The 56,270-nt window shown below is 71.3% G+C and carries 52 protein-coding genes; 25 read left to right on the plus strand and 27 right to left on the minus strand.

Translation table 11 applies throughout. From position 1 onward, the window contains the following. Positions 1-602: 602 nt before the first annotated feature. The gene (locus ACIBZJ_RS30355; RefSeq protein ID WP_395935608.1) at positions 603-1,433 is read right to left on the minus strand and encodes a lysostaphin resistance A-like protein; all 831 of its coding nucleotides are present in this window, start codon (positions 1,431-1,433) and stop codon (positions 603-605) included. 189 nt (positions 1,434-1,622) lie between these two features. Between ACIBZJ_RS30355 and ACIBZJ_RS30360 the strand changes: the two genes are divergently transcribed. Further along, complete coding sequence (locus ACIBZJ_RS30360) at positions 1,623-3,128, plus strand: alpha/beta hydrolase (protein WP_395935610.1); 1,506 nt, start codon at positions 1,623-1,625, stop codon at positions 3,126-3,128. A 107-nt stretch (positions 3,129-3,235) separates the two neighbouring features. Further along, positions 3,236-4,582 (plus strand): mycothione reductase, encoded by a 1,347-nt coding sequence (locus ACIBZJ_RS30365; protein WP_395935612.1) that lies wholly within the window; start codon positions 3,236-3,238, stop codon positions 4,580-4,582. Here ACIBZJ_RS30365 and ACIBZJ_RS30370 read toward each other — a convergent pair. After that, positions 4,528-4,836: an aminotransferase class I/II-fold pyridoxal phosphate-dependent enzyme gene (locus ACIBZJ_RS30370; RefSeq protein WP_395935614.1), complete on the minus strand. Its 309-nt coding sequence runs from the start codon at positions 4,834-4,836 to the stop codon at positions 4,528-4,530. The two genes, ACIBZJ_RS30365 and ACIBZJ_RS30370, sit on opposite strands and share 55 nt — an antisense overlap. A gap of 120 nt (positions 4,837-4,956) precedes the next feature. Between ACIBZJ_RS30370 and ACIBZJ_RS30375 the strand changes: the two genes are divergently transcribed. Next, positions 4,957-6,195, plus strand: a complete 1,239-nt coding sequence (locus tag ACIBZJ_RS30375) for an alpha-hydroxy acid oxidase (protein ID WP_395935616.1) — start codon at positions 4,957-4,959, stop codon at positions 6,193-6,195. A 58-nt stretch (positions 6,196-6,253) separates the two neighbouring features. Here the strand turns inward: ACIBZJ_RS30375 and ACIBZJ_RS30380 are convergent, their stop codons facing one another. From ACIBZJ_RS30380 to ACIBZJ_RS30400, 5 genes are all read right to left on the minus strand, one after another. Next, positions 6,254-6,940 carry an acyltransferase gene (locus ACIBZJ_RS30380; protein WP_395935618.1) on the minus strand — a complete coding sequence of 229 codons (687 nt, stop codon included), beginning with the start codon at positions 6,938-6,940 and terminating at the stop codon, positions 6,254-6,256. 96 nt (positions 6,941-7,036) lie between these two features. Next, on the minus strand, positions 7,037-7,984 hold the full coding sequence (locus ACIBZJ_RS30385) for an RNA polymerase subunit sigma-70 (RefSeq protein WP_395935620.1): 948 nt from the start codon (positions 7,982-7,984) through the stop codon (positions 7,037-7,039). Then, complete coding sequence (locus tag ACIBZJ_RS30390; RefSeq protein ID WP_395935622.1) at positions 7,981-8,148, minus strand: zinc-binding dehydrogenase; 168 nt, start codon at positions 8,146-8,148, stop codon at positions 7,981-7,983. The genes ACIBZJ_RS30385 and ACIBZJ_RS30390 overlap by 4 nt, the downstream gene beginning before the upstream one ends. A gap of 18 nt (positions 8,149-8,166) precedes the next feature. Further along, entirely contained in the window at positions 8,167-8,397 is a 231-nt protein-coding gene (locus tag ACIBZJ_RS30395; protein WP_395935624.1) for a hypothetical protein, read from the minus strand. A 120-nt stretch (positions 8,398-8,517) separates the two neighbouring features. Further along, a complete protein-coding gene (locus ACIBZJ_RS30400) occupies positions 8,518-9,060 on the minus strand; it encodes a TetR/AcrR family transcriptional regulator (protein WP_395935626.1) in 543 nt (180 codons plus the stop codon). A 53-nt stretch (positions 9,061-9,113) separates the two neighbouring features. Here ACIBZJ_RS30400 and ACIBZJ_RS30405 point away from each other — a divergent pair, with 53 nt between their 5' ends. Then, positions 9,114-9,476 (plus strand): DUF4267 domain-containing protein, encoded by a 363-nt coding sequence (locus ACIBZJ_RS30405; RefSeq protein WP_395935628.1) that lies wholly within the window; start codon positions 9,114-9,116, stop codon positions 9,474-9,476. Between the two features lie 30 nt (positions 9,477-9,506). On the opposite strand, the gene ACIBZJ_RS30410 is transcribed toward ACIBZJ_RS30405, so the two are convergent. Beyond that, positions 9,507-10,961, minus strand: a complete 1,455-nt coding sequence (locus tag ACIBZJ_RS30410; RefSeq protein WP_395935630.1) for an FAD-dependent monooxygenase — start codon at positions 10,959-10,961, stop codon at positions 9,507-9,509. 280 nt (positions 10,962-11,241) lie between these two features. Here ACIBZJ_RS30410 and ACIBZJ_RS30415 point away from each other — a divergent pair, with 280 nt between their 5' ends. Then, positions 11,242-11,502 (plus strand): hypothetical protein, encoded by a 261-nt coding sequence (locus tag ACIBZJ_RS30415; RefSeq protein ID WP_395935632.1) that lies wholly within the window; start codon positions 11,242-11,244, stop codon positions 11,500-11,502. 76 nt (positions 11,503-11,578) lie between these two features. On the opposite strand, the gene ACIBZJ_RS30420 is transcribed toward ACIBZJ_RS30415, so the two are convergent. After that, positions 11,579-12,040: a VOC family protein gene (locus ACIBZJ_RS30420; RefSeq protein WP_395935634.1), complete on the minus strand. Its 462-nt coding sequence runs from the start codon at positions 12,038-12,040 to the stop codon at positions 11,579-11,581. Continuing rightward, a complete protein-coding gene (locus ACIBZJ_RS30425; protein ID WP_395935636.1) occupies positions 12,037-12,597 on the minus strand; it encodes a DinB family protein in 561 nt (186 codons plus the stop codon). The genes ACIBZJ_RS30420 and ACIBZJ_RS30425 overlap by 4 nt, the downstream gene beginning before the upstream one ends. A gap of 62 nt (positions 12,598-12,659) precedes the next feature. On the opposite strand from ACIBZJ_RS30425, the gene ACIBZJ_RS30430 reads away from it, so the two are divergent. After that, positions 12,660-13,631, plus strand: a complete 972-nt coding sequence (locus tag ACIBZJ_RS30430; RefSeq protein ID WP_395935638.1) for a helix-turn-helix transcriptional regulator — start codon at positions 12,660-12,662, stop codon at positions 13,629-13,631. 8 nt (positions 13,632-13,639) lie between these two features. Here the strand turns inward: ACIBZJ_RS30430 and ACIBZJ_RS30435 are convergent, their stop codons facing one another. Next, positions 13,640-14,347: a response regulator transcription factor gene (locus ACIBZJ_RS30435; protein ID WP_395935640.1), complete on the minus strand. Its 708-nt coding sequence runs from the start codon at positions 14,345-14,347 to the stop codon at positions 13,640-13,642. 270 nt (positions 14,348-14,617) lie between these two features. Beyond that, entirely contained in the window at positions 14,618-14,971 is a 354-nt protein-coding gene (locus ACIBZJ_RS30440) for a nuclear transport factor 2 family protein (protein WP_395935642.1), read from the minus strand. A 115-nt stretch (positions 14,972-15,086) separates the two neighbouring features. Here ACIBZJ_RS30440 and ACIBZJ_RS30445 point away from each other — a divergent pair, with 115 nt between their 5' ends. Then, a complete protein-coding gene (locus ACIBZJ_RS30445) occupies positions 15,087-15,878 on the plus strand; it encodes a helix-turn-helix domain-containing protein (RefSeq protein ID WP_395936264.1) in 792 nt (263 codons plus the stop codon). Between the two features lie 28 nt (positions 15,879-15,906). Here the strand turns inward: ACIBZJ_RS30445 and ACIBZJ_RS30450 are convergent, their stop codons facing one another. After that, complete coding sequence (locus tag ACIBZJ_RS30450) at positions 15,907-16,509, minus strand: TetR family transcriptional regulator (protein ID WP_395935644.1); 603 nt, start codon at positions 16,507-16,509, stop codon at positions 15,907-15,909. Further along, positions 16,493-17,962, minus strand: a complete 1,470-nt coding sequence (locus ACIBZJ_RS30455) for an MFS transporter (protein ID WP_395935646.1) — start codon at positions 17,960-17,962, stop codon at positions 16,493-16,495. The genes ACIBZJ_RS30450 and ACIBZJ_RS30455 overlap by 17 nt, the downstream gene beginning before the upstream one ends. 215 nt (positions 17,963-18,177) lie before the next feature. Between ACIBZJ_RS30455 and ACIBZJ_RS30460 the strand changes: the two genes are divergently transcribed. From ACIBZJ_RS30460 to ACIBZJ_RS30470, 3 genes are all read left to right on the plus strand, one after another. Next, positions 18,178-18,483, plus strand: a complete 306-nt coding sequence (locus ACIBZJ_RS30460; RefSeq protein WP_395935648.1) for a hypothetical protein — start codon at positions 18,178-18,180, stop codon at positions 18,481-18,483. A 1,101-nt stretch (positions 18,484-19,584) separates the two neighbouring features. Next, positions 19,585-21,825 (plus strand): hypothetical protein, encoded by a 2,241-nt coding sequence (locus tag ACIBZJ_RS30465; RefSeq protein WP_395935650.1) that lies wholly within the window; start codon positions 19,585-19,587, stop codon positions 21,823-21,825. A 98-nt stretch (positions 21,826-21,923) separates the two neighbouring features. Continuing rightward, positions 21,924-23,312, plus strand: a complete 1,389-nt coding sequence (locus ACIBZJ_RS30470; protein ID WP_395935652.1) for an alkaline phosphatase PhoX — start codon at positions 21,924-21,926, stop codon at positions 23,310-23,312. 61 nt (positions 23,313-23,373) lie between these two features. Here ACIBZJ_RS30470 and ACIBZJ_RS30475 read toward each other — a convergent pair whose 3' ends face one another. The 4 genes from ACIBZJ_RS30475 to ACIBZJ_RS30490 all read right to left on the minus strand — a co-directional run bounded on the left by ACIBZJ_RS30475 (position 23,374) and on the right by ACIBZJ_RS30490 (position 25,440). Beyond that, positions 23,374-23,778 (minus strand): hypothetical protein, encoded by a 405-nt coding sequence (locus ACIBZJ_RS30475; RefSeq protein ID WP_395935654.1) that lies wholly within the window; start codon positions 23,776-23,778, stop codon positions 23,374-23,376. Continuing rightward, positions 23,775-24,206: a hypothetical protein gene (locus ACIBZJ_RS30480; protein ID WP_395935656.1), complete on the minus strand. Its 432-nt coding sequence runs from the start codon at positions 24,204-24,206 to the stop codon at positions 23,775-23,777. The genes ACIBZJ_RS30475 and ACIBZJ_RS30480 overlap by 4 nt, the downstream gene beginning before the upstream one ends. Further along, positions 24,203-24,580 (minus strand): hypothetical protein, encoded by a 378-nt coding sequence (locus ACIBZJ_RS30485; protein ID WP_395935658.1) that lies wholly within the window; start codon positions 24,578-24,580, stop codon positions 24,203-24,205. Before ACIBZJ_RS30485 ends, ACIBZJ_RS30480 begins: the two co-directional genes overlap by 4 nt. A 104-nt stretch (positions 24,581-24,684) precedes the next feature. Beyond that, positions 24,685-25,440, minus strand: a complete 756-nt coding sequence (locus tag ACIBZJ_RS30490) for an SDR family NAD(P)-dependent oxidoreductase (RefSeq protein WP_395935660.1) — start codon at positions 25,438-25,440, stop codon at positions 24,685-24,687. A gap of 87 nt (positions 25,441-25,527) precedes the next feature. Here ACIBZJ_RS30490 and ACIBZJ_RS30495 point away from each other — a divergent pair, with 87 nt between their 5' ends. The 6 genes from ACIBZJ_RS30495 (at position 25,528) to ACIBZJ_RS30520 (ending at position 35,437) form a co-directional block, all read left to right on the plus strand. After that, positions 25,528-26,361, plus strand: coding sequence for a helix-turn-helix transcriptional regulator (locus tag ACIBZJ_RS30495; RefSeq protein WP_395935662.1), 834 nt, complete (start codon positions 25,528-25,530; stop codon positions 26,359-26,361). 130 nt (positions 26,362-26,491) lie between these two features. Beyond that, on the plus strand, positions 26,492-31,972 hold the full coding sequence (locus ACIBZJ_RS30500; RefSeq protein WP_395935664.1) for a carboxyl transferase domain-containing protein: 5,481 nt from the start codon (positions 26,492-26,494) through the stop codon (positions 31,970-31,972). After that, the gene (locus tag ACIBZJ_RS30505; protein WP_395935666.1) at positions 31,963-32,865 is read left to right on the plus strand and encodes an alpha/beta fold hydrolase; all 903 of its coding nucleotides are present in this window, start codon (positions 31,963-31,965) and stop codon (positions 32,863-32,865) included. The genes ACIBZJ_RS30500 and ACIBZJ_RS30505 overlap by 10 nt, the downstream gene beginning before the upstream one ends. Positions 32,866-32,877: 12 nt before the next feature. Next, on the plus strand, positions 32,878-33,672 hold the full coding sequence (locus ACIBZJ_RS30510; protein ID WP_395935668.1) for an MBL fold metallo-hydrolase: 795 nt from the start codon (positions 32,878-32,880) through the stop codon (positions 33,670-33,672). Continuing rightward, complete coding sequence (locus ACIBZJ_RS30515) at positions 33,669-34,106, plus strand: nitroreductase family deazaflavin-dependent oxidoreductase (RefSeq protein WP_395935670.1); 438 nt, start codon at positions 33,669-33,671, stop codon at positions 34,104-34,106. Before ACIBZJ_RS30510 ends, ACIBZJ_RS30515 begins: the two co-directional genes overlap by 4 nt. Positions 34,107-34,234: 128 nt before the next feature. Continuing rightward, positions 34,235-35,437, plus strand: coding sequence for an ABC transporter substrate-binding protein (locus tag ACIBZJ_RS30520; protein ID WP_395935672.1), 1,203 nt, complete (start codon positions 34,235-34,237; stop codon positions 35,435-35,437). Between the two features lie 58 nt (positions 35,438-35,495). Here the strand turns inward: ACIBZJ_RS30520 and ACIBZJ_RS30525 are convergent, their stop codons facing one another. Together ACIBZJ_RS30525 and ACIBZJ_RS30530 are read right to left on the minus strand one after the other, a co-directional pair. After that, the gene (locus ACIBZJ_RS30525) at positions 35,496-36,098 is read right to left on the minus strand and encodes a hypothetical protein (RefSeq protein WP_395935674.1); all 603 of its coding nucleotides are present in this window, start codon (positions 36,096-36,098) and stop codon (positions 35,496-35,498) included. A gap of 80 nt (positions 36,099-36,178) precedes the next feature. After that, on the minus strand, positions 36,179-36,865 hold the full coding sequence (locus ACIBZJ_RS30530) for a response regulator transcription factor (RefSeq protein ID WP_395935676.1): 687 nt from the start codon (positions 36,863-36,865) through the stop codon (positions 36,179-36,181). 306 nt (positions 36,866-37,171) lie between these two features. Here ACIBZJ_RS30530 and ACIBZJ_RS30535 point away from each other — a divergent pair, with 306 nt between their 5' ends. Genes ACIBZJ_RS30535 through ACIBZJ_RS30550 form a run of 4 tightly spaced genes read left to right on the plus strand, consistent with a single transcriptional unit; the run spans position 37,172 to position 42,407 of the window. Next, the gene (locus ACIBZJ_RS30535) at positions 37,172-40,144 is read left to right on the plus strand and encodes a nitrate- and nitrite sensing domain-containing protein (RefSeq protein ID WP_395935678.1); all 2,973 of its coding nucleotides are present in this window, start codon (positions 37,172-37,174) and stop codon (positions 40,142-40,144) included. Continuing rightward, positions 40,141-40,572, plus strand: a complete 432-nt coding sequence (locus ACIBZJ_RS30540; RefSeq protein ID WP_395935680.1) for a roadblock/LC7 domain-containing protein — start codon at positions 40,141-40,143, stop codon at positions 40,570-40,572. The genes ACIBZJ_RS30535 and ACIBZJ_RS30540 overlap by 4 nt, the downstream gene beginning before the upstream one ends. Positions 40,573-40,584: 12 nt before the next feature. Next, positions 40,585-41,217 carry a GTP-binding protein gene (locus ACIBZJ_RS30545; protein ID WP_395935682.1) on the plus strand — a complete coding sequence of 211 codons (633 nt, stop codon included), beginning with the start codon at positions 40,585-40,587 and terminating at the stop codon, positions 41,215-41,217. Next, positions 41,214-42,407: an ABC transporter substrate-binding protein gene (locus ACIBZJ_RS30550; RefSeq protein WP_395935684.1), complete on the plus strand. Its 1,194-nt coding sequence runs from the start codon at positions 41,214-41,216 to the stop codon at positions 42,405-42,407. The genes ACIBZJ_RS30545 and ACIBZJ_RS30550 overlap by 4 nt, the downstream gene beginning before the upstream one ends. Positions 42,408-42,420: 13 nt before the next feature. Here the strand turns inward: ACIBZJ_RS30550 and ACIBZJ_RS30555 are convergent, their stop codons facing one another. Genes ACIBZJ_RS30555 through ACIBZJ_RS30565 form a run of 3 tightly spaced genes read right to left on the minus strand, consistent with a single transcriptional unit; the run spans position 42,421 to position 44,393 of the window. Continuing rightward, on the minus strand, positions 42,421-42,906 hold the full coding sequence (locus ACIBZJ_RS30555; RefSeq protein WP_395935686.1) for a hypothetical protein: 486 nt from the start codon (positions 42,904-42,906) through the stop codon (positions 42,421-42,423). 40 nt (positions 42,907-42,946) lie between these two features. After that, positions 42,947-43,711 (minus strand): ABC transporter permease, encoded by a 765-nt coding sequence (locus tag ACIBZJ_RS30560; RefSeq protein WP_395935688.1) that lies wholly within the window; start codon positions 43,709-43,711, stop codon positions 42,947-42,949. After that, positions 43,704-44,393 (minus strand): ABC transporter ATP-binding protein, encoded by a 690-nt coding sequence (locus ACIBZJ_RS30565; protein WP_395935690.1) that lies wholly within the window; start codon positions 44,391-44,393, stop codon positions 43,704-43,706. Before ACIBZJ_RS30565 ends, ACIBZJ_RS30560 begins: the two co-directional genes overlap by 8 nt. A gap of 132 nt (positions 44,394-44,525) precedes the next feature. On the opposite strand from ACIBZJ_RS30565, the gene ACIBZJ_RS30570 reads away from it, so the two are divergent. Genes ACIBZJ_RS30570 through ACIBZJ_RS30580 form a run of 3 tightly spaced genes read left to right on the plus strand, consistent with a single transcriptional unit; the run spans position 44,526 to position 47,009 of the window. After that, complete coding sequence (locus ACIBZJ_RS30570; protein ID WP_395935692.1) at positions 44,526-45,734, plus strand: sensor histidine kinase; 1,209 nt, start codon at positions 44,526-44,528, stop codon at positions 45,732-45,734. After that, positions 45,731-46,384: a response regulator gene (locus ACIBZJ_RS30575; protein ID WP_395935694.1), complete on the plus strand. Its 654-nt coding sequence runs from the start codon at positions 45,731-45,733 to the stop codon at positions 46,382-46,384. Before ACIBZJ_RS30570 ends, ACIBZJ_RS30575 begins: the two co-directional genes overlap by 4 nt. 1 nt (position 46,385) lies before the next feature. After that, the gene (locus ACIBZJ_RS30580; protein WP_395936266.1) at positions 46,386-47,009 is read left to right on the plus strand and encodes a transporter; all 624 of its coding nucleotides are present in this window, start codon (positions 46,386-46,388) and stop codon (positions 47,007-47,009) included. Here the strand turns inward: ACIBZJ_RS30580 and ACIBZJ_RS30585 are convergent. Continuing rightward, complete coding sequence (locus tag ACIBZJ_RS30585) at positions 46,978-48,504, minus strand: FAD-binding oxidoreductase (protein ID WP_395935696.1); 1,527 nt, start codon at positions 48,502-48,504, stop codon at positions 46,978-46,980. The genes ACIBZJ_RS30580 and ACIBZJ_RS30585 overlap by 32 nt on opposite strands. A 1,978-nt stretch (positions 48,505-50,482) precedes the next feature. On the opposite strand from ACIBZJ_RS30585, the gene ACIBZJ_RS30590 reads away from it, so the two are divergent. Then, positions 50,483-52,132, plus strand: coding sequence for a protein kinase (locus tag ACIBZJ_RS30590; protein WP_395935698.1), 1,650 nt, complete (start codon positions 50,483-50,485; stop codon positions 52,130-52,132). Here the strand turns inward: ACIBZJ_RS30590 and ACIBZJ_RS30595 are convergent, their stop codons facing one another. The 3 genes from ACIBZJ_RS30595 to ACIBZJ_RS30605 are packed head-to-tail and all read right to left on the minus strand — an operon-like array spanning position 52,133 to position 53,766. Further along, positions 52,133-53,095 (minus strand): NAD(P)-dependent alcohol dehydrogenase, encoded by a 963-nt coding sequence (locus ACIBZJ_RS30595; protein WP_395935700.1) that lies wholly within the window; start codon positions 53,093-53,095, stop codon positions 52,133-52,135. A 13-nt stretch (positions 53,096-53,108) separates the two neighbouring features. Then, on the minus strand, positions 53,109-53,327 hold the full coding sequence (locus ACIBZJ_RS30600; RefSeq protein WP_395935702.1) for a helix-turn-helix transcriptional regulator: 219 nt from the start codon (positions 53,325-53,327) through the stop codon (positions 53,109-53,111). 13 nt (positions 53,328-53,340) lie between these two features. After that, the gene (locus ACIBZJ_RS30605; protein WP_395935704.1) at positions 53,341-53,766 is read right to left on the minus strand and encodes a hypothetical protein; all 426 of its coding nucleotides are present in this window, start codon (positions 53,764-53,766) and stop codon (positions 53,341-53,343) included. A 185-nt stretch (positions 53,767-53,951) separates the two neighbouring features. On the opposite strand from ACIBZJ_RS30605, the gene ACIBZJ_RS30610 reads away from it, so the two are divergent. Continuing rightward, positions 53,952-56,228 (plus strand): ArnT family glycosyltransferase, encoded by a 2,277-nt coding sequence (locus ACIBZJ_RS30610; RefSeq protein WP_395935706.1) that lies wholly within the window; start codon positions 53,952-53,954, stop codon positions 56,226-56,228. Positions 56,229-56,270: the final 42 nt, after the last annotated feature.

Below are 56,270 nucleotides of genomic sequence, written 5' to 3' on the forward strand. Positions count from 1 at the left end.
GACGGCGGTGTCGGGGGGACGGCGGTGTCGGGGGGACGGCGGTGTCGGGGGGACGGCGGTGTCGGGGGGACGGCGGTGTCGGGGGGACGGCGGTGTCGGGGGGACGGCGGTGCCGGGGGGAACGGCGGCGTCGGGAGGGCTGCGGTGCCGGAGGACGGGCGGTCCCGGAAAGAGCGGCGGTTGCGGTAGGGCTGCGGCCTCGGACGAGCTGCGGCCTCGGACGAGCTGTGGTCCCGGAAGGCGGCCGTCGCGGGAGGGGCTGCGGTCCGGGAGGAGCTGCGTTCCGGGAGGAGCTGCGTTCGGGAGGAGCTGCGTTCCGGGAGGAGCTGCGTTCCGGGAGGGCGACGGTCACGGGTGAGGGTGGCGGTTCGGGAGGAGCCGCGGTCTCGGTGGGCGGCGGTCGCGGCCGGGGGGTCGCGGCAGGGGTTGCGGCTCCGGAGGAGCTGCGGCCAAGGAATCGCGGCCGGGGCTGCGGTCGCGGGAAGAGGGCTTCGGCCCAGGCCGAGTCGCGGTGCCGGCCGGGTTGCGGTCGCGGAGACACGGGGCCGCGGGGACGCGGGAGGGCCGCGGTCCCGGGGGACCGCGGCCTCGGGCGGAGAGGCTCAGGCGGCCAGCGCGCGGTTCCGGGTACGGGCCGCGCGGAGGAAGAGCACCGCCGGGATGCCGCAGGCGGCGATCGCGATCACGCTGGCCTCCGGGCCGAACCCGCCGCCGGTCAGCGCCGCGGACCCGTCCAGAACCGTGTGGAGCAGGCCGCCGTGGTTCGTCGAACCCGAGACCGTCGTGCCGAACAAGCCACCCTCGGCCAGGTTCCACCCGAAGTGCAGTCCGATCGGGAACCACAGGCTGCGGGTCAGGGCGTACGCGGCGCCGAGCATCAGACCGGCCTCGATGGCGATGGCGATCGCGCCCCAGAGGGTCGCACCGTCGTTGACCAGGTGCAGCAGCCCGAAGAGCAGCGCCGAGACGGTCAGCGCGACCGGCGTACCCCACCGCTCCTGGACGATCCGGAAGAGCACCGCGCGGAACACGATCTCCTCGGTCACCGCGGCACCGGCGTTGATGCCGACCGCGGCCAGGAACGCGACCGCGGATCCCCACCCCAGGCTTTCGACCCCGCCGAACATCGCGATCAGGGCGAAGGTGGCGGTGAAGAGCCCGAGGCCCAGCAGCGCGCCCCGGCCCAGGCCCCGCCGGGCCGTGGCCCGGTCGACCTCGGTCACCGGACGCTGCTCGATCCGGCCGATCACCTTCCGGTAGAGCCACAGCGCACCGATCGCGCCGCCGATCCCGACCACCAGCGAACCCACCCCGGTGCCGGCCAGCGCGCTGGTGAGGGTCCCGACGACCGCCATCACCGCGCCGAACCCGACGAGCAGGACGGTCAGCCGCGCCCACATCGGCCGCAGCCACCCGGGGGTCGAGTTCTCCATCTGAAATCACTCCCTGATCCGTCGCGACCGGTGCCGCGTTCCTGAGGAAGACAGTAGAAATTCCGGCCGGGTCGGCGAGTCACCCTGAGGAGGACGAATTCCGGGTAGCTCGCACGGGGGACACGGCCCCGGAATTCGTCCGGCTGAGGGTGACTCGCGATCGGCGCGACCCTCGCTAATTTCCTCGCCATGACCACACGACGACTCGCCGCCATGCTCGCCGCGACGGCACTGATCAGCGTTTTCGCGCCGCAGGCAGCGACCGCCAAAAGTGCTCTCGACTGGCACGACTGCCCGGCGCAAGCACCTGACGAACAACCGCGGAACCCCGGCCAGAAATGCGCGGAAATAAAGGTGCCGCTGGATTACCGGAATCCCGGGGGCGAACAGATCACGGTCACGATCTCCCGGCTTTCGACCGCGAAGCCGCAGAAGCGCCGCGGGGTGCTGTTACTCAATCCCGGCGGCCCCGCGCTCGAGGGCCTCGACGTGCCCAGCCAGTTCGCGTCGACGCTCCCCGCGTCCGTCCGCGACGCCTACGACCTGGTCGGCTTCGACCCGCGCGGGGTCGGGCACAGCACCCCGCAGAGCTGCGGCCTGCCCGACCCCAACCCGCTCGGGCTTTTCCCGTACCCGGCCGCGGACGGCTCGACCGCGGGCAACGTCGAATTCGCCCGCACGGTGGCCGAAACGTGCGGCTCGGCGGCGTCCGCCAAGAATTTGAAGTTCTACACGACGGCCAACACGGCCCGGGACCTGGACGGGATCCGGCGGGCGCTCGGAGAGCGCAAGATCTCGTACTGGGGCCAGTCGTACGGGACCTACCTCGGAACCGTCTACGCGTCGCTGTTCACGCGGAACACCGACCGGGTGGTGCTGGAAGGGAACGTCGATCCGACCAAGGGCTGGTCCGGGCAGATCGCGCTCTGGGGCCAGGGAATGAACGATCGGTTCGCGGACGCGGCGAAGGTCGCGATCACGCGGAAGGCCGGATTCGGATCTACGGTTCCGGAGGTCACGAAGTCGTATCTCGCGCTCGTCGACCGGCTCGACCGCGAGCCCGCGCCGGTCCCGGGCACCAAGGCCTCGGTGAACGGCCTGATCGTCCGCCACTTGACCTACGGCCTGCTGATGCGCAACGAGAACCTGCCGGTGCTGGTCGGCCTGTGGCGGGCCGCCGCGGACCTGGCCGACGGCCGGCTGACCGACGCCGACGCCGCCGTCCTGAAGCAGGCGTTCGCCGCCCACCCGGGCACCCCCGGCGTGCCGGTCGACAACCAGTCGACGATGTTCGCGGCGCTGACCTGCGGTGACGGGCCCTGGTCGAAGGACCTGGACGAGTACGCGGCCAAGACCGCCGCCGATCGTGCGGCCTACCCGCTGACCGGCGGAATGCCGGCGAACGTCTGGCCGTGCGCGTTCTGGGAGGACGAGCCGATCGAGGCGCCGGTGACCGTCACCGATCACGGCCCGCGCAACATCCTGATCCTGCAGAACCGGCGCGACAACGCGACCCCGTGGGAGGGCGCGCTCGGGCTGAAGGACGCCCTCGGCCACCGCGCCGGGTTCGTCGGCGTCGACAACGGCGGCCACTACGTCTACGACGTCGGCTCGAAGTGCGCCGACCGGGCCACGGTCACGTTCCTCACCACCGGCCGCCTCCCGGCCGGAGACCTGAACTGCAGCGACGTCTGACCCGAGAGCCCGGAACGCGAGCCGTGCCGATCCGGCATGGCTCACGTCGTGAGCGGCACCGGCCCGGCACTATCGAGCGGGTATCAACCTCACGAAAGCGAGCCAACGTGCGGCAGTACGACATCGTGGTGGTCGGCGCCGGTAGCGGCAACATGCTGCTCAACGAGGAGACGGCCCATCTGCGCGCCGCCGTCGTCGAGTCCGACCGGTTCGGCGGTACGTGCCTCAACCGGGGCTGCATCCCGACGAAGATGTTCGTCGTGGCGGCGGACGCAGCAGTCGGCGTGCGGGAGGCCGGTCGGCTGGGCGTCCACGCGAGCGTCGACCGGATCGATTGGAAGGCCATCCGTGATCGCGTCTTCGGCCGGATCGACCCGCTGCACGAGAGCGCGCTGGAGTACCGGCGCGCGAACGGCGTCGACGTCTACACCGACGCCGGCCGGTTCGTCGGGCCGAAGACGCTCCAGGTCGGCGACGAGCGGATCACCGGCGAGACGATCGTCCTGGCCGCCGGTTCCCGCCCGGTGGTGCCGGACATCCCGGGCCTGGACGACGTGCCCTACTACACCTCCGACACGATCATGCGGATCGACGAGATCCCCGAATCGCTGGTCATCATCGGCGGGGGCTTCATCGCGGCCGAGTTCGGCCACGTGTTCTCCGCGTTCGGCTCCCGGGTCACGGTCGTGCAGCGCGGTCCCCGGCTGCTGATGGCCGAGGACGAGGACGTCTCGGCCCGCTTCACCGAACTGGCCCGGCGTCGGCAGAACGTGCTGGTGGACGCCCAGGTCGCCGCGGTCGGACGCAGTGGCCGAGGCGTCGCGGTCACGGTGAGCGGTGGCGGTACGGTCGAAGCGTCCGCCCTGCTGGTATGCGTCGGACGACGGCCGAACACCGACCTGCTCGACGTCGCCGCCGGTGGCCTCGACGTCGACGAGCACGGCCACGTGGCCGCCGACGAGACGTACCGCACGTCCGTACCCGGGGTCTGGGCGCTCGGCGACATCGCCAACCACTTCCAGCTCAAACACATGGCCAACGCCGAGGTGCGTACGGTCCGGCACAACCTGCTCCATCCGGACGATCTCCGCCCGCTGCCGTTCCGGCTCGCGCCGCACGCGGTGTTCACCGATCCGCAGGTCGCCAGCATCGGCCTGACCGAGCAGGCGGCCAGGGACGCCGGTATCCCGTACCGGACCGGGGTCCGGAACTACTCCGACACCGCCTTCGGGTGGGCGCTGGAAGACACCACGAGTTTCGTGAAGGTGCTGGTCGATCCCGAGCGGCGGACGCTGCTCGGAGCCCACCTCATCGGTCCGTCAGCGGCGCTGCTCATCCAGCCGCTGATCCAGGCGATGACGCTCGGCCAGACCGTCGACCAGATCGGCCGGGACGTCCTCTACATCCATCCGGCGTTGACCGAAGTCGTCGAGAACGCCCTGCTGGACGTCTGATCTAGCCGTTCAGCGCGTCGGCCACCCACGTCCGTCGAGAGGAACTTCGCCTCCCGCAGCCGCGTGTACAGGTCGGCGTCGGTCGTGGTCAGCCAGCCCACCCGCAGGCCGGGTGCGCCGTGCGCCTTCGAGAGCGACGACACGGTGACGACGCGCGGCGACCAACCGGCCACCGAACGCGGCACCGGGGCCCGGTCGCCGGGGCCGAGCAGCACGTGGGCGATCGGCGACAGCGCTGTCGAGCATGGGTTCATCGTCGGGGATCACCCGGCGCCGGTCTCGACCGGGAGGCGCACCCCCGGCCGGTGGACCGCCCGACCTGGCGGTCCGAGTCCGGGAATATCCTGACCAGGCCGCCTTCTCGAGGAGACACGATGGTCGAGCGTCAGTTCCCCCGGCCCGCCGAGCTACGCGAGCTGATGCAATTCAAGAAGCCGCAGTTCAACGGGCGCAAGCGCCGGCTCGACGCGGCGCTGACGATCGAAGACCTGCGCCGGATCGCGCGGCGCCGCACCCCGCGGGCCGCGTTCGACTACACCGACGGCGCCGCCGAGTCGGAGCTCTCGCTCCGCCGTGCCCGTCAGGCGTTCGCCGACGTCGAGTTCCACCCGTCGATCCTGTCCGACGTCGCGAACGTCGACACGTCGACGACGGTCTTCGGCGCCCGGTCGGCGCTGCCGTTCGGCATCGCGCCCACCGGTTTCACCCGGCTGATGCAGACCGAGGGCGAGACCGCCGGTGCCGGCGCGGCCGGAGCGGCCGGCATTCCGTTCTGCCTGTCGACGCTCGGCACGACGTCGATCGAGGACGTCAAAGCGGCGAACCCGAACGGCCGCAACTGGTTCCAGCTCTACGTGATGCGCCAGCGCGAGATCTCGTACGGGCTGGTCGAGCGGGCCGCGAAGGCCGGGTTCGACACGCTGTTCTTCACGGTCGACACTCCGGTCGCCGGTGCGCGGCTGCGCGACAAGCGCAACGGGTTCTCGATCCCGCCGCAGCTGTCGATCCGGACGATCGCCAACGCGGTGCCGCGGCCGTGGTGGTGGTACGACTTCCTGACGACGCCGAAGCTGGAGTTCGCGTCGCTGTCGTCGACCGGCGGCACCGTGGGTGAGCTGCTCGACGCGGCGATGGACCCGACGATCAGCTTCGAGGACCTGCGGATCATCCGGGAGATGTGGCCGGGCAAGCTCGCGGTGAAGGGCGTGCAGACGCTCGAAGACGCGAAGAAGCTCACCGATTTCGGGGTGGACGGCATCCTGCTGTCGAACCACGGCGGCCGCCAGCTCGACCGGGCGCCGATCCCGTTCCACCTGCTGCCCGACGTCGTCCGCGAGGTCGGCAAGGACGTCGAGGTGAGCGTCGACACCGGGATTCTGAACGGGGCCGACATCGTGGCCAGCATCGCGCTCGGTGCGAAGTTCACGCTGGTCGGGCGGGCCTACCTGTACGGGTTGATGGCGGGCGGGAGGGAGGGTGTGGACCGGATGATCCAGATCCTGTCCGACCAGGTGGTCCGCACCATGAAGCTGCTGGGCGCGCACACGCTCGAGGAGCTGACGCCGGAGCACGTCACGCAACTCGTGCGCCTGGCGCCGATGCCACGGGGCTGAGCGGTCCGGGAGAGGTCGGGCCCGCGGGGGTCAGGCGGAGACGTCGAGGCCGTGGGACTCAGGCGGAGACGTCGAAGCCGCCGCCGAAGTGGCCGCGGCGGACCGGGCGCACGTCGCCGCCGCGGCCGACCCAGCCGACGCCGGGCTCGAGCCACCGGAGCAATTTCGCGGGTGCGCCGCCGACCACCGAGTGGTCGGCGACCTCGCCGCGGACCACGGACCCGGCCGCCACGACCGCATTCCGCCCGATCGTGGTGCCGGGCAGAATGATCGCGCCGTGGCCCACCCACGAGCCGGAACCGATCCGCACCGGGTGGTGCCCGCCGAACTGGTTCCCGATCGGCAGGTCCGGGTCCAGGTAGCCGTGGCTGGCGTCGCACACGAACACGTCCTGACCGAACCAGACGTCGTCCTCGAGCTCGATCGACTCGTGGGCGACCAGACCGGAACGGTCACCGATCACGCACCGGTCACCGATCACCAGGCCGCGCTCGGGAAGCTCGGGGTAGTCGGGCCCGTAGCCGACCGAGAGCGTCACCTGACGCCCGACGATCACTCCCGACCCGACGTGGATCGACCGCGTGTTCATCAGGGTCGCCGACGGGAAACCGATGCTGGAGTGCGCACCGAAGCTGCCGAACTTCGACGCCGCCCGGGTGCCCGGCGTGATCTTGCCGATCTGGTCGAGCCACCGCCAACCGGCCAGCACGCCCCGGTTCAGCAACGTCGTGATGCCGATGTCCACCTACCGGAGGGTAAGCGGTCGGCGCCCGGCGCGGAGCCGATCAGCGAGGACCGGATCGGTCCTCTGAGGAGTCCGGCAGCGCGGGAGAGCGTCGTCTCAGCCGGAGGTTTCCGGGAATCCGAATGCCGCGACCAGCGCCGGGTCGTGGAACTTGACGACGCTGGAGACGCCGGCGGCGGTGGCGGCCAGTACCACCACGCCGTCGGCACGGCCCCGGTGGTAGACGACCGCGGCGGACTGGCCGTTGGCCGTGGTGGCGATCAGCCGCCAGTCGCCCGGCGCGCCCATGACCTGCGTCTCGAGCAGGGCGATGCAGTCCGCCCGGCCGGCCTGCCATTCGCGGAACGGTGTGGCCTCCAGCGTGGCGTCGGTGCGCAGCACGTGTTCGAGCAGGTTCGCGTCGGAGCGCTCGAACGCCGCGAGGTAGCCGTCGAGCAGCGCGCGAGCCCGGGGGTCGGTCGGCTCGAGCAGGTCTTCCGGCCGCGGGTCCACCTCGCTCAGCCGGGCGCGGGCGCGCTGCAGTCCGCTCTTGACCGCCGCGGTCGTGGTGCCGAGGATTTCCGCGGTCTCGGCCGCGGAGAACGCCAGCACCTCGCGCAGGAGCAGGATCGCGCGCTGGCGGGCGGGCAGGTGTTGCAGACCGGCGATCAGCGCCAGCCGCAGCGATTCGCGTCCGATCACGACGGCGGCCGGGTCGTCGTCGCAGATCCAGGCGTCCGGCAGCGGTTCCAGCCAGCGGACGTCGCCGTCCGCGGCCTGGCTCTCGGCGACCCGGCCGGGGCCGGCGAGGCCCGAGGGCAGGACCCGCATCGGGCGCGGCCGGACGGCGGTCAGGCAGACGTTTGTCGCGATCCGGTAGAGCCAGGACCGCACCGAGGACCGCCCCTCGAACCCGGCGTAGGCGCGCCAGGCCCGCAGATACGTCTCCTGCACCAGGTCTTCGGCGTCGTGGGCCGAGCCGACCATGCGGTAGCAGTGCGCCAGCAGCTCCCGGCGGAACCGCCCGGTCTCGGCGGCGAACTGGTCGGGGCCGGGAAGCGTCAAGGCACCAGGGCCAGTTTGCCGACGGTCGTCCGGGCTTCCAGTTCCGCCAGCGCTTTCGGGCCGTCGGCCAGGTCGTGGACCGTCGGCCGGCCGGGCGTCACCACGCCGGCGGCGACGAGCGCGGACAGCTCGGCGAAGATCTGCGGCTCGGCCCGGATCAGCACCCCGAGGTTGCGGGCCGGTCACCGCTTCGCCCATCGCGACGACCTCACCGGCTGCTTCGAAACCGGCGATGAACGGAGGACGGGGTCGCTGCCCGAGGTGCCTCGGGCCTGCATCACGTCGCGGTAGTTGACGCCGGCCGCGGTGACCCGGACGAGGACCTCACCGCGGCCGGGACGAGGCACCGGTGCGTCGGTGATCAGCCGGAGGGCCCGCGGGCCGTCCAGTGAGGTCTGCTGCAGCGCGGGCATGGTCGCGGGAATGCTCGTCGGCCCTCTTCCGTGTCGGTACCTCTCGTGGGGTAGACCCCGGCGGCCGGCGAAAGGAATCGATCGCAGAGGGCAGGAGGCGGCCGGATCGGGCCGGGTGAGTCAGTCGGGACCGGGCCGGGTGAGCACGTGGTGGGCCAGAGCGAACCGGGCCTGGGCCTGGCCGTCGTCCAGGCGTCCGGCGGCCTCGAGGGTGGCCAGGCCGTGCAGGGTCGACCAGACGACCTCGGCCCGGACGCCGAGGTCGTCCGGGAACGCGTCCCGCATGCCGGAGAACGCACGCCGGAGCGGTTCGGGGGTGTCGTCGGCGGCGAAGGGCAGACCCGTCGGCATCGAGAACATCGCCTCGTAGACCCGGGGGTGCGCGGTCGCGAAGTCGAGGTAGGCCCGCATCCGTGCGCTCGGCGTGGCCTCGACCGCCTCGAGCGCGGCGGCGAGGTCGCCGAAGCCGGCCAGCGCCACCGCGTCCACGAGCGCCTGGCGCCCGGCGAAGGCCGAGTAGACCACCGGCTGGGTGACGCCGAGCTCGGCGGCGAGGCGGCGCATCGTGACGGCGGACCAGCCCTCGGACTCGGCCACGCGTCGGGTCGTGCGGAGGACCTGCTCGCGTCGGAGGTCGAGATCTGGGGCTGGACGAGGCGACATGGTTGTAGTCTAGCATCGTTATCTAACGTCGCTACTCGAAAGGACCCTCTCTCATGCACCTCGCCGCGTTACTGGTCGCGATCCTCGGTTGTGTCGCCATCGTCGTCCTCGGCACCCGCTTCCTCCTGTCCCCTCGGCGCGCGACGCTCGACTTCGGCGTCGCCGCCGACAACGTCCGAGCGCTGACCGCGATCAAGGGCGTCCGCGACATCACCTCCGGTGTCGTACCGCTCGTGGTCTGGGCGGCGGCGGGCCCGGCGGCTCTCGGCTGGGCTCTGGTCGCGGCGGCGATCACCCCGATCGCGGACGCCGTCATCGTGCGCACCAACGGCGGGAAGCTCGCCACGGCGCTGGGTGTCCACGGCGTGACCGCCGCAGTGCTGATAGCAGCCGGTCTGGTTCTGGCCCTGGGGTGAGTGTCGGCGGCTGCTCGGTCCGGCCGGCGATCAGTCGGCGGGTGGGCCGAACCAGCGGAACAGGTGGGCGTTCAGCCCCGGTTGGTCGTCGCCGATCCAGGCGACGTGGCCGTCGGGGCGTAGCAGGACGCACGGGGCATCCAGTGCGGCGGTCGGATCCGCGAGGTGGTCGACCCGGTCCGACCAGCCGCCGGCGGCCAGGCGTTCGGTGCGGTCCAGCACCAGGCCCCGGCCACGCGCCAGCAGCCCGTAGAGGTGGCCCTGCTTCACGCCGATGTCGCGGAGGCGGCGTCCGACCAGGTCGGAGCCGTCGCGGACCGCGGGGCGTCCGCCGGGGCCGGGGCTCTCGCGGAAGTCGTAGCGCACGTCGATCGCGGTGATCTTCTCGATCAGGTAGCGGTTCACCTCGTTGAAGTCCATCAGCCGGGTGAGCAGCCTCCGCACGGCCTGCGGTCCCGGCTCGGCGGACGACAGCTCGAGCTGCGCGCGAGTGTTGTCGAGCACCTCCGCGGCGACCGGGTGACGCTCGGCCTGGTAGGTGTCGAGCAGTGTCTGCGGCGCCCAGCCCCGGACCTGCGCCGCCAGCTTCCAGCCGAGATTGAACGCGTCCTGGAGACCCAGGTTGAGCCCCTGTCCACCGGCCGGCGGATGGATGTGCGCCGCGTCGCCGGCCAGCAGCACCCGCCCGATCCGGTACCGTTCGGCCAGCCTGGTGGCGTCCCCGAATCGCGACATCCACCGCGCGCCCCGCACGCCGAGGTCGGTTCCCGCGATCGCGAGCAACGCGATCCGGAAATCCTCGACGGTCGGCGGCTCGGAGCGCATTCCCACGGCCGGAACCACGACGCGGTAGACCCCGTCGCCGGAGGGCCCGAACTGCAACCGCTCGTCGTTCTCGCGGACGGCGGCCACGTGGGCCGCGATCTGGTCCGGCGGCAGGTCCGTTTCCAGCTCGCCCATCAGCGTCTCGCTCCGCGAGGCTTCACCCGGAAAGCCGACGCCGAGCAGCGTGCGCACGGTGCTGCGCGCCCCGTCGCAGCCGACGAGGTAGCGCGAACGCACCTGCTCCCCGTCGGTGAGCTCGACCGTCACACCGTCGTCGTCCTGCGTGAACCCGGCCACCGCGCAGCCGCGCCGGACCTCCGCGCCCAGCGCGATCGCGTGTTCTCCGAGCAGACGCTCGACGACCGGCTGCGGGATCCCCAGCAGGTAGGCGTACTCGGAATCCAGGCCTTCCGGCACCGGTTTGGGGATCGCGGCGAAGAAACCGGCCGCCGGACGCTTCCTCGCGTGTTCGGACACACGCTCCAGGAGTCCGCGCATGGCCAGCAGCTCGATACTGCGAATGTGCAGGCCGACGATACGGACGAACGAAGTGGGCTCGGTTTCCTTCTCCAGGACGAGGACCCGCACGTCGTGCAGCCGAAGTTCGGCGGCCAGCATCGCGCCGGTCGGCCCGCACCCGGCAATAACCACGTCGAACATGAGGTGTTGCCTTTCGAGAGTGCCTTGGTGGAGGCACTCCCGGCGACACCTGCGTCAGTCGCCCGCCCGTGACGGGTCGGGGAGCACCCACATCGCTACAGCGTTCATGGGTCTCACCTCCCCGGGCGGTGTCACGGTCACCGGCAAGCTACCGGCCCGCGAGTCGTCCCGTCCAACCCTTTGCGGGACGTTCGCGGCGCCGTCCCGCCGATCGAAAGGGTCCGCGAAATCCTCTCCCGAGGTCTCGACTTTATCGAACGCATGTACGTATCCTGCGTCCATGCGTTCTGGATTGCGCGCCCCGGTCGAATACGGCTTCGGTCTCACGATCGACGAGGCGACCTACCGTATCCGGATGTTCGGCCGCAGTGAGGACGAGCTCCGGGTCAAGCTCGAGGCCGACTTCGGGCGCCAGGCGCCGCGGTATCACCGGTGCCAGGACGAGGAGCGGCCCGCGGTGCGGATCGAGTGGGGCCAGGTCAAGGAGTGGTCGATCTCGACGCCGGAGCTGCTGCGGAACCGGGTGCGAGCCGACGACTGAGAGCTGCGCGCCGGGAACCGACGCCCGGGGTGCGGCCGGTCCTGGCCCCGACGCGAGGTGTGCCGGGGCCCGGCCGTCAGTCGAGGCAGAACTCGTTGCCTTCGGGATCGGCCATCACGATGTGCCCGGAGTCCATCGGCGGCGCGGGCTCGTACCGGGCCAGGCGCTTCGCGCCGAGAGCCACCAACCGGTCGCACTCGGCCTCCAGCGCGGCCATCCGCTCGTCCCCCTGCAGTCCCGGAGCCGCCCGCACGTCCAGGTGCACCCGGTTCTTCGCGACCTTGTCTTCCGGCACCTGCTGGAAGAACACCCGCGGACGGTTGCCGTCCGGGTCCTCGATCGCCGACCGGCTGTTCCACTGCGCCTCCGGCACGCCGATCCGGGCCAGGAACTCGTCCCACGCGGCCAGTGGGTCGGCACCCTCCGGCACCGTCACCCCCGGCGGGCCGGGGACCACGTAACCGAGCACGTCGGCCCAGAACACCGATAGTGCGCGCGGGTCGTGGGCGTCGAACGTGACCTGGAATTCGCGGCTCATCGGGCGGCTCCGTTCAGATGCAGGTACAGGTCGCGCAGCAGGCAGACCTCGGCCAGGTGGTGGATCAGCTCGCGGTGGATGTGCAGGACGAGGTCGGCCATCGGCGCGTCCGGAAACGGCTCCTTCGGGCCCACCGGCACCTCGAGCGCGGCGCCGCGCACCCCGGCCAGCCAGACGTCGAGCTGCTCGTCGAGCTGGTCCAAAGCGGTGGACGCGCGGCCGGTGTAGTCCCAGTTGTCGTAGTCCGCGGCCGGGGCACCGAAGTGCGACGCGTTGCGCATCGCGAGCACGCCGACGATGACGTGATTCAGCCGCCAGGCGATCGTCGTGAACGGCGCCGGGTCGGGCGGCGGGTACGCGAAGTCGACCGTGAAGTCCCCGGTGCCACCCTGGATCGGCGCTTTCGACGTCCCGCGCGGCCGGACGCTCCACGCGTCCGGGACCGGCGACCAGAAGTACTCGTCGTCGGTCAGGCCCTGCAGCCGGGGGCGGACCTGGTGCTTCCATTGGAATTCCCACTGCTCGCGCAGCGCTCGGTTCCACTCGGGTTCGTCCATGTGGGCACTCTGGCACCCCGAGCGGACAGGATCTGTCCGCAAGGTCTGCGAGCCTGGACGTCATGGACACCACCGAGCGCGTGCTGGCGCTGCTCGGCCTGTTGCAGCAGCGCCAGGTCTGGACCGGTCCCGAGCTCGCCGGGCGCCTCGGGGTGACGGCCCGGACGGTCCGCCGGGACGTCGAACGGCTTCGGACGCTCGGCTATCCGGTGCACGCGAGCCAGGGCACCGGCGGCGGCTACCAACTCGGCCCCGGACAGGACCTGCCGCCGCTGCTTCTCGACGACGCCGAGGCGATCGCGACCGCGGTCTCGCTGCTCGCCGGTGCGGGCGGCGGCGTCGCCAGCGCCGGTGACGCCGCGCTGCGGGCGCTGACCAAACTCGACCGGGTGCTGCCGGCCCGGCTGCGGCACGAGGTGCGTGCGCTGGCGGAGTCCGTGGAGTCGTTCGGCGGCGGCCGCACGCCGATCGATCCCGACGTGCTGATGACGCTGGCCCGTGCCTGCCGGGACGAGGTCGAAGCCGGCTTCGGTTACCCGTCCGGAGGCGAGGTCCGGCGGCGCCGGGTGGAGCCGTACCGGCTCGTCGCTTCCGACCGGCGGTGGTACCTGCTCGCCTACGACGTCGATCGGGACGACTGGCGCAGCTTCCGCGTCGACCGGATGACCGACGTCGCGGCCCGGACCTGGCACTACCGGCCCCGGACGGACGCGCCCGACGCGGCCACGTTCGTCCAGGAAGGGGTGGCCAGCCGGGTCTATCCGCGGCAGGCGCGGTTCCTCGTGCACGCGCCGGTCGAGACCGTCCGGGCGCAGGTGCCGGCGTCCGCGGCGCTCGTCCGCCCACACGCGAGCGGAGCCTGCGAGCTGATCAGCGGCGGCGCGAACCTCGACGCGGTGCTCGCCCACGTGCTGCTGCTCGGCCACGACTTCGAGATCCTCGAGCCGCCGGACCTGCGGGATCGGGCCGGGGAGCTGGCAGCGAAACTGGCCGCGGCGGCTGCTGGTGCGCCTCGACGCTCGGCGGCGGGCTGAGGGGTGGTTCACATCGCCCGGGGCGCTCGTATCAAGTAGCCGAGGCCTCGGACCGTGTGGATGAGTCGAGGTTCGGTCGTGTCGACCTTCTTCCGGAGATAGGAGACGTACGACTCGACGAGGTTGGAATCGTGCCCGAAGTCGTAGGCCCAGACCTGCTCGAGAATTGTGGACTTGGCGACCGGCTTCCCGGCATTGTCGAGAAAATAGACCAGCAGCCGGAATTCGGTCGGCGACAGCGCCACCGGTTTTCCGGCCTTCCAGACCTCGTGCGTCTCCCGGTCGATTTCGAGGTCGCCGCAAGCCTCCCGGGCGGACGCCTGCCCGGGCGCCATCGCGTCCGGCCCGGCGGCCCGGCGCAGCAGCGCCCGGATCCGGGCCAGCACTTCGCCGAGGCTGAACGGCTTCGTGACGTAGTCGTCGGCGCCGAGGGTCAGCGCGGCGATCTTGTCGTCGGTGCCGTCGCGTGCGGTGAGCAGCAACACCGGGACCCGGCTGCCGGTCGTGCGGAGGAGCCGCAACACCTCGAGCCCCTCGATGTCGGGCAGCATGACGTCGAGCAGGACCAGGTCGGGGCTGCGCTCGCTGATCGCCGCGACCGCTTCCCGCCCGGTCGACGCGGTCTGCACCTCGAAACCGGCGTAGCAGAGGCTGGTCTCGAGCAATTCGACGATGTTCGGCTCGTCGTCGACGACCAGTAAACGGGCCTCGGCCATCGGAGTCCTCTCGACGAATCGCGGTGACGGAGAATGGGCGATCGCGGGCCTGATCGTGAGAATGTCTTCTGTCGCCGAGAGGCTGCTACGAGAAGACTGCCACGACATTCGCCTCGCTGACCGAACCCGATCGATCTCCCACCCTCTTCCCAGATTTCCCCAATTCTTTTCAGCGAGCGCGAACCCGAGCGGCCCGGGCCCTCGCGAGGGCCCGGGCCGCTGCCTCGGTCCTGGCCCCGGGCCGCCCTGGGCCGCCCCGGACCCCCTGGCTCAGACGGGGAGCTTGTCGAAGAAGCCGACCACGGACGCGATGCGGCCCTCGGCGTCGAGCGTGACGACGTCGAAGCCGATCGCGAGCGGCTCGGCGTCGGCCGGACCGAGGCCCCAGCGGAACCGGGCCACGTCGTGGTGGGCGTCCACGGTGCCGACCGGGGTGAACACCAGACCGGGGAACTGCTCGCGGACCCCGGCGATCGTCGCCTCGATGGCGTCGCGGCCCTTCACCTGCACGAGCGGGTCGACGAGCGTGACGTCCTCGGCCCAGTGCTCGGCCAGTTTCGTCCGGCGGGCCGCCGGGTCGTCTTCGTTCCAGACGGACAGGTAACGCTCGATCAGGTCGGACATGGCGGTGATCCTTTCCGCGGACCTACTGGGAACGTCGCCGATGTTCGCCGGGCCGACCGCCGCGGGTCGATTCCCTCCGAGGTAATCGCGCGGGTGACGTCGGCTGGCTACCGTCCTGAACGTGACCAGCGCACAGATGGACCGGCCGGTCGGCCAGTTGCTCCGCGAATGGCGTGAGCGGCGGCGTCTGAGCCAGCTGGAGCTCTCGTCCCAGGCGGAGATCTCGACCCGGCACCTGAGCTTCGTCGAGACCGGCCGCTCGCGCCCCACTCCGGAGATGCTCATGAAGATCACCGAGCATCTGGACGTGCCGCTGCGCGAGCGCAACCAGATCCTGCTGGCCGGCGGTTACGCGCCGCGCTACCCCCAGCACCGGCTCGACGCACCCGAGCTGGCCAGCGTCCAGGCCGCGCTGCGCGCGGTGCTCAAGGGCCACGAACCGCACCCTGCCGTGCTGATCAACCGCTGGTGGGAGATGTTGGAGGCGAACGACGCGATCATGATCTTCCTAGCCGACGTCGAACCGGAGCTGCTGGAGCCGCCGGTGAACATCCTGCGGCTGTCGCTGCACCCGGGCGGCCTGGCGTCGCGGATCGCGAACCTCGGCCAGTGGCGTTCCCACCTGCTCGGACAGGTCCGACGGCGCGCCGAGCTGACCGGCGACGCCAAACTGGCCGCGCTCCACACCGAGTTGTCGGGCTACCCGGGCGGGACCGCGCCGGGGATGGCGCCCACCGACGTCGTGCTGCCGCTCCGGCTGCGGCACGAGGACGGTGAGCTGTCGTTCTTCGCTATCGCCGCGACCGTCGAGACCGCCGCCGACGTGACGGTGGACGAGCTCGTGATCGAGTCGTTTTTCCCCGCCGACGCTCAGACCGCGGAGCGGCTCCGAGCGCTGGTGGGTTAGAGCTCTGGCAGGTCAGAGCGCTGGTGGGTCAGAGTTGCAGCCCGCGTTCGAGGTGATCGAGGGCTTCGTCGACGACGGCGGCCAGGTCGGCGGACTGGTCGTCGGCCCAGGCTTCGAGCGACGCCATCAGCGTGCCGACGACCGCGCCGGCGACCGTCCGCACCGCGAGGTCGGTGCCGGGCCGGCCCGCGCGGTCGGCCAGCACGCCGGCGATCAGCCGCAGCGCCTGCGTGTACTGGTCGAGCATCGCGGCCCGCAGCGCGGGTTCGGCGACCACCAGCGTCAGGCGCTGGCGCATATCGTCCACCTCGGCGGGTGAGCGGCGGTCGAAGTGGGCCTGCAGGGCCCGGCGGACCGCGGCCACCGGAGACAGGTCGGCCGGTTGCCGGAGCAGCGAGTCGGCGATCCCGGGGTCGAAGTCGTCGTGCAGGACGACGTCCTCCTTGGTGGGGAAGTATCGGAAGAACGTCGTCTCCGACACCTCGGCCGCGGTGATGATCTGTTCGACGGTCGTGGCCTGGTAGCCCTGATCGCGGAACAACCGCAGGGCGTGGGCCTGGATCGTGGCGCGGGTACGCGCCTTCTTGCGCTCACGGAGGCCCAGCGTCGGGCGCTCAGCGGTGGACGGCATCCGGTTGTTCCCTCCGCGACGGTGGATCCTGGGTCGCGTGCCTGCTCGGCAGCAGCGCCATCGCAGCGACCGCACCCACCACGGCTACCGCCGCGGAGACCAGCAGGGACACCCGAAATCCTGCCACGAAGGCCAGAATCGCCGCCTCCCGGAGCGTCGGAGGCACGCTTTCGGACAACCCGCGGACGGCCCCCGCCGGCGCTCGGTGCTGGTAGACGGCGACGAGGACGCTGCCGAAGATCGCGGTCCCGAACGGTCCGGCGGTCTTCTGGAACGCCTGGACGACGGCCGAGCCGACGCCGCTGCGTTCGGCGTCGAGCCCGGACAACGCGGCGGACGTCGCCGTGGCCAGCGTCGTGCCGGTACCGGCGCCGACGAGGGCGATCCAGGTGCTGGTGGCGAGCAGGCCGGAACCGGCGTCACCGGCGGCGCCGAGGAGGAGACCGGCGGCGAGGATCCCGAAACCGATCGCGGTCGCGGCCCTCGTGCCGGCCGCGCGGCCGAGCGGGGCGGCCAGCGCGGCACCGAGCACCATGCCGGCGATCAGCGGGAGCAGCCGGAGTCCGGACGAGAACGTGTCGGCTCCCTGGACGTCCTGGAAGAACTGGGGGAGCACGAACAGCACGCCGATCATCGCCACCCCCGCGACGGCGGCGAGCGCGGAACCCCACAGGAACGACCGCGACCGGAACAACGCCGGGTCGACCAGCGGACGACTGGCGCCGAAACGCTCCCAGACGGCGAAGCCGGCAATAGCGGCGGTGCCGGTGAGGAGGAGCGTCAGCGCCCCGGGGTCGGTCCAGGACTTCTCGCCGGCCCGGATGAGGCCGCCGATCGTCAGGACCAGGCCGAGCGTGGAAGCCGCGGTGCCGACCGGGTCGAGCCCGGGTCGCTCGGCGGCCCGGGACTCGGGGACGAGCGCGACGGTGGCACCCAGCGCGAGGAGCACGACCGGAACGTTGATCAGGAATACCCAGCCCCACCAGACGTGCGTGAGCATCCACCCGCCGAGCAGCGGGCCGAGCGGCAGCGCGAGGAAGTTCGCGGCCTGGTAGACGCCCACCGCCTTCGGTCGCTGTTCGTCCGGGAACAGGACGACGAGGGCGGAGAGCGCCATCACCGTGACACCGGCGCCCGCGACGCCTTGGAGTGCGCGCCCGGCGAGGAAGACCGCGGGGGTTCCGGCGCAGGCGCAGACGACCGAGCCGGCGCCGAACGCGACCAGCGACGCCAGCAGCACCTTCTTGCGGCCGAAGCGGTCTCCGAGCACGCCGGCCGGGAGGGTGGCGGCTGCCAGCACCAGCAGGTAGCCGGAGGAGAACCAGGTCAGGTCGGACTGGGACGCGTCGAGTCCGCTCGCCAGCGTCGGGAGTGCGACCGACAGCACCGTGCCGTCGAGCCCCACCGCCAGCACGCCGAGGCCTACGGCGGCTAGCGTCCACCAGTTTTTCATAGCGGCGTCCTCTTTTCGGGGGTTGCTTTTAAAAAGAGGTAACCTCCACTTTAGGGGTGGGGTCAAGGGGATGTCCGCGGTGCGGGCGCGACGGTCGGCGGCGCGGATCTTCTCGACAGTTCGACGACGGTGGCCGAGCCCGACGCCCGACGCCGGCCGGGCCCAGGCCGCGAGCGCGGTCGTCCTCGTCGCCGATGTCGGCGGGGGCGGCGGCGATGGCGGCTGCCGTGGTGGCGGGCGACGGGGCGACGGTGGCGGCGCTGGCGAGGACAGCGGTGGTGGCGGTGACGGTGACGACGACGGCGACGACAGCGGTGGTGGCGACGACGGTGACGGCGACGGCGCTGGCGACGACAGCGGTGGCGGTGGTGGCGATGGCGGCAGTGGCGGTGGCGGTGGTGACGGTGGAGGTGGCGATGGCGGCGGGGGCGATGGCGGCGATGGCGGCGGCACGGGCCGGCGCCGCGGCCGAGGGGGCGCAGGAGGTCGGCCCGGGTGGCCGGCAGGTAGAAGCGGTTTAGGTCGTCGGAGCCGATCGACCAGCGGGAGCGCCGCGGCCGGGCCGTCGGTCATCGCGGCCGCCCCGGCGTGGTTCAGCGCGACGACCGGTGAGGGCACCAGCGCCGCGGTCGGGCCATCGTGGACGGTGCGACGAGCAGCCGGGTCGACGATCTGGCGGGTCGGCGTGATCCGGCACGACGGCGGGATTCGACACCTGAGGGGGAGGAAACATCCGCCGTTCGTCCGGGGCTACCGGTAACGGATGTATTGATCTGGGTACTCCCGGGGGCCAGGCGCCGGAGAGTTCGGTACCTTGCCTCGAGGTGCGCGCGCGGTAGGAGGGGACCCGCGCCGGTGCGTGATCCGACGCGAGAGGTATTCATGAACGCAGCACTACCGGTCAGGAGCTTACGGGCGGCCGGAAGTCCAGCGCTCGGGACGGACCAGCACCGGTGAATTATCGACTGCGTGAGGAGCCGGGCGAGGGTTCGGTTCGGTCCGAGGACCCGGGTCAGCCGGAGTTCGTTCCGCCGGAGCTGCCGGACGCCGAGACGCCGGTGAACTGGTGGGGAGGCGCCGACGGCGGTCCGCCGTCGGAGCGCCGCCCGAGCGTCGACTCCTATCGGACCCCGGCCCCGCGCCGGGACGTTTCCCGCCCGCCTGCCCCCCGCCGCGAGGCGAACGCGTACCGGTCCCCAGACCCGCGCCTTGACGCGCGGCGTGAGGCCGAGCCGCGCCCTGATGCGTACCGGTCGCCCGACCTGCGTCCTGACGCGCGCCGAGAGGCAGAGCCGCGTTCTGACGCGTACCGGTCACGCGACCCGCGTTCTGACGCGCGGCGGGAGCTGGAGGCGCGCTCTGACGGGCGCCGTGAGGTGGATGCGCGTTCTGACGCGTACCGGTCACCCGACCCGCTGTCTGACGCGCGCCGTGAGGCGGATGCGCGTTCTGACGGGTACCGGCCGCTGGAGCCGCAGTCTGACGTGGGTCGTGAGGTGGAGCCGCGTTCCGACGCGTATCGGTCGCCCGACCCGCGTTCTGAGGGGTACCGGTCGCCGGAGCCGCGTGCTGACGCGCGCCGTGAGGTAGAGCCGCGTTCTGACGCGCGCCGGGAGACGCGGGTGGACGTCCACCGGGCGGCGGAGTCGCGTCGCGAGGACCAGGCCTACGTGGACTCGGGCCACGAGGCGGCTTCATACCGTGCGCCGGAGCCGCGCATCGACGCCTATGCGAGCCGAGATGCTTCGGAGTACCGTGCGCCGGAGTCGCGCTGGGAGGGTGAGGGCCGGCCGGGGCGCGACACCTGGGACGCGGGTACTGAAGGGCGCGGGAGCGGCGAGCCGGGACGGTCCATTGAGGCCTATCGGGCGCCGGCGCCTCGCCGTGAGGCCGACCCGTATGCGGTGCAGGAGCCGCGCACGAGTACCGAGTCTTACCGCGCTCCCGGGGGTGGCGCGGAGATCGAGCCGTACCGCCCGCCGGCGCCGGACCGTGGAGGGTGGGCACCCGGCGGCAGCCGAGAGGCCGAGGCCGACCACTGGTCGGCGGCGGCCCGCGAGGCCGAGACGTACCGCGCTGACGAGTTCCACCCTGACGGACCGGGCCGGGCGGCTGCGGAGTATCGCGGCGCGGATAGCTACCGCGGCGCAGGTCGTGACGCGGATGGCGCTCGCGCGCGGGATGCGTACGGCGCGCGGGACTCTGCTGCCCCGCACTCTGGTGCCCCGCACTCTGCTGCGCCGGGTGGCTACGGCGACCGCGATTCGGTCCGTGCGCCGGACGGCGCCCGCGGACTCGATGCCTACGGTGCGTCAGGTCCGTCTGCGGCCCAGGGCTACGGCGAGCGCGACAGCTACGGCGAGCGCGACGGCCAGGGCGACGACGGCTACGGATACCGGGCGGCGGGTTCGCTGCGGGAGCATGACTCCTTACGGACGACGGACGATCGCCGTGACGGCGGGTACCGCGGTGAGCAGTCCTCCTCGGCGCTCGAGGCGGCTCGGGAGTGGGACCGGCAGGCGGCCGGCGAGCGGTCCGGGGTCGGTGCGGCCCACCCCGACGCTCCGGCTGACGGCGCCGAGGGCGACTGGGCCTCGCCGGGCGCCCGGGATCCGTACCGGAACTGGGACGCCTACCGGGCCAGTGAGCCGGCCCGGCGCCCCAACCCGGACCCGGATCTGGCGTCCTATCCGGAGCTTCCCGCTAGTGGGTTACGGCGTGGGCGGCACTCGAGGGACGTCGCGGTCGACGAGACCGAGCAGCTCCGGCCGGTCGGCGCGACCGACGACCCCACCGCCCAGCTGACCTCACTCCGCCAGCCACCCCACCAGCCGCAGCGCCCGGCGGAGATCGACACGGCGCCGACCGTCGACACCGCCTCCGTCGGATGGTCCGCCTCCCGCGGACAGAATTCCACGCCGACCGAGGCGCTCCCGGCCGCGTCCGGCGCCAACGCCCCGCACGCCCCCAACGCCCCGCACGCCCCCAACGCCCCGCACGGCCCCGGTCCCGGCCCCAGCGCCGGCCCCGGCGCCGGCCCCGCCCAGACCGCGTCGCTCGGATGGTCCGCTGACGCTCCCGGCGCCCCGCCCCGGCGGGGCGGCCCTTCGGGGGCCGACGCCGAGGTTCCGACCGAGCCGCCGGCTCCCCAGGGCCCGTTCTGGCAGCGGAAGCACGTCCTCGTCCGGCTGTCGGCCGTCGTCGCGCTCGTGTTGTGCGCGGCGATCGGCGTCGCGGTCACCGTCCTGCGCGACGGCGACCCCGATCGCGTCCAAGTAGAAGACGACCTGCAGGCGGACGCTCCCGGGGACCAGCGGACGCCGGACGGGAACACCGGCACCCAGTCGGAGGGCCCGACCGCAGCGGAGCAGCTCGCGGAACAGAAGCAGAAGCTCGACACCGCGCAGTCGCGCGCGGCCGACAAGGCCTCGGCCGCCCAGAAGAGCGCGGTGGAGACCGCGGAGCGCGCGGAGAAGGCGCGCGGCAAGCGCGCCGAGGAGGCCGAAGAGAACGGGACCAGCGGTGCGCCGGTCCCGAGCGCTCCGGTCGACTGCAACACGTACTCCGGCGCCAAGAACACCGGATGCGCGCTGCTGTCGGAGTTCGGCTTCGAGACCACGCAGATGACCTGCCTGGAACAGCTCTGGACGAAGGAGAGCGGCTGGCGGGTCGACGCCGAGAACCCGGGCTCCGGGGCGTACGGCATTCCGCAGTCGCTGCCCGGCAACAAGATGGCCTCGGTCGCCGACGACTGGAGGACGAACCCCGCGACCCAGATCCGGTGGGGCCTCGGGTACATCAAGAACAAATACGGCACCCCTTGCGATGCCTGGGCCAACTTCCAGAACAACGGCAACTACTAGACAGTTTTCCTCCTGTTCACTGAGGACTACGAGCTCCGTTCCGGCCCGTGCCGAAAGGTTTGCGTCGATCCAGACGCAGTCGCGAAGGAGCTCCCCTCATGACCGACGCACTCTCCCGACGTAACGCTCTCCGCCTCGGTACCGCCGGTGCCCTCGGCATCACGTTCGCCGGCAGTTTCGAGGCGATCGCGGGCACCGGTGCCACCGCCGCCCCGGTGGCGAAGAGCACCGGCTACGGCGCCCTGGTCAAGGACCCGAAAGGCCTGCTGGCACTGCCCAAGGGCTTCACGTACTCGATCGTCGCCGAGGCGGGCAAGACCACGCTCGAGTCCGGCCAGCCGACGCCGAGCGACGCCGACGGCACGGCCGGTTACCCGAGCCACCGCGGCCTCACGCTGGTGAACAACCACGAGATCGACGGCACCGAGCCGTATCCGGTCCCGGCGATCGAGGGCCTGGTCTACGACCCGGGAGCCGGCGGCGGCACGACGAACATCGACGTCGACCGCCACGGCAAGCGGATCCGCGAGTACGTCAGCCTGGCCGGTACGCACAACAACTGCGCCGGCGGCAAGACGCCCTGGGGCACATGGCTGACCTGCGAGGAGACCGAGCAGAAGGCGGTCGCCCCGTTCACGAAGGACCACGGCTTCGTCTTCGAGGTCGACCCGTTCGACCGGAACGCGAACACGAACCCGGTCGCGTTGAAGTTCCTCGGCCGCTACGCGCACGAGGCGGTCGCGGTCGACCCGAACACCCACGTGATCTACCTGACCGAGGACGCCAACACGCCGCACGGCCTGTTCTACCGGTGGACCCCGCCGCACGGCTTCCACGGCGGCAAGGGCGCGCTCAAGCGGCTCGCGGCGAAGAGCGACACGGCCGGCACGCTCCAGGCGCTGAGCGCCTTCGACGGCAAGACCCACATCACCGACCTCTCGCAGGCGACCAAGCCCGGCACCCGCTACCGGGTCAAGTGGGTCGACGTGCCCGACCGGCTGGCCTCGGAGACCTCGGTGCGCAAGCAGTTCACCGCCGACCAGGTGACGAACAGCCGCAAGCTCGAAGGGGCCTGGTGGGGGCACCACGGCGCGTACTTCGTCGCCAGCTACGCGCGGAAGACCGACGGCAGCGTCGCCGAGCACGACGGCCAGGTCTGGTTCTACGACCCGCGGTCGAGCACGATCACGCTCGAGACGATCTTCGGCGTCAACCCGACCCCGGACGTCGACGGCCCGTTCGACGGGCCCGACAACATCACGGTCTCGCCCTACGGCGGCGTGATCGTGGCCGAGGACGGCGAAGGCGTGCAGCACCTGGTCGGCGTCACGGACCGGGGCGCGTCGTACCCGCTGGCCCGCAACGACTTCAACGGCAGCGAGTTCACCGGCCCGAACTTCAGCGCCGACGGCTCGATCCTGTTCGCGAACATCCAGACGCCCGGTTACGTCCTGGCGATCACCGGCCCGTGGCATCGCGTCCGCTAATGCGGCTCCGCTGAGCGCGAAGGGGCGGGCCGCACAGCGGCCCGCCCCTGGGTTCCCCGGCTCACCGGCGCGCGTAGAACGCGCGGCTCCGCGAGCCCAGCAACAACACCAGCACGAGGACGCCGAGCCCGAGCTGGGTCAGCGACAGCACCCCGTGCTCCAGCCGATCGCTGGTCACCGCGAAATCGACACCGGGCACGACGACGCCGACCCCGGCGACGAACGCCGCCAGTATCTGCAGCGCCGCGACGACGATGGCGATCGTGTACGCGCGGTGGCCGCCCTGCCAGAGTCCCCTCAGGACCAGCACCCACAGCACGACGAAGACCAGGGGAGCGATCCCCCACAGGTCCCCGTGCACCAGGTCCGACACACCGGAGTAGACGAGGTTCAGTGGCACCAGCGCGAGCAGCACGATCGCTCCCAGTGCGGCGGCCGGCGGCCGCGTCGGCGTCGTGACGTTCACTTGTGCCTCCCAGCACCGGCGGCGAAGAACAGACGGCTTTGGCGGGATCCCACCAGGAGCGCCAGCACCGCGAGGGCGAGCGCGAGCCCGGTGATCGACGGGACGGTGTCCACGAACCCGTGGATCTCGCCGGTGTCGTCGAGCTCGGGCACCAACGGGGCCAGCGCGGTGGTGAGCGCGGACATGATGGTGAACGCCGTGGCGACGACCGCGAACGCATAGGCGATCCGCCCGCCCCGCCAGAGCCGGACGATCAGCAGCGTCCACAGCCCCAGGAAGACGATCGGCACCGCGACCCAGGGGTCGAGGCCGACGACCTCCCCGACGGTGACGAACGCCAGCCGGACCGGCAGGATCGCCAGCAGCACGATCGCGACGATGGTCGGCGCCGGCGGCCGTACGGACGCGTCGGAGATCATCGTGCTCATCGGCGTCGGGCGTAGTAGGCGCGGACGCTCCGGGGGTACAGCAGCGCGACGAGCACCGCCAGACCGAACACCGTGCGCGCCACCGGCCAGACGGCGTCGTGCCAGTCGTCCAGGTCCGACAGCGCCGGGAACGCGCCGGCGACGGTGAGCGTGGCGGCGACCGTGACCAGGACGTATGCGAGGTTGTTGCCGTTCCAGAGCCCGGTCAGCAGCAGGCCCCACACGCCGAGCTCGAGGACCGGGCCGATCACCAGCAGGTCGTGGTGGAGAAATCCGGCCGTGACGAGGTATCCGAAATACCCCGCGTAGACGCCGGCCAGAAGCGTGACGAGAACGGCTGCCGGTGGCCGCACCGGTACCGGTAAGGCGTGCACAGGGACCCCCTTGGAGAGTGACGTGTCAACGTCCACAAGGGTCCGATCTCCGGGCTGAGCAGTTGGTTCGCGGCCCGACGCCGAGACTGTGCGGGTGACGACAGTCAGGCGCCGGCGCCCCCGTCGACCCGAAGGACGGTCCCGGTGACGAACGACGCCCGGTCGCTCAGCAGCCAGGCGACGGCCTCGGCGATCTCCGACGGCTGGGCACCGCGCCGCAGCGGGGTGGCCGCCACGAGCCGGTCCTGCAGGCCGGGCTCGTCGGCCTCCCAGGCCCGGATCATCTCGGTCAGCGTGTTGCCCGGCGCGACGCCGTTGACCCGGATGCCCTCCGGACCCCAGTTCACCGCAGCCGACTCGGTCAGGCTGTTCAGCGCCCGTTTCATCGCCCCGTACGCCGGGAGCACCGGGTTCGCCCGCCAGCTGCCGACACTCGAGTTGTTGACGATCGCCCCGGTGCCCGCCGTCGAGCGGATCGCGGCGACCTCGGCGACCATCGCCAGCCACTGCCCGCGCAGGTTCACCTGGTACAGCCGATCGAAGTCCTCCACTCCCACGGCGTCCACGGGGGCGGGCCCGGCGTTCACCGCCCCGTTGTTGAAGGCCACGTCCAGCCGCCCGTACAGCGACACCGCGCGGGCGACCGCGGAACGCACGCTCGCCTCGTCGGCGAGATCGCACACCACGTACTCGGCCACGCCTCCGGACGCCCGCACCTCGGCGGTGACGGCCTCCAGTTCGGCGGACGTCCGCGCGGCGAGCAGCACCCGCGCACCCTCGCGGGCGAACAAGCGGGCCGCCGCCGCTCCGATACCGCGCCCGGCACCGGTGATGAATGCAACTTTGTTCTCCAGCAACATGCCCACCACGGTCGTCCGGGCCGGTGCCGTCAGCCAGGCACCGCCGGTACCTGGCTGCGGGCCGGGACGGGGCGCACACTCGTCACCGTGGACCGGAACGAACTCGCCGACTTCCTGCGCACCCGGCGCGAGCGGATCACCCCCGCCGACGTCGGCCTGCCCGCCGGGCGGCGGCGCCGGACGCCGGGCCTGCGCCGCGAAGAGGTCGCCCACCTCGCGTTCATTTCGACCGAGTACTACACCCGCCTGGAACAGGCCCGCGGCCCTCATCCGTCCCGCGAAGTGCTGGCCGGGCTGGCCCGCGCGCTGCGCCTCAGCGACGCCGAGCGGGACCACCTCCACGAACTCGCGGGCGCGCCGCCCGCGCTGCCGCCCGGCCCACCCCGAGACGTCCGCCGGAGCATCTACGACCTGATCGAGCGGTTGCCGCTGTCGGCGGCGTTCGTCACGAGCGCGACGCTCGACGTGCTGGCCTGGAACGATCTCGCGGCCGCGCTGATGGAGGATTTCTCGGCCGTACCTCCGCGGGAACGAAACCTCATGCGCCGGGCCTTCTTCGGTACGCTCTACGGAGTCTCGGACACCGAGGCGTTCGCCCGCTCGTCCACTCAGCGACTCCGCCGCGCCGCCGGTCGCTACCCGGCCGATCCGGACGTGAAAGCCCTGGTGGAGGACCTGCTTGCCGGAAGCGCGACGTTCGCCGAGCTGTGGGCCTCCCACGACGTCGACCGCGAGCCGACGCTGCGCAAGACGTTCAACCACCCGCTCGTCGGCCCGATCACTGTCAATTGCGACGCACTGGACATCGCGGACTCCGATCAGCAGCTCGTCATCTACACCGCCGAACCGGGATCACCCTCCGAAGAAGCGCTCCGGCTCCTGTCGGTGATCGGAACCCAGCGCATGGACGTGACGCACTGAGCGCGCCGTTCGCGTTTTTTGGAGGTTTCCTACAACACCAGCGCTCCACCGTGCGCGATGCGATCCATTGGAGGGTTCCCCGGAATCGAGCAAGGTAGAGGCCGAGGCTATTCAAAGGAGGCTCGGTCGGGTGTTCAGTCGTGTCGCCATCGTCAACCGCGGAGAGGCCGCCATGCGGCTCATCCACGCCGTCCGGGATCTCTCGGCGGAGACCGGCGCAAAGATCGAGACCGTCGCCCTCTACACCGATGCCGACCGGTCCGCCACGTTCGTCCGCGAAGCCGACGTGACGTATTCGCTGGGCCCGGCGTCCAAGCGCCCCTACCTCGACCACGCGGTGCTCGAGCGGGCGCTGGTCGAGACGAAGGCCGACGCGGCCTGGGTCGGCTGGGGCTTCGTCGCAGAAGACCCCGCGTTCGCCGAGCTCTGCGAGCGGATCGGCGTCACGTTCATCGGGCCGAGCGCCGAGGCGATGCGCCGGCTCGGCGACAAGATCGGCGCGAAGCTGATCGCCGAGGAGGTCGGTGTTCCGGTCGCCCCGTGGAGCCGGGGCGAGGTCGCCACCCTCGACGAGGCACTGCGTGCCGGCGCGGCGATCGGCTACCCGTTGATGCTCAAGGCCACCGCCGGTGGTGGCGGTCGCGGCATCCGTCGCGTCGACGACGCCGACGATCTGGCCGACGCCTACGAGCGCACCAGCCAGGAAGCGCTCCGGGCGTTCGGCTCCGGCGTCGTCTTCCTGGAGCGCCTGGTCACCGGCGCCCGCCACGTCGAAGTGCAGGTCATCGCCGACGGCCAGGGCACCGCGTGGGCGCTCGGCGTCCGCGACTGCTCGGTGCAACGGCGGAACCAGAAGATCATCGAGGAGTCGGCCTCCGCGGTCCTCGACGAAAGTCAGGTCAAGGAGCTCAAATCATCCGCCGAGCGGCTGGCGATCCAGGTCGGCTACCGGGGCGCCTGCACGGTCGAGTTCCTGTACCACCCGGGTGAGAAGCTGTTCGCGTTCCTCGAGGTCAACACCCGCCTCCAGGTAGAGCACCCGATCACCGAGATCACCACCGGGACGGACCTCGTCCAGCTGCAGCTGCACGTGGCCGGCGGGGGCCGGCTGGAAGGCCCGCAGCCGGCCGAACTCGGCCACGCGGTCGAGGCCCGGCTGAACGCCGAAGACCCCGACCGCGATTTCGCACCGTCACCCGGCCGCATCGCGCGTCTCGCCCTGCCCGCCGGCCCGGGCATCCGGGTCGACACCGGGGTCAGCGAGGGCGACACGATCCCGGCCGACTTCGACTCGATGATCGCGAAGATCATCGCTTACGGCCGCGACCGCGAGCAGGCGCTCGGCCGGCTGCGGCGGGCGATGGCCGAGACGATCGTCCTCATCGAGGGCGGTGCCACCAACAAGAGCTTCGTCCTCGATCTGCTCGACCAGCCCGAGGTCGTCGACGCCAGCGCCGACACCGGCTGGATCGACCGGGTCCGGGCCGAGGGCCGCCTGGTCAACCACCGGCACTCGGCGGTGGCGCTGGCCGCCGCCGCGATCGAGGCCTATCAGGACGAGGAACTGGTCAGCCGCGGCCGGCTGCTCGCGACCGCGCACGGTGGGCGTCCGCAGGTGCAGCACGAGCCCGGGCGTCCGCTCGACCTGAAGCTCCGCGGCGTCGGCTACCGGGTCGCGGTCACCCGCACCGGCCCGCACCGCTTCCGCGTCGCGTTCCCCGGCATCGGTGCGGCCACGGCCGACGTCGAGGTCGACCGGTTCGACGAGCACACCGGCCAGATCGTCGTCAACGGGCACCGGTTCCGGCTGGTGTCGGCGACGCACGGCCCGATCCACCTGGTCGAGGTCGACGGCGTCGCGCACCGGATCAGCCGGGACGAGGGCGGCGTCGTCCGTTCGCCGGCGCCCGCGCTGGTGGTGGCTACCCCGCTCGGCGTCGGTGACGAGGTCGAATCCGGTGCGCCGATTCTCGTCCTCGAGAGCATGAAGATGGAGACCGTGCTGCGCGCGCCGTTCCGCGCCCGGGTCCGCGAGTGCGCGGTGTCGGTCGGCAGCCAGGTCGAGACCGGAGCACCGCTGCTGCGCCTGGAGCCGTTGCCGGAGGAAGGCGCGGCGGAAGAGGCGGCGGCCGAGGCCGCGGTCGAGATCGAGCTTCCCAACGGCCACGGCGAGCCCACCGCGGCCGAGCGCCTGACCCGCGGCCTGCAAGACCTGCAGAGCCTCCTGCTCGGTTTCGACGCTGACCCGGACGACTCCAAGCGCGTGCTGGCCGACTACCTGGCGGCACGCGCCGAGCTGGGCGAGCGCCCGGTCCAGGGCGAGCTCGACCTGCTCACGGTCTTCGCCGACCTCTCCGAGCTGAGCCGCAATCAGCCGAGCGGCGAGCTGGACGTCGAGCCGGGAAGCCCCGTGCACAGCCCCCGCGAATATCTGCACAGCTACCTGCAGAGCCTCGACGTCGAGCGGGCCGGTCTGCCCGAGCGGTTCCAGGCCAAGCTCACCACGCTGCTCGCTCACTACGGCGTCACCGACCTCGACCGGACGCCGGAACTGGAGGCCGCGGTCTTCCGGATCACGCTGGCCCAGCAGCGGATGAGCGCGGACGTCGCGGTGGTGTCCGAGCTGCTGCGGCAGTGGCTGGCCGGTCCGCCGCCGGTGGGTGCGATGCGTGAGCCGGCCGGGCTCGTCCTCGAGCACCTCGTCCAGGCCACCCAGGTCCGTTTCCCCACCGTCTCCGACCTGGCCCGCGGTGTCGTCTTCCGCTGGTTCGCGCAACCGCTGCTGCGCCGCAACCGGGCCCAGGTCTATGCGGCCGTCCGCGAGGATCTCCGCTATCTCGACCACCATCCGGACGCCCCGGACCGCGCGGATCGCATCCAGGCGCTGGTGGCCAGCGCCGAACCGCTCGTCCGGCTGATCGGGCAGCGGATCGGTCGTCCGGGACGGGACCCGGTGCCGCTGCTCGAGGTGTTCTGCCGCCGCTACTACGGCAACCGGGCGCTGTCCGGGATCACCGTGCTGGAGGTCGGCGGCTGCCGGTTCGTCACCGCGCAGCACACCGCGCCGGACCGGGTGACCCGCCTGGTGAGCACCGCGGTCGACTTCGAGGCGCTGCCGAGCGCGGTCGGCGCCGTGCACGCGCTCGCCGCCGACGTCCCGGCGCGGGGCCTCGTCGCCGACCTCTACGTCACCTGGGACGACCAGCCGGACGCCGACGCGATGGCGGTGCGGCTGGGCGAGTTGCTGTGCGGCGACCCGCAGTCGGCCGGCGTCCGGCGGATCACGATCACGGTGGCCGGCGCGCCCGGCGCGGTGATGCACCACCACTTCACGTTCCGGCCGTCCGAGGACGGATTCGAGGAGGACCGGCTGATCCGCGGGCTGCACCCGCAGATCGCCCGGCGTCTGCAATTGCAGCGCTGGCGCGCGTTCGACCTCACCCGGCTGCCCTCGTCGGACGAAGAGATCTACCTGTTCAAGGCGGTCGCGCGCAGCAACCCGTCGGACGAGCGGCTGATCGCGTTCGGCCAGGTCCGCGACCTGACTCCGCTGCGCGAGACGGACGGGCGCCTGGTCGCGCTGCCCGCACTGGAAGACGCGATCACCACCGGTCTGGACGCGATCCGCGGCATCCAGGCCCAGCGTCCGCAGAACCGGCGGTTCGATACGAACCGGATCATGATGTACGTCTGGCCGCCGACCGAGCTGACCAACGACGAGATCGAAGCGCTCGTCCAGCGCGTGCTGCCGGCCACGGCCGGTGCCGGCCTGGAAGAGGTCCAGTTCATCGGCCGCGCGCCCACGCCCACCGGCGACCTGGCCGAGGTGTCGGTGCGGATCGGCTTCGACCCGGGGCGGGGCGTGCGCCTGGACGTCGGCGAGACGTCCGACGAGCCGTTCCAGCCGCTGGACGACTACCGCCAGAAGGTGCTGCGGGCCGCCCGGCGCGGAACCGTCTACCCGTACGAGCTGATCGGGCTGATCGCCGGGGCCGAGGGCACGTTCGTCGAGCACGACCTGGACGAGACCGGGAACCTGGTACCGGTCGACCGGCCCAAGGGCGAGAACAAGGCCGCGATCGTGGCCGGGGTCGTGACGACGCCGAGCCGGCGGCACCCCGAGGGCGTCACCCGGGTCCTCCTGCTCGGTGACCCGACCAAGGCCCTCGGTGCGCTCTCGGAGCCGGAGTGCACGCGGGTGATCGCCGCACTCGACCTGGCCGAGCGGTTGCGCGTTCCGCTGGAGTGGTTCTCGCTGTCGGCGGGCGCACGGATCTCGATGTCGTCCGGTACCGAGAACATGGACTGGATCGCGGCGGCGCTCAAGCGGATCGTGACGTTCACCCAGGACGGCGGCGAGATCAACATCGTCGTCGCGGGCATCAATGTCGGCGCCCAGCCGTACTGGAACGCCGAAGCGACGATGCTCATGCACACCAAGGGCATCCTGGTGATGACGCCGGACTCCGCGATGGTGCTCACCGGCAAGCAGTCGCTCGACTTCTCCGGCGGGGTCTCGGCCGAAGACAACTACGGCATCGGCGGCTACGACCGGGTGATGGGCCCGAACGGCCAGGCGCAGTACTGGGCCCCGAATCTGCCCGCGGCGCGGGACGTCCTCATGAAGCACTACGACCACACCTACGTGGCGCCGGGTGAGACCTCGCCCCGGCGGGCCCCGACCGTCGATCCGGCCGACCGGGACGTGTCCGACTTCCCGCACGCGATCGTCGAAAGCGACTTCCGGACGGTCGGGGAGATCTTCTCGGCCGAGCACAACCCGGACCGGAAGAAGCCGTTCGACATCCGCACCGTCATGCGCGCGCTGTCCGACCAGGACCATCCGGTGCTGGAGCGGTGGGCAGGCATGGCCGACGCCGAGACCTCGGCGGTGCAGGACGTGCACATCGGCGGTCGGCCGGTCTGCCTGATCGGGATCGAGTCGCGGTCGGTGCCGCGACGCGGCTTCCCGCCCACCGACGGGCCCGACACCTACACGGCCGGGACGCTGTTCCCGCGGTCGTCGAAGAAGACCGCGCGGGCGATCAACTCGGCCTCGGGGAACCGGCCGCTGGTCGTGCTCGCGAACCTGTCCGGGTTCGACGGGTCGCCGGAGTCGATGCGCAAGCTCCAGCTGGAGTACGGCGCCGAGATCGGCCGGGCGATCGTGAACTTCCGCGGCCCGATCGTGTTCTGCGTGATCTCCCGCTACCACGGCGGAGCGTTCGTGGTGTTCTCGAAGGCGCTCAACCCGAACATGACCGTGCTCGCGCTGGAAGGTTCGTTCGCGTCCGTCCTCGGCGGTGCTCCGGCCGCGGCCGTCGTGTTCTCCAGCGAGGTGAACAACCGCACCGCGACCGACCCGCGGGTGACCGAGCTGCAGGCGCAGCTCCCGACCGTGAGCGGCGCGGAGCGGGCGGCGCTGACCGCGCGCCTGGCCGACGTGCGGACCGCGGTGCGGGCCGAGCGGCTCGGCGAGGTCGCGGCGGAGTTCGACCGGGTGCACAGCATCCAGCGCGCGGTGGACGTCGGGTCGGTGGACGAGATCATCAGCGCGTCCGAGCTCCGGCCGAAGATCATCGAGGCGATCGAGCGGGGCCTATGCCTTTGACGAACGATCCGCCCGGGATCCACGACGTCCCCGACGAGTTCACCACCGCGCGTGTCGACGTCGGGGACGTCGAGATCTTCGTCCGGTACGGCGGCTCCGGCCGGCCGCTGGTGCTGCTGCACGGCTATCCCGAGTCGCACCACCTCTGGGCCCCGATCGCCGAGGCGCTCGCCTCCGAGTTCACGGTCGTGCTGCCCGACCTGCGGGGCTACGGCGAGAGTGGCAAGCCGCCCTCGGCCGACGACCACTCCACGTACTCGAAACGCGCGATGGCGGGAGACGTGCGGAACCTGATGCACCACCTCGGGTTCGACGTCTTCGACGTCGCCGGTCACGATCGGGGTGGACGGGTGGGCTACCGGCTCGCCCTCGATCATCCGGACGCCGTCCGGCGTCTGTCCGTGCTCGACATCGTGCCGACCGGCGAGGTCTGGGCCCGGGCCGACGACCGGTTCGCGCTCGGGTACTGGCACTGGCCGTTCCTCGCGCAGCCGTCGCCGGTGCCCGAGACCCTGATCGGCCGTGACCCCGATTGGTTCTTCTTCGACGCCCAGTTCGGCGGCATCATGCGATCGTTCCCGGCGCTGGCCGAGTACTCGCGGTACGTCAACGATCCCGAGGTCGTGCGCGCGATCTGCGAGGACTACCGGGCCGGCGCGACCTACGACCGCGCGCTCGACGCCGCCGACCGCGCGGCCGGGCGGCGGATCGGCTGCCCCGTCCAGGTGCTCTGGGGCGCGAAGGGCGTGATCGGCAAGTGGTACGACCCGCTCGCGGTCTGGCGGGACTGGGCATCCGATCTGACCGGCGAACCCCTCAACAGCGGCCACTTCCTCCCGGAGGAGAACCCGGCCGCGACCACGTCGGCACTCCGGCGTTTCCACGGCGACTGAAAGGCCCGGCGGATGGGGATCACCCACATCGGCGGCCCGACCGTTCTCTTCGAGACCGCGGGCCGCCGGATCCTGACCGACCCGACGTTCGATCCTCCCGGCCGCCGGTACAGCTTCGGTTTCGGGACGGCGTCCCGGAAGGTCACCGGCCCGGCCGTTCCGGCCTCCGGCGTGGGACCGATCGACGTGGTGCTGCTCAGCCACGACCACCACGCCGACAATTTGGACGACGCCGGTCGCGCGCTTCTGCCGTCGGCCGGCACCGTGATCACGACGACGAGCGGCGCCAGGCGATTGGGCGGCGCGGGGCAGTCGGGCGGCGCGGGGCGGTCAGGGCCCGCGGACGTCCGCGGGCTGGCGCCGTGGGAGTCGACCGTGCTGTCGTCGCCGGGAAAACCCGACCTCACGATCACCGCGACGCCGTGCCGCCACGGCCCGCTGTTGTCGCACCCGATCGTCGGGGACGTGGTGGGGTTCGTGCTCTCCTGGGAAGGCGGACCCGGCCCACTCTGGATGACCGGCGACACCGTGCTGTACGACGCCGTGCGCCAGGTCCCGGATCGGATCGACGTCGACACGATGCTGTTGCACCTGGGCAGTGTGCAGTTCGGGCTGACCGGCCCGGTGCGCTACACGATGAACGCCCGGGAGGGCCTGGAGCTGATCGGACTCGCGAAACCGAGGTTGGTGGTGCCGGTGCACTACGAGGGTTGGAGTCACTTCCACCAGCCCGAATCCGAGGCCCGCACACTCCTGCACGACCCGCAGGTGCATTGGCTCGAACCCGGGGTAAGCACTGAGGTATGACATCTGCACTGGAACTGCACGGAACGCCTCACGTCGAGCGGTACCTGGAGACCAACGGCGAGGACGGGTACCACTGGCGGAACGGGACGACGATCCTGCTGCTGTTCACCCAGGGGCGTAAGTCCGGTGAGCAGCGGACGCACGCGCTGATCTTCCGTCCGTGGGGGGAGGACGCCTACCTGGTCGTCGCGTCGAAAGGTGGCAACGACGCGCCCCCGGCCTGGTTCCTGAACCTCGAGGCCGACTCGGCGGTCGAGGTTCAGGTCAAGGGCGACCGGTTCCCGGCCCGGGCCCGGGTGGCGACGCCGGAGGAGAAGCCGGAGATGTGGGCGACGATGGTCGACGCGTGGCCGGACTACGCCGAATACCAGAAGAAGACGAGCCGGGAGATCCCGGTCGTGGTACTCGAACGAACCAGGTCATTGCATTCATGAATTCCTCATGAAGGCGAGTCGATTCTCGAAAAATAGCCGAGATATTTGCGAACACCGCTTTCGGATCCCCGTTCCACTGTGGTGGAATTCGGCCCGTCGCTGCCGAATCCGTGGAAGAAAGCTGGTCGATGAGCTTACGCAGGGTTTTTACCGGTGCGATGGTCGCGGCGCTGGTCAGTCTCGCTGCCGCGTGCGGCACCAGCGAGGAGAACGGCAGTTCGGAGTCGGGCGGTGCGTTCACGCCGCCGAAGTTGTCGGCGTTGGACAAGTTGGGAAAGTCGGAAGGCGCGCTGAACGTACTGGCGTGGGCGGGGTACGCCGAGGACGGTTCGAACGATCCGAAGGTCGATTGGGTGAGTCCGTTCGAGAAGTCGACCGGGTGTCAGGTCAACGTGAAGGTGTTCGGTACGTCGGACGAGGCCGTGTCGCTCATGAAGACCGGCCAGTACGACACCGTCTCCGCCTCCGGTGACGCCTCACTGCGGCTCATCGCGGGTGGTGACGTGGAGCCGGTGAACACGGGGCTGGTGCCGAACTACGCCGACCTCTTCGGGTTCCTGAAAGACCAGAAGTGGAACAGCGTGAAGGGGGTCTCGTACGGGATCCCGCACGGCTGGGGTGCGAATTTGCTGATGTATCGCACTGATGTGGTGAAGCCGGCGCCGACGTCCTGGAGCGCGGTGTTCGAGGCTGACGCGGCGACGAAGGGCAAGGTCACGTCGTACGACTCGCCGATCTACATCGCGGACGCGGCGCTGTACCTGATGAAGTCCAAGCCCGACCTCAAGATCAAGAACCCCTACGCGCTGGACGACAGGCAGTTCGCCGCAGCCGTCGACCTGTTGAAGAAGCAGAAGGCGAACGTGGGGGAGTACTGGTCGGACTACCTCAAGGAGGTGTCGGCGTTCAAGTCGGGTGACTCGGTGATCGGGACGACTTGGCAGGTCATCGCGAACGTGGCGAAGTCGGAGAAGGCTCCGGTGGAGGCGATCCTGCCGTCGGAGGGTTCGACCGGTTGGTCCGACACCTGGATGGTGGGGGCGAAGTCCAAGCACAAGACGTGTGCGTACAAGTGGCTCGACCACATCGTGTCGCCGACCGTGAACGCCCAGGTCGCGGAGTACTTCGGCGAGTCGCCGGCGAATCCGAAGGCGTGTGCGTTCACCGCCGACAAGAACCACTGCGACACCTACCACGCCGGTGACGAGGCCTACGCGAAGCAGATTTGGTACTGGTCGACGCCGATCACCCAGTGCCTCGACGGCCGTACCGACGTGAAGTGCAAGGACTATTCGAACTGGACCGCGGCCTGGACCGAGATCAAGGGGTAGGACCGGCTCGGCCCGCCCGGCCGACGTTCCGTCCCGGGCGGGCCGTGCACTACGACAGCTAGATCGAGATCCGGATGCCGAGGAGGTCGACGTCGATGAGCTTGCCGCCTTCGTCCTCGTCCGCGCCCTTCTCGTCGTCGGCCGGGGGGTCGGCCGGGGAGGACTCGGTGGGTGCGGCCTCGTCGGCAGGCGGCTCGGACGGTGCGGCGCTCTCCGGAGCCGTGGCCGTGGCACTCGGGTTCGCGGACGCGGACGCCGACGGGGACGGGTCGGCGGTCGTCTCCCTGGCGTCGTTCTCGGTCTCCACCGAGATCGGCCGGCCCGGTGCCCCGAGCGGCTCGTTGCTCTCGGTCGGATGCCGGCTGGGCAGCCCCAATGCTTCGGATTCACCCGGGCTGAGCAGCCCGAGCACCACGACCGTGGCGTACGCCAGCCCGATGAGGCTGGCCACGCACAACGCGAACCGCACGGTGCGCGAGACGGTGGACGGCGCGAACGCCGGTCCCTCTTCGAGGTCGCGCTGCCGACGTCTGCGGTACCGGTGACGCCCGGGGTCGGGCGCCGCGACGGGAGGAAGTTCGGCCTCGGTCGATCTCTCCAGCGCTTCCGGTAACGACTCCTGTTCGGTGTCGTCGACCAGCGCTATCGGCACTCGAGCCATGGTTAGCATGTTAAGCCTTGTGTCCAGTTATGCCTAGTTGTGCTGATGATTCCCCTGATACGTAGTTCTATTGTGGCTGGTCACGCCGGCTCGGCCTGGCGAATCTCCACCACGTACCCGGCTCCCCGAACCGTGTGGATGAGCGTCGGGTAGCCGAGCTTCCGCCGTAGCTGCGCCACGACGACGTCGACCACGTTCGACATCGGCTCGGTTCGCGAGTCCCAGCAGTGCTCGATCAGCTGGCTCCGGCTGATGATGTCGCCCGGCGCCGAGGCGAGGATCTCCAGCACCGCGAACTCCTTCGCGGTCAGCGTCAGCAAGACCCCGCCGCGCCGGACCTGCCGACGCCGTACGTCGATGTCCACGTCGCCGACCTGCAGGATCGTCGTGGCGGGGCCGCCACTGTTGGCCGAGCGACGGCACAGGCTGCGGACCCGGGCCACGAGTTCGGCGGTGGCGAACGGCTTCACCAGGTAGTCGTCGCCGCCCGAGGTGAAGCCCGCGACCCGGTCGGCCACGGTGTCGCGGGCGGTGAGGAACAGCACCGGCGTCGACCAGCCGGCCCGGCGTCTGCCTTCGACGTACGTGATGCTGTCGCCGCTGGGCAGGATCCGGTCGAACACGACGCACCCGTACGGGTGCGTGGTGATCGCGTCGTGGGCGGGCGGGATGTCGTCGACCAGGTCGACCGCCATCCCCGCACCGCGCAGTGCCGCGGAGACCGCATAGCCCAGTTCCGCCTCGTCATCCACTACGAGTACCCGCATGCCGCACATCGTGCCATTGTTCGAACCGGGCCCGGTAACGGTCTTCATGAATTCCTCATGATCGAGCCGCTCATGAGGAATTAATGAGGTTGAGTCGATATGCACAACTCGTTCGATCGAATTGACGGACTGCCTTTCCTAGTTCGTTTCCATTGTGGTGAAATGCAATTCGAGCGGGACCGGTGGACGCACGTGCGCACCGGCTGCGGCGCATGTTCACCTACTGATCGCATGGACGGAGGAGTCGTGCCAACGTCCCTTCTGGACCGGAGCCCCGTACGGCCACCGGAAGATAACGCGGAGCGGGTGGACAGCACCGGCCGACCGGCCGAAAAGCACCCATCGTCCGAGCTCGACACGGATTACCGGACAGGCGTCGGGACCCGCCTGTTCGGCAATACCTCGATCCGGCTGAAGGTCATCTGGATCACGCTGGTACCGCTGATCGCGATGTTCCTGTTCTCGGGAATCGTGGCCCACTCGGTGCTGGACGAGGCACAGACGGCGAGCAAGATCCAGGATTTCGCCCGGCTCGGTAACCAGTCGTCGTCGCTGGTCGACGTCCTGCAGATCGAGCGGTCATCGGCGGCGGCGTACGTCACCGACCCCGGAAAGACGCCCGGTCATCCGACGCTCAAGCATTTCGTCGAGCAGGGCCGGAACACCGACGCGGGTTTCCGCCGGTTCCTCGACGAGTACGAGAGCCTCGACCCGGACATCTCGGCGCCGATCAGCTCGGAGTTCGAGCAGGTGAAGCGCGGCTACGCGGTGATGACGCGCAACCGTGACGCGGTGATCGACCAGGCCCGCAAGGGCGGCGTCCGGGTCGGTGCGGCGGTCACCATCTACGAGCAGCTGATCACCAGCCTGCTGCAGGTGAAGGAGCGCCTCGCCGGTGCCGCGGCCGGTGACGAGGCCCTCTCGGCCCAGCTGACCGCGGTGTCGGCCTTCGCGAAGTACAAGGAGGCGATCTGGCAGGAACAGATCGTCGTCCGTACCGCGCTGGAAGACGGCAACAAGCGATTCACGAACGACACGTTCGGCGCCTTCCGCGCCGCGGTCTCGGACGAGAGCGCGTTCCGCAGCCAGTTCCTGCTCTCGGGGACCGACCGTCAGCAGCGGATCCGCAACACCACGCTGACCGAGGAGCTGACCTACCAGCAGCTGCGGACGCGAGCCCAGAACGCCGGGCTCGGCAACCCGCTGTCGTTCAGCCTGGCCACCTGGCTGGAGACCAGCGACCGCGAGAACACGCTGCTCCGCGGCGTCGAGCAGCAGCTCAACTCCGCCACCGTGCGGGACGCCGGCTCGTTCCGGGCCGACGCCATGCAGCAGGCGATCATCGTCATCACGGTGGCGCTCGCCGCCCTGGTCGTCGCGTTGATGGTCTCGCTGGCGGTCGCCCGGTCGATGATCCGCCCGCTGGTGCGGCTGCGATCGAGCGCACTCGAGGTCGCCTACCAATCGCTGCCGGAAGTCGTCCGCAAACTGCAGGACGCGGACCAGCAGACGGTCGCGGCGGCCTCGGCGGAACTGCAGGCGCGGACCGTCGACGTCCAGTCCAGTGACGAGATCGGCCAGGTGGCGCAGGCGTTCAACGCGGTCCACCTGGAAGCGGTGCGGGTCGCGTCCGAGCAGGCCCAGCTGCGGCAGAGCGTCTCGTCGATGTTCGTGAACCTCTCCCGGCGCTCCCAGCTCCTGGTCGACCGGCTGATCCGCCTGATCGACGGCCTGGAGCAGGGCGAGCACGACCCCGACCGGCTGTCGGAGCTGTTCAAGCTCGACCACCTCGCGACCCGGATGCGCCGGAACGACGAGAACCTCCTCGTGCTCGGGGGCGCGGAGTCCGGGCGCAGCTGGGCCAAGCCCGCCCCGCTGCTCGACGTCCTCCGGGCGGCCACGGCCGAGGTCGAGCAGTACACCCGGGTCAAGCTCGGCTCGATCGACGAGGGGGTCGAGATCGCCGCCGGTGCGGTGAACGACACCGTCCACCTGGTCGCCGAGATCCTGGAGAACGCGACGTCGTTCTCCTCGCCCCGCACGGACGTGACCGTCGACGCGCGGCGCGAGGGTGGCCAGGTCGTCATCGAGGTGATCGACCAGGGCATCGGGATGTCCCGGCAGCAGCTCGCGGAGTTCAACGAGCGGCTCGCGAAGCCGCCGGTGTTCGACATCGCGGTCTCGCGCATGATGGGTCTGTTCGTGGTCGGCCGGCTGGCCTCCCGGCACGGCGTCAAAGTGATGCTCCGCGACGGCTCCGGCGGCGGGGTGCTCGTGATGATCACGCTCCCGTCCGGGGTCCTGCACGTCACTGCGCCGTCGGTGGACGCTGCGCCGGTGGGCGCCGTCGATCTCGGGAACCGGCCGATCGAGCGGATCGCGTCGGAACGCCTCGACCTGCCGAAGCGCGAGCCGTCCGGCGGCTCGGCGGTGAACGGATCGTCGTTCGACGGGACGTCGTTCAATGGGTTCGCCACCCCCGGGACCACGTACGCGCCGACCTCCGGCTTCGGCAACTGGTCCGCCTTCGAACCCCCGACGGTCCGCATCACCGCGCCCGAGCCCAGCTGGTCGCAGCCGACGCAGCCGCTCGCGGTGTACCCGGAACCCACGGTCGAGATGCCGTTGCCGATCTTCGAGGCGACGGAGTCCGACTGGTTCCGTTCCCGTCCGGCCACGCTGCCCCCGGTGCCCGACGCACCCGGGGCCGGCCGGACCTCGGGCACCCACGTGTCCGGCCCAGACCCGGCGCCGATGTCGGACTCCGCCCCTGCATCGGCGCCGGCTCCACCGTTCCCGCCCGCACCGGCCACCCGGCCGATGCAGCCGCCGGCACCGATGCCGGGCCCTCGGCCACCGGCCGTCCGCCGGCCGGCCTCGGCGCTCCCGCCGGTCTCGGTGCCGTCCCTGGCGATGTCCGCTGCGGCCCGCACCGGTGCCCCCCGCTTCGGTGAGTCCCGCACTCCGGTCCCTCCATCGGCCCCGACGCCGATGGCGGGGCCGGCCATCCCGGCTCCCGCACCAACGGTGTCGTGGGAGTCGCCGGCCGACAGCGGCTGGAAGGCCGCGCGGGCGGCGGCCGAGTCCGGCCCCAGCGACCTGACCGATTCCGGCCTTCCCAAGCGCGTGCCGATGGCGCACTACGTGCCCGGACGCGTCGAGCGGGCACCGAAGCTCGCGCCCACGCAGCGATCGCCGGAAGCGATCCGCGGTGTCCTGTCCAGCTACCGCAGCGGTCTCGAGCAGGGCCGCCTCCAGATCACCAAGGAGGAGAAGTGAACGCGGCCCAGAGCCTCAGCTACGACGCCCAGAACCTGAACTGGCTGGTGGGCAACTTCGCCAACCGGGTGCCCGGCATCGCCCACGCGGCGGCCGTGTCCGCCGACGGACTGCTGCTGGCGGTCTCCGACGGGCTCCCGCGCGACCGTGCCGACCAGCTCTCCGCGATCGCCTCGGGTCTGGTGAGCCTCACCCACGGCGCCGCGCTCTGCTTCGAGGGCGGCAACGTCAGCCAGACCGTGGTCGAGATGGACACCGGCTTCCTGCTGGTCATGTCGATCAGCGACGGCTCGTCGCTGGCCGTGCTGGCGTCCCGGTCGTGCGACATCGGTCAGGTCGGCTACGAGATGGCGCTGCTCGTCGAACGGGTCGGTCAGGTACTCACCCCGGCGCTCCGGTCGGAACTACACGGCGCTCTGTCGCTCTGAGAGGGGTGTCCGGTGAACTTCGGAAGCACTAGCACGCTCGACAAACCGCGTCGGTCGGCCACCGAGGCCACGTCCGCGAAGATCGTGGTGGCGGGAGGATTCGGCGTCGGGAAGACGACCCTGGTCGGGTCCGTCTCCGAGATCACGCCGCTGACGACCGAAGCGATCATGACCGCGGCGTCGGTCGACGTCGACGACGTCTCCAAGGTCAGCGGGAAGACCACCACGACGGTGGCGATGGACTTCGGCCGGATCACGATCGACGAGGACCTGATCCTCTACCTCTTCGGGACGCCCGGCCAGACGCGGTTCTGGTTCATGTGGGACGAACTGGTCCGGGGCGCGATCGGCGCGGTCGTGCTGGTCGACCCCCGGCGGCTGGCCGACTGCTTCTCGGCCGTCGACTTCTTCGAGCAGCACGACGTTCCGTACGTCGTCGGCATGAACTGTTTCGACGGGATGCAGTCCAACACCGTCCGGGAGATCCGGGAGGCGTTGTCGATCCGGCCGGACGTGCCGATCCTGGCGTGCGACGCCCGGCGGCGGGAGTCGACCAAGAACCTGCTGATCGCGCTGGTCGAGTACGTGCTGCGGATGCGCGGCGCGGGCGGCCTGACGAGTCGTACCGCGGTGCCGCAGACGTGAACACGCGGACGATCCTGGCCGGGTCGCTGGCGCTGCTGCTGGCCGTCGCCGGGTGCAACGCCAAGACCGAGAGCGAGAGCACCGGGACCGGCGGGTTCACGCCCCCGAAGCTCGCGCCGCTGGCCGAACTCGGGACGCCGGAGGGCGCGCTGAGCGTCCTGTCCTGGGCCGGATACGCGGAGGACGGCTCGAACGACCCGGCGATCGACTGGGTGACGCCGTTCGAGCAGGCGACCGGCTGCCAGGTCAGCGTCAAGGTCTTCAACACGTCCGACGAGGCCGTGACGTTGATGAAGACCGGAAAGTACGACGTGGTCTCGGCGTCCGGCGACGCGTCGCTGCGGCTGATCGCCGACGGCACGGTCGAGCCGGTGAACACCGGCCTGGTGCCGAACTACGCGAACCTCTACGGCTTCCTCAAGAACCAGCGGTGGAACAGCGTCAACGACGTCTCCTACGGGATCCCGCACGGTTGGGGCGCGAACCTGCTGATGTACCGCAAGGACGCGGTGAAACCGGCGCCGACGTCGTGGAGCGCGGTGTTCGCGCCGAGCCTCTCGGTCGTCGGCAAAGTGACCGCGTACGACTCGCCGATCTACATCGCGGACGCCGCACTGTGGCTCATGAAGCACCAGCCCGACCTCGGCATCACTAACCCGTACGCGCTGGACGACAAGCAGTTCGCGGCCGCGATCGCGGTGCTCGAGCAGCAGAAGGCCAGCGTCAGTGAGTACTGGAGCGACTATTCGGAGGCGGTGTCGGCGTTCAAGTCGGCCGACTCGATCGTCGGAACCAGCTGGCAGGTGATCGAGAACGTCGCGAAGTCCGAAGGCGCGAACGTCGAGGCGATCCTGCCGTCGGAGGGCTCCACCGGGTGGTCGGACACCTGGATGCTCAGCGCGAAGTCCCCGCACAAGACCTGTGCCTACAAGTGGTTCGACCACATCGTCAGCCCGCGGGTGAACGCGCAGGTCGCCGAGTACTTCGGGGAGGCGCCGAGCAATCCCGAGGCGTGCGCCTTCACCGAAGACAAGACGCACTGCGACACCTACCACGCCAACGACGCGTCCTACGCGAAGCGGATCTGGTACTGGAGCACGCCGCTGTCGTCCTGCCTGGACGGTCGCACCGGCGTGCGCTGCAAGGACTACGAGGACTGGGCCCAGGCCTGGACCACGATCAAGGGTTGACCTCCCCGCCGGCTCAGCCGGTGGGGGAGGGGAACAGGCGCGACCAGAACGTTTCCGGGGAGTCCGGCGGCTCCGAGGGAGACACCGACGAGGAGGGCCCAGTTGCGTGGGACGGGGCTTTCTTCGACGGTGCGGAGCCGACCGGACGTGTGGGGGTCGGCGCCGGCGACGCGGCTTGACGGGGCTGCGTCGCCGGCGCCGGTGCGGTGGCCGACCGGCGCGGGGCGGCCGAGGTCGCCGACGGGGCCGCGGAGCTGGCCTCGCCCGGCAGCGGCAGCGCCGAGATGCCGTGGCCGCCGCCGAGCATGCTGACGCCGAGTAGCGCGGTGTACGTGAGCGCGGTGCCGACCGCGAGACCGAGCCCGACCTTGAGCCAGCGCTTCCGGCGCCCGCTCTGGTCGAGGAAGATCTCCTGCCCGGCGGGCTGACCACCGCGCCGGTGCCGACCGGCCTTGGTCACCGGCGTCATCAGGACGGTGTCAGCGTCGGTATCAGACATGCAGATAACCTAGCATTTCAGTGTTTATCCTGATAGGACTTCACGCATTTCGCTGGAGCAACACGAGGATGCCGAAACCGAGTGCCAGCAGCGGATAGACGACCAGGGCCACCGCGGCTCCGGCCGGGCCGAGCGGGAATGATGTCGCCCCGGTGAGCTGACCGGCCAGCGACGGCAGCAGTGCCCCGAAGACCCGTTCGTCCCAGGGATCCGGCAGGTACACGGCGAAGGCCGGCCCGACGAAAAGCAGTACGGCGATCGCGCCCACCGCCCCCGCCGACGAGCGGAACACCGCTCCGAGCCCCACCCCGATCAGCGCCGCGACGAGGCTCGTCGCCGTGTTGGCCGCGGCGGTGCCCAGCGCGTCCGGAACGGACGTGAAGGGCTCCATCGGCGGCGGGCGGTCGCCGGCCAGCCAGAGGCTCATCAGCGCCGAGGCGGCGGCGGTCAGGACCGCGACCACGCCGGTCAGCCCGAGTACGACGATCACTTTCGCACCGAACAGCCGCGCCCGATTCGGCACCGCGGTCAGCGTCGTCGTGATCGCGCCGGTGCGGTACTCGGCGGTGATCGCGAGCGCGGCCAGGATCGCCAGGATCAGCTGGGAGAGGGGCCCGGTGATCACCGACATGTCGGCGCTCTCGAAGTGCGCCCGGTCCGCCGGCGGGGCGGCGTCCCAGGCCGCGACCATCGCGTGGCCGACGACCGTGGTCAGGGCGAACAGCGGGATCAGCGACCCGAGCAGCCAGTACGTCGAGCGTACCGACCTCAGCTTGAGCCACTCGGCCGCGACGGCGTCACGCATGCTCCACCAGCCGCAGGTAGGCGTCCTCCAGCGACGAGCCGAGCCCGTCCAGCGTCTCCTCGGCCAGCAGGCGTCCGGAACCGATGATCACGACCCGATCCGCGGTCAGCGCCATCTCCGACATCAGGTGGCTGGAGATCAGCACCGCCCGTCCGTCGTCGGCCAGCCGGCGGGCCAGCGTCCGGAACCAGCCGATGCCGGACGGGTCGAGGCCGTTGAGCGGCTCGTCGAAGATCAGCGTGGCCGGGTCGCCGAGCAGAGCGCCGCCGATCGCGAGACGCTGCCGCATGCCGAGCGAGAGGCCCTTGATCCGACGGTCGGCCGCCGCGCTCAGGCCCACTTCGTCGAGCACCTCGTCGGCGCGTGACGACGCGAGGCCGTTGCTGCGGGCCAGCACGCGCAGTTGCGTCCGGGCGCGCAGGCCGCCGTGCACCGCGGCGGCGTCCAGCACCGCGCCGACCACGGTCAGCGGCCGTTCGTAGGCGGCGTAGGGACGTCCGTGCACGAGCGCGGTCCCGCTGTTCGGCCGGTCGAGGCCGAGGATCGCGCGCAGCGTGGTGGACTTTCCGGCGCCGTTGGCGCCCAGGAAACCGGTGACGTGCCCGGCCGGCACCGTGAAACTCAGCCGGTCGACCGCGAGCGTGCGGCCGTAGCGTTTCGTGAGGTCGCGGACTTCGATCATGCACTCCACCGTGGACTTCCGGCGGCCCGGCCGGATCGGCCCGCGGTCGCGTTCCCGGTGGTGACGTCCGACCCCGGGATGACCTGCCGCGGGCTGATGCCCTCCCGCCCCCGGCCCGGTTACCGTCGCCGGGTGACGACGATCGGCTCCGTGCGCCGCCTGGTGCGCTCACCCCGGCTGGACAGCGCCGTGCTGCACGCCGCGGACGTCGTCGCCGCGGCCGTGTTCGTCGGGATCTACGTGCTCTTCGTCGGGCTCGGCGCGGATCCACCGGCGTCCGGACAGCAGTACTACGAGGGACCGGCCTGGGCCGGTTGGCTGATCGCGCTGGCGGTCGGCGCGCCGATCGCGGTCCGGCGCCGGTGGCCGACGGCCGCCTGGGCGGTGTCCTGCGCCGCGCTGACCGCGGCCACGATCGTGCACCTGACGCTGGAGCCCTGGCTCCCGGCCGCGATCATCCTGTTCTCGGTCGGGTTGCAGTCCGCGTGGCCGCGGGCACTGGCCGCGATCGGCGGCACGCTGGCCGCGTGCGCGGGCTCGCTGACGATCGCGGCGCTGGCCGGCCGGGACGGCCGGGCGGCCGACACCATCGGGCTGATCGCGTACGTGTCGCTGATCTCCGGCGGGTCGTGGGTCGCCGGTGCGATCGTCCGCGAGCGCCGGGCCGCGGCCGAGGAGCGTCGTCGCCGGGACGCGGAGCGCACGCTGACCGACGAGCGCCTGCAGATCGCCCGTGAGCTGCACGACGTCGTCGCGCACAGCATGGGCCTGATCGCGGTGCAGGCCGGCGTCGCCAACCACGTCGTCGAGGAACGCCCGGAGGCCGCCCGCGACGCCCTGCGGGTCATCGAGAACACCAGCCGGGCCGCGCTGACCGACATCCGCCGGATGCTCGGCGTGCTGCGGACACCCGAGGCCGAGTTCGCGCCGGCGCCCGGCCTGGACGCGATCCCGGCGCTGGTCGAACGGGCCCGGGCCGGTGGCGCCCGGATCGAGCTGACCGGCCGGATCGATCCGCGGCAGCACTCGGACGCCGTCCAGCTCGTCCTCTACCGGGTCGTGCAAGAGGCGTTGACCAACGTGGTGAAGCATTCGGCGCCGACGTCGGGCCGGGTCTTGCTGGCGGAGACCGGCGGCGAGCTGAGGGTGGAGGTCGAAGACACCGGCCCGCCCGCCGCGCGGCCGGACCCGCCCGAGGGCGGTCACGGCCTGATCGGACTCCGCGAGCGGGTCGCGCTCTACGGCGGTTCGCTGGTTGCGCTTCCCCGGCCCGAGGGAGGGTTCCGCCTGGTGGCGACACTTCCGGTAGCTCATCCGGACGCCACCGAGGTGCGCGGGTGAGCGTCCGGGTGCTGGTAGTGGACGATCAGGCGCTCGTGCGGGGCAGCTTCCGGCTGCTGGTCGACACCGCGGCGGGGCTGACCGTCGTGGGCGAGGCCGGCGACGGCCGTGAGGCGGTCCGGCTGGCCGCCGAGCTCCGGCCGGACGTGGTGCTGATGGACGTGCGGATGCCGGAGCTCGACGGAGTGGCCGCCACCCGGCGGATCTGCGCCGAGGTGCCGGGCGTGCACGTGCTCATCCTCACGACGTTCGACCTCGACGAGTACGTCTACGGGGCGCTGCGGGCCGGAGCCGCGGGCTTCCTGCTCAAGGACGCCCCACCGGCCGACCTGCTGGCCGCGATCCGGGTCGTCGCGGGGGGTGACGCCCTGCTGGCGCCGTCGGTGACCCGCCGGCTGATCGAGCGGTTCGCGGCCGCCGAGCAGCCGCGGCCCGTACCCCAGCTGGACGGGGTCACCCCGCGCGAACGCGAGGTGCTGGTGCTGATCGCCCGCGGCCTCTCGAACTCCGAGATCGCCGCCCGGCTGCACCTCAGCGAGGCGACCGTGAAGACCCACATCGGGCGACTCTTCGACAAGCTGCCCGCCCGCGATCGGGCCCAACTCGTGATCGCCGCCTACGAGAGCGGCCTGGTCGCCGTGGGGGAATAGCCTGTCGCCATGGTGCGGGTTCCGCCGAGTGTCTTCGCTCGCGGTGATCACGCCGATGCTGCTCGCTGCCCAGGCGGTGTTCCCGCACGCGGAGACGCTCGGCCGGGTGCTGGTCGACGTCGTGCTCGTGCTGGTGGTGCTGCTCGGCGGGTGGCTGACCGGCCAGTGGATCTACGGGCCGGTCGCGATCGACCAGGTGCACCCCGGATACTTCCTGCCAACGGTCGCCGGCGGCCTGCTGGCCGCGTTCAGCGCGGCCGCGGTCGGCCAGCGTTCGCTCGGCTGGGTCCTGTTCGGTCTGGGGACGATCTGCTGGCTGGTGCTCGGCTCGATCGTGCTGGCCCGGCTGCTGGTCCGGCCGATGCTGCCGACGCCGCTGGTGCCGACGCTGGCGATCGAGGTGGCACCGGCGCCGGTGGCGAGCCTCGCGTGGTTCCAGCTGCAGGGGCACGGCGTCGACCCGGTCGCGCTGTTCCTGGGCTGGGAGTACGTCGTCGTCGCCGCGATCTCGGTCCTGATCGTCGCGATCGCGGCGCGCACGGTGGTGGCGCTCTCGCGCGGTCGGTTCCTGCCGCGTCCGCCGGTGCCGGCCGTTACGCCCGCAGCAGCGACTGCGGGAAAGTGAACACGCCGTCCGGGTCGAAATGCTTCACGACCGTCTTCAGGCGCGGCAGGTTCGCGCCGTAGTAGGCGGTGGCCCAGTCGGTCTGGTCGGCGTTCAGGTAGTTGACGTACGCGCCGCTGCCCACCAGCGGACGCAGCGCGGTGGAGACCGCGTTCACCGCCGGCCCGCTGCTCGCCCGGCCGCTGTAGATCTGCACCGACGCGGTCGCCTTGCGGTGCACGAACGCGGTGTCGCCGGCCGCGAGCGACCCGACGGCGCCGCCGAGCGCGTCGAACAGCAGCACCATGCCGTTCCGGCGGCGGGCCACGTCGACGACCTCCGCGGCCGTCGAGGCGTTGATCGAGCCGTCGACCAGCCGGGACGCGGCCCGGAACGCTTCCGGCCGGTACGTGCCGCACTCGGCCGCCGTCTTGCTCAGGCACCCGGCGAACGAGCGCATCGCGTCCAGATAGGAGTAGGTGTGCTTCGTCCGGGACGTCGGGGCGGCACCGGCCGCGGAGATCAACGCCGAGAGCTGGGCGTCGAGCCCGTCGGGTGAGCCGGTCCAGGTGCCGGTGACGCGGTTGGTCGGTGCGGCGGCCGCGGTGATCGCGCAGAGCGACGTCAGCCGATTCGGCGCCGCGCGCATCCAGGCGGACCAGGCCGCGAGGACCTTCGCCGACGCCGCGGCCGGGAAGCGGAGCGTGAAGATCGTGACGGTCGGCGCGGGCACGGTGTCGAACGTGAACTGCGTGACGATGCCGCTGTGGCCGCCACCGCCGCCGCGCAGCGACCAGAACAGGTCGGCGTCGTGGTTGGCGTCGGTGGTGCGGATCTCGCCGTCGGCGGTGACGATCGTGGCCGACTTGAGGTGGTCGGACGTCAGGCCGTAGTTACGGACGACCACCCCGAAGCCGCCGCCGAGCGTAAGGCCGGCGACGCCGACCGTCGGGCACGACCCGGCCGGGATCGCGCGCCCGTGCGCGGCGAGCGCGGTGTAGACGTCGATCAGCCGGGCTCCGGAGCCGACGACCGCGGTGTGGTCCGTCCGGACCACGATGCTCTTCAGCGCGCGGACGTCCACGACCACGCCGCCGTTCGGCGTCGAGTAGCCGGGGTAGCTGTGGCCGCCGGAGCGGGCGGCGAGCGGTACACCGTGGCCACCGGCCCGCGTGATGCAGGCCCGCACGTCGTCCGCGTCGGCGACCTGGGCGATCGCGGCCGGTTTCCGGGTGCCGAGCGCGGTGTTGAACGGCGTCGCGGCGGTCGGGTAGCCGTTGTCGCCGGGGAGGAGCAGGTTTCCCTGCAGGGCCCGCCGCAGCCCGGGGAGGTCGAGGCCGGCCGGGGTGGTGGAGGCCTTGACCGGCGCCGCGGCCGATGCCGGGGTCGACGACGGGCCGGACGCCGGGCCTGACGACGCCGAGGTCGGGGCCGTCGCGGGGCGGCTGCACGCGGCGACGCCGGCGAGTGCGCCGAGCGCGAGGAACGATCGGCGATTCAAGGCGGAACCGGTCATGCTCGCATTCAATCGCCCTTGGTTGCCCCCTGCACGTGTCTGTCGGCTATCCGCGGCGAGGGGGCACCGGGTCAACGGAGCTGCCGTCCACAGAGGCTCGGGCTTTGTGTCGTGGCCGGTGATCGGCACTGCGGCCTCGCCCGCCCGCCGAGATGTTCGCGATCGCGGGTCCGGTCGCTGGCGCGGGCGTTCTTGGCCAGAGCGTCCAGCCCGCCGAAGCGCCCGCGGCCCACCCCGAACGCCCCCAGCCACCCCCAGCCACCCCCGGTCCCGTGGCCCGGTCGGCGTGGCCCGGTCGGCGTGGCCCGGTCGGTTGGGCTGGGTCGGTGTGGGCCGGTCGGGTCGGCCCGGTCAGTTCGGCCTGGTCGCTTCGGTCCAGCCGGTCCGCTCCGGTCGGTGGTCGGTGGTCGGTGGTCGGTGGTCGGTGGTCGGTGGTCGGCCGAGTTCAGCGGTCTTGGTCAGCTCGGGCCTAGCCAGTCTCGGTCGGTCCGGCGTGCTCGGCCTGCTCGGTCCGGCCTGCTCGGTTCGGCCGTCGCGGTCCGGGCCGCTCGGTTCGGCCTTCGCGGTCCGGTCTTCGCGGTCCGGCGTGCTCGGCTCGGCGTGCTCGGTCCGGCCTTCCCGCGCGGTCGGCCCGCCTGACTCGGTCGGGCCTGCTCGGTCGGCCGTCGTCGGTCGTGTCGAGGTGGACGTAGGACACGTGGCTGGCGCTCTCGCCGATCTCGGTTGCCAGGTCGGCGCCCAGCTCTTCCTGGAAGCCGGCCATGATCGCCGCAGCGTCGTTCTACGCCAGCGGCGTGGTGCGCGTACGCCAGCGGCGTGGTGCGCCTACGGCAGCAGCCCTGCGCCCATGCCAGCGGTGCGGTCGGCTGCTTCGGCCGGCGTGCGGGCCCGGTCACCGCGGCGCGGTCCTGTGCCAGCGGCGTGGTCCGCTGCGCTGACCTGCAGACGGGCTCAGTCGTCGTCGGCTCGGCCCCCCATGGCAGCAGCGTGGGCCGCTGCGCCGACCCGCGTGGGCGCCCGGTCGTCGTGGGCTCGGCCCCTGATGGCAGCAGGGTGGTCCGCTGCGCGGCTCGCGGGGGGCTTGGGGGCGCGGGTTCGCTAGCAGCAGCGTGATCCGCTGGGCTCACCTGCGAACAGGCGTACAGCGCGGCGTCGCCGACCATCTCGCGCTGCGGCGGGGTGTCGGACGTGACGACCGCGCAGCCCGCGGCGGCACGCTGGTAGACCTTCGTCGGGACTCGGTCGTCGCGGGTTCGACCTCGGGTTGTGGCAGTCCGGGCACAGCTGGGGCTCGGTCGTCGTAGCGCCGTCCTGCGTCAGCGGCCAGGGCGACCTGCAGACGGGTTCGGGCTCCGCCGGCCGCAGCGCTGCGCCGACCCGCGTGGGGTCTCGGCCGGCACGAGGCCGGCACGAGGCCGGCACGAGGCCGGCAGGAGGCCGGCAGGAGGCCGGCAGGAGGCCGGCAGGAGGCCGGCAGGAGGGTGGTCGGCTGCATCGGCCTGCGTGCAGGCGTCTCATCGCGGGATCGGCCTCCGCCACCGGCGGGGCGCTGCTTCGGCCGCGTGAGCCCCCGGTCAATGTGGGGTCGCTGCCTGCCGCCGGCATCGTGACTGCCCCGCACCGCTCAGCGAGCGACGCCGGGGCCCGGCGCCCGGCGAGCGCGGATACGGCCGCGGTGATCGTCGCGGCCAGGAGCGTCTGGCACCGGTGTCAGCCTGGAAGGGTCGCAGCGGCCGAGAAAACATGCGACGGGACCGGGCACCGGCAACCAGGCACGCACGTTCGCACCTGACATCGTTAGTCCGTAATGCTCAATCACCGTAAGTAATAGTACTGACGCGTAGCACAATAATTGTGTGCCGACGTGTCCTACGGCACTGACTGAAACTCGATTCTCGCGGTAAGCGCTTCCAACTTGGTGTTTGATCAAGTTGCTAACTGGCTGCATTGACCATTTCGACGTGATGGGAACCATCGGATGCTTTTCGACCGAGCCCAGCTCACGGCCGCGCTCCCCCAGTACGAAGTGGGTGCTGAGCTGGGCCGCGGAGGTTTCGGGTTGGTCATCGAAGGTCGCCACCGGCGACTCGGGCGACCTGTGGCAATCAAAATTCTGACGATTTCCGGTCCGGATGTGGAACGGCGATTCCTCGCCGAAGCGCAAGTGATGGCCGTATTCGACCACCCGCATGTCGTCCGTGTGCACGACTATGCGGAAAGCGATGGTCTCTGTCTGATCGTCATGGAACATCTTCCGGGCGGCACGCTCACGTCCCGGATCGCGGAGGGCTTACGGCCCGAGACCGCGATCGCGATCGGGCTCGCGATCTCCGACGCGTTGCACGCCGCCCACGAGCGCGGCATCGTCCACCGCGACATCAAGCCCGACAACGTCCTGTTCGCCGCGGACGGCGCGGTCAAGGTCACCGACTTCGGCATCGCGAAGCTGTTCGAGGGCTCGACGATCACCACCGGCACGCTGGTCGGCACACCGGCGTACGCCGCCCCGGAGCAGATCCTCGGCCAGCGGATCGGCCCGCAGACCGACGTGTACGCGGTGGGCGGGCTGATCTACCACATGCTCGCGGGGCGGACGCCGTTCTCTCTGGCGCTGCCGTTCTCGGCGATGCTGCACCACCACTTGAACACGCGGCCCGAGTTGCCGGCCGGCATGCCCCCGCGCATCGCCGAGGTCGTCGGGCAGGCGCTGGAGAAGGAATCGGCCGATCGTCCGGCGTCCGCCAAGGAGTTTGCCCTGGCGCTCGCCGACGCGGCGGCGGCCGAGTTCGGGCCGGGATGGTCCGCGCGGGCGGAGATCCCGCTGCGGGTGGACGACGACATCCGGGCCGCGGTCACGCTGACCGGTGGAGCCGGGCAGGCGCGCCTGGCCGCGGCGGCGGTCCGGCCGGGCTCGCCGGGAATCACGCCGTCACCGGCGCGGCGGCCGCGGTCGGGAGACACCCCGGTGCAGTTGCAGACGCCGCCCCCGGGTCACCTGGCCATCCCCGGCTACGCCGAGCCCCCGGTGAACCCGTCTTACGGCCACGGGGTGCCGCCGGCGGCAGCCACCACCCCGGGCTGGGGTTTCACGCCGAACTCGTTCGGCCACGGGGTCCGGCCCCCGGCGACGCCGACCTCGTTCTTGGAGGACCCGTCCAGCGGCCTTCCTCCGTCGGTCGCCACTCCCGACCCGAGGACACCGCTGCCGAACCGGGACGTCGGAACCTCCTACGGCCACGGCGCACCTCCGGAGACCACGGGAAGCGTGCCGGTCGTGCCGCGGAGCCGCTCCGGGCGGCATGCGGCCGAGCCCGGCGCGGATTCCGGGGCTGCCGGTTCGTGGCGGCCGGAGAGCCCGGCCGACCCGTTCGCGGTGAGCGGTGGTGCGCGGCACGCGTCCCAGGACCACCCGGCGCCGGCCGGGCGGGCGGCCAGGCGGCATCGCCAGCCCGAGCCCCCGGAAGCCGGTGCCCAGGGCGTCGGGGTTCGGGGAGTCGGGGCCACGGAGGCCGGGGCCGAGGAGGAGGGGATCTCGCGCCGGATGCTGATCGTCCTGGTGGCGGTCGTTGCCCTCATCGCGGTGATCAGCGTCGCGATCGGTGCGGCGATCGGCTACACCACGCGCTGATCAGACCGTGATGACGACCTTGCCCGCGGGGTGCCCCGCGGCGAGGTAGCGCATCGCCTCGGGTGCGTCGGCGAGCGGGTAGGTGTGGACGATCGCCGGGGTCACCGCGCCCGACGACATCATCTCGCCGAGCTCCGTCAGGTCGGCCGCGTTCTCCCGGCCGATGACGTTGCGCATCTTCTGCCGGCCGAACAGCGAGGTCAGCGGGGCGAACCACTGGCGCTGGTAGCCGTGCAGCAGCAGGCCGGGCGCGTCTTCGCCGCCGACGAGGACGAGCGTGCCCTCCGGCGTCAGCGCGCGGCGCAGCAGCGACAGTGGACGGTTGCCCGCGGTGTCGATCACGACGTCGTACCGCGCGCCGCGGGCGTCGACCTCCTCCTGGGTGTAGTCGATGACGTCGTCGGCGCCCAGGGAACGCACCAGATCGAGCTTCGACGGGCCGCAGAGGCCGGTGACCGTCGCGCCGAACGCCTTCGCGATCAGCACCGCGAACGACCCGACCCCACCGGCCGCGCCGATCACCAGCACACGCTGGCCGGCGCGTACCCGGCCGCTGTCGCGGACGGCCTGTAACGCGGTGACGCCCGAGCACGGGGCCGAAGCGGCCTGCGCGGCCGTGACGTTCGCGGGCATCGGGGCCACCTGCTTCTCCGGAGCGACCGCGTACTCGGCCCAGGCTCCCTTGCCGCTGGTGCCGAACACCTGGTCGCCGGGCCGGAAGCGGGTGACGTCCGGCCCGACCGCGGTCACCGTGCCGGCGAACGCGCGGCCCACGACGTGGATCTTCGGAGCGCGCATCCCGGTGAACGGGCGCATCAGGTAGGGACGGCCGGTCATCAGGTGCCAGACCCCGCGGTCGTTGCTGCTGGCCAGCACCTGGACGAGAACCTCGCGGCCGGCCGGCGTGGGAGTGGCGACTTCGCGGACTTCGAGCACGTCGGCCGAGCCGTAGGTGTCACGCACGCACGCCTTCATGTCATTCCTCCGGATAGTGGAAAACGTCGTCGAGCGGGACGTGGAAAACGCGGGCGATACGGAAGGCCATGTCCAGCGAGGGCGAGTACCGGCCCTGCTCGATGGCGATGACGGTCTGCCGGGTGACCCCGATGCGTTCGGCCAGGTCGGCCTGGGTCATCTCGTCCCGGGCGAACCGGAGGGCGCGGATCGAGTTGGTCACCAGCGTCGGCTTCACCACTGCGGGCCCGGCTTCACGGCTGGAAAGGCGTGCGGTAGACGATCACCTTGGTCACGCCTCCGAGCACGGCCGAGAGGACGAAGCACAGGTAGACGACGTTGGCGATCCAGAACCGGTCCCAGTCGGCGATCGCCATGAGCATCGCGGCGACGCCGCCGATGACGACGAACGACTGGCCGACGTACTCGCCGAGCCGGGTGATCTCCCGGTCGCGGACGTCGATGGCACGGGAGCCGCCGGGCAGAACGATCGCCAGTCCGATCTCGACGACGATCGACGCCACGATCGAGGCCCCGGTCGTCACCAGCAGGAGACCCGCGTACGGCACGTCTGGCAGCGGCCGTCCGTCGGCCCGGCGGAGGACCAATCCGATGTAGACCCCGTAGGCGACGACGGCGACGACCAGCCGTATCCAGACCCGTTTCTCCGTGAGGGTCACGGCAACCTCCGATGTAAAGCATTCTTGACACCCTTAATGTCGTGCAGACCCGACACGGTGTCAAGGATTATTTACATTTGCTCGAGAGGGCTGCGCGACCGCCGGGGGAACCGTTCCGGTACATTTTGCGAACTCGGCCGTTCCGAGTCGGCGATCGGCGGGGCCGCACCTAGCGTTCGGAACCGATGACGAGCTTGCGTACCGCACTGACCCTTCGCGGCTGGCTGCTGCTGGGCGCGCTGTGTGCCCTCGCGGTGACGCTGGCGCTGGCCACGAACCCGCAGTACGGGCCCGACTCGCGGATCTACCTGGCCTGGACGTACTGGTACCTGGGGCACTCCCCGGCGGACGCCGCGCAGCTCTCGTACGACTACCTGCACAACGACCCGGGCCTGCACAACTGCTGGACGTGCTGGCGGCCGGACTTCCGCACCAGCTTCTTCACCGGCCAGTACGCGATCGTCGTCGGGCCGCGGCTGCTGCTGCCGGTGCTCTCGGCGCCGTTCGTGTGGCTGCTCGGCCCGAGCGGCCTGCTCGTCGTCCCGCTCGTGGGGTACGCACTGGCCGTGCTCGCGACCGTGGTGCTCGCGTCCCGGCTCTGGGGGCAGCGCTGGGCGCTGGTCGCCGGAGCGTTGTTGCTGCTGCCGATCTACGTGTCGAGATGGAGTGTCGTCGGGCAGACCGAGGGGCCGGCGTTCGCGCTGGTCGCGGTGCCGCTGCTGTTCCTGCCACTGGCCCGGCGAACGACCCGGAAGCACGTCGTCTGGTACGTCGTGCTGGTCGTCGTCGGGCTGCTCAACCGGCAGTTCGCGGTCGCGCTGCCGGCCGCGGTCGGAGCCACCTGGCTGCTGGTGGCGATCCGCGATCGGGCGCTGCGCAACCCCTGGCTGCCGTTCGCGTTCTGGGGCAACGCGGTCGCGCTCGTCGTCCTGGCCGCACAGATGCTGGTGACTCCGTTGCTGTTCGGCGGCGACGACCTCGCGCTGTCCGCGCGGTTCGGCGACCTCGCCGAGGACATGTTCGGCGCCCGGGGCGTGACGGCGGTCGCCGACGTCACCCGGTTCGTGATCGTCTCCGATCTGGACCGAGTGAAGTACGACCTGCCGCTGACGATGCTGCTGGTCGGCGCCACTATCTCGGTCGTGCTGCGGTACCGCAGCGAGTTATCGGCGCTGGCCGCGGGCGCGTTCCTCACCGTCAGCGCGATCAACATCTACGAGTTCTGGCCGGCCGGGTTCCGCTACCACGCGCCGATCGTCCCGATCCTGGTGCTCGCCGTCGTCGCGATGCTGGCCGAGTGGTGGCGGCCGGGCCGCGTCGGGGTCCGGTGGGTGGCCGGCCTTCCCGCCCACGCATGGGCGACGATCGGCGTGGTGACGGTGACCTGCCTGGCGGTGTTCGCGAGCCGGTCCTCTTTCTACGGTCGGACGAGCCTGTTCCACCTGGCCTGGTCGTACCGGTTCCTCGGACTGTCGCCGGCCGAGGCCACCGCGCGCACGTACGACCAGCTGTCGTCCCAGCCGTTCTTCGCCGGGGGGTGCACCGAGGGCGCCTGCTGGCAGGCCGACCTGTTCCAGCACGCCGCCTCGGCCGATCCGAACCTGGTCTATCCGCTGCTCTCGGCGCTGTTCGTCGCGATGTTCGGGGCTCCCGGCCTGCTCGTCGTCCCGGTGCTCGCGTTCCTGGTGACGATCGTCCTGCTGGCACGCTTCGCGGCGCAACGGTGGGGCGCGCTGGCCGGCACCGCGACCGCGGTGGCGTTCGTGATCTGCGACCGGATCGCGGTGTCGGCGCTGGCCGGGTCGGCCGACATGCTCACGATCGCGCTCTGCTGCGGGTGTCTGTTCACGCTGCCGCTGGATGGTCGCCGCGGCCGGCTGGCCGGGTTCGGCGTGCTCGTCGGGCTGATGCTGGCGTCGCGGGCCCCGGCCGTAGCGATCGTCGGGGCGGTCGGGGTCGCGTGGCTGTTCGCGTGGCGGTCCGATCGCTCGTGGCGGAACCCCTGGCTGCCGTACCTCCTGGTCTCGGCCGGGCTGTCGGCGGCGGTCGTCGCGCTCGGGCGGGTCGTGCCGTTCCTCGACGCCCGGTACAGCGGGCACCCCCGGTTCGGAAGCGTTCTCGCCGCCGATCTCACGGCGCTGGCCGGGGATTCGGTGTTGTGCGCGGTGCTGGTGCTGGCGATCGTCACGACGCCGTGGCGGGCCGCGAAGCACTCGCTGGCGGCATTGGCGCTCGGGGGAATCGTCGCGGCGATCCTGTTCGAGGTGACCACCGGCGTGCCGGCCGGCGCACGGCAGTTCGGCCCGGTGTTCCCGCTGATCCTGCTGGCCGTGATGGGGATGCTGGCCGGGCTGTTCGAACGTCTCGGCCCCTGGGAGGCGCCACCTCCACCGCAAGACGACGAGACGGACGTCGAGCCCGCCGAGCCCGCCGAGTCACCTAAAAGGGTCATGCGGACGTAAACGGTGTAAAAGCTGCTATCGTGACATCGATTTCACGACCTT

Origin of the sequence: Cryptosporangium sp. NPDC051539 (assembly GCF_044454545.1) — a bacterium.
Taxonomy (GTDB): Bacteria; Actinomycetota; Actinomycetes; order Mycobacteriales; family Cryptosporangiaceae; genus Cryptosporangium.

Coding starts and splice junctions, on each gene's coding strand:
- ACIBZJ_RS30355 (WP_395935608.1), bottom strand. CDS start 1,433: ATGGAGAACTCGACCCCCGGGTGGCTGCGGCCGATGTGGGCGCGGCTG.
- ACIBZJ_RS30360 (WP_395935610.1), top strand. CDS start 1,623: ATGACCACACGACGACTCGCCGCCATGCTCGCCGCGACGGCACTGATC.
- ACIBZJ_RS30370 (WP_395935614.1), bottom strand. CDS start 4,836: ATGAACCCATGCTCGACAGCGCTGTCGCCGATCGCCCACGTGCTGCTC.
- ACIBZJ_RS30375 (WP_395935616.1), top strand. CDS start 4,957: ATGGTCGAGCGTCAGTTCCCCCGGCCCGCCGAGCTACGCGAGCTGATG.
- ACIBZJ_RS30395 (WP_395935624.1), bottom strand. CDS start 8,397: ATGCCCGCGCTGCAGCAGACCTCACTGGACGGCCCGCGGGCCCTCCGG.
- ACIBZJ_RS30400 (WP_395935626.1), bottom strand. CDS start 9,060: ATGTCGCCTCGTCCAGCCCCAGATCTCGACCTCCGACGCGAGCAGGTC.
- ACIBZJ_RS30405 (WP_395935628.1), top strand. CDS start 9,114: ATGCACCTCGCCGCGTTACTGGTCGCGATCCTCGGTTGTGTCGCCATC.
- ACIBZJ_RS30410 (WP_395935630.1), bottom strand. CDS start 10,961: ATGTTCGACGTGGTTATTGCCGGGTGCGGGCCGACCGGCGCGATGCTG.
- ACIBZJ_RS30415 (WP_395935632.1), top strand. CDS start 11,242: ATGCGTTCTGGATTGCGCGCCCCGGTCGAATACGGCTTCGGTCTCACG.
- ACIBZJ_RS30420 (WP_395935634.1), bottom strand. CDS start 12,040: ATGAGCCGCGAATTCCAGGTCACGTTCGACGCCCACGACCCGCGCGCA.
- ACIBZJ_RS30425 (WP_395935636.1), bottom strand. CDS start 12,597: ATGGACGAACCCGAGTGGAACCGAGCGCTGCGCGAGCAGTGGGAATTC.
- ACIBZJ_RS30430 (WP_395935638.1), top strand. CDS start 12,660: ATGGACACCACCGAGCGCGTGCTGGCGCTGCTCGGCCTGTTGCAGCAG.
- ACIBZJ_RS30435 (WP_395935640.1), bottom strand. CDS start 14,347: ATGGCCGAGGCCCGTTTACTGGTCGTCGACGACGAGCCGAACATCGTC.
- ACIBZJ_RS30440 (WP_395935642.1), bottom strand. CDS start 14,971: ATGTCCGACCTGATCGAGCGTTACCTGTCCGTCTGGAACGAAGACGAC.
- ACIBZJ_RS30450 (WP_395935644.1), bottom strand. CDS start 16,509: ATGCCGTCCACCGCTGAGCGCCCGACGCTGGGCCTCCGTGAGCGCAAG.
- ACIBZJ_RS30455 (WP_395935646.1), bottom strand. CDS start 17,962: ATGAAAAACTGGTGGACGCTAGCCGCCGTAGGCCTCGGCGTGCTGGCG.
- ACIBZJ_RS30460 (WP_395935648.1), top strand. CDS start 18,178: ATGGCGGCTGCCGTGGTGGCGGGCGACGGGGCGACGGTGGCGGCGCTG.
- ACIBZJ_RS30470 (WP_395935652.1), top strand. CDS start 21,924: ATGACCGACGCACTCTCCCGACGTAACGCTCTCCGCCTCGGTACCGCC.
- ACIBZJ_RS30480 (WP_395935656.1), bottom strand. CDS start 24,206: ATGAGCACGATGATCTCCGACGCGTCCGTACGGCCGCCGGCGCCGACC.
- ACIBZJ_RS30490 (WP_395935660.1), bottom strand. CDS start 25,440: ATGTTGCTGGAGAACAAAGTTGCATTCATCACCGGTGCCGGGCGCGGT.
- ACIBZJ_RS30505 (WP_395935666.1), top strand. CDS start 31,963: ATGCCTTTGACGAACGATCCGCCCGGGATCCACGACGTCCCCGACGAG.
- ACIBZJ_RS30510 (WP_395935668.1), top strand. CDS start 32,878: ATGGGGATCACCCACATCGGCGGCCCGACCGTTCTCTTCGAGACCGCG.
- ACIBZJ_RS30515 (WP_395935670.1), top strand. CDS start 33,669: ATGACATCTGCACTGGAACTGCACGGAACGCCTCACGTCGAGCGGTAC.
- ACIBZJ_RS30520 (WP_395935672.1), top strand. CDS start 34,235: ATGAGCTTACGCAGGGTTTTTACCGGTGCGATGGTCGCGGCGCTGGTC.
- ACIBZJ_RS30525 (WP_395935674.1), bottom strand. CDS start 36,098: ATGGCTCGAGTGCCGATAGCGCTGGTCGACGACACCGAACAGGAGTCG.
- ACIBZJ_RS30530 (WP_395935676.1), bottom strand. CDS start 36,865: ATGCGGGTACTCGTAGTGGATGACGAGGCGGAACTGGGCTATGCGGTC.
- ACIBZJ_RS30555 (WP_395935686.1), bottom strand. CDS start 42,906: ATGTCTGATACCGACGCTGACACCGTCCTGATGACGCCGGTGACCAAG.
- ACIBZJ_RS30560 (WP_395935688.1), bottom strand. CDS start 43,711: ATGCGTGACGCCGTCGCGGCCGAGTGGCTCAAGCTGAGGTCGGTACGC.
- ACIBZJ_RS30565 (WP_395935690.1), bottom strand. CDS start 44,393: ATGATCGAAGTCCGCGACCTCACGAAACGCTACGGCCGCACGCTCGCG.
- ACIBZJ_RS30585 (WP_395935696.1), bottom strand. CDS start 48,504: ATGACCGGTTCCGCCTTGAATCGCCGATCGTTCCTCGCGCTCGGCGCA.
- ACIBZJ_RS30590 (WP_395935698.1), top strand. CDS start 50,483: ATGCTTTTCGACCGAGCCCAGCTCACGGCCGCGCTCCCCCAGTACGAA.
- ACIBZJ_RS30610 (WP_395935706.1), top strand. CDS start 53,952: ATGACGAGCTTGCGTACCGCACTGACCCTTCGCGGCTGGCTGCTGCTG.